This window comes from Nocardia sp. NPDC050697 (genome assembly GCF_040654395.1).
GTDB lineage: Bacteria > Actinomycetota > Actinomycetes > Mycobacteriales > Mycobacteriaceae > Nocardia.
Map to the genome: position 1 here is coordinate 170,037 of NZ_JBFAHY010000006.1, position 54,648 is coordinate 224,684.

The window sequence follows — 54,648 nt, forward strand, 5'->3', positions numbered from 1 at the left end:
TCGCTGGCGACGAGCGTCGCACCGGGGATATCGGTGAGATCGGGAGTGGGCGCGGTGAGATCCACCACCAGGACCCGGCGCGCGCCGACGGTCGCGGCGAGCCCGGTGAGCGAGCCGTCGTAGGCCAGCCTGCCGTGGTCGACGACGAGCACCCGGTCGCAGAGCCGCTCGATATCGCCCATGTCGTGCGTGGTGAGCAGCAGCGTGGTGCCGCGCTCGGCCCGCTCGGCGCGCAGGAACTCGCGCAGCCGCTGCTTGGAGAGCACATCGAGCCCGATGGTCGGCTCGTCCAGGATGATCAGCTCCGGCGAGTGCAGCAGCGCGGCCGCCACCTCCGCCCGCATCCGCTCCCCCAGCGAGAGCTGGCGCACCGGCGTCGCCAGCGTCTCCGCCATCTCCAGCTGCTCGACCAGGGTGTGCGTGCGCTTGCGCGCGGCGTCCGGGTCCAGCCGGTGCACGGCGGCCAGGATCGCGAACGATTCGCGCAGCGGCAGATCCCACCAGAGCTGGGAGCGCTGCCCGAACACCACCCCGATCCGGCTCGCCAGCTGGCGCCTGCGCCGCACCGGCTCCAGCCCGCAGGTGCGCACCGTGCCCGAGGTCGGCACCAGGATGCCGGTGAGCATCTTGATGGTGGTGGACTTGCCCGCGCCATTGGCGCCGATGTAGCCCACCGCGGCGCCGCGCTCGACCCGGAAGCTCATGGCGTCCACCGCGGTCAGCGTCTCGCGCCCGCGCAGCTTCCCGCGCCGCAGGACGAACTGCCTGGTCAGCTCGGTGGCCTCGATGATCGCGCCGTCCATTCAGCCGCCGCCTCCCTGGTAGTGCCGAGTTCCGGTGCGCCACAGCGCGAGTCCGAGGAGCCAGGACCAGAGCGCGGCCACCGGCGTGAGCCAGGCCAGCCAGGACGGCAGCAGCGCCGGGCCGGGCAGCCCGAGCAGCGCGAGGGTGGGCAGGTAGGCGGTGAACGCCACCGGGATGGCGAAGCCGAACAGCAGTTTCAGCCCGGTCGGGAAGACCGAGGCGGGCAGCGTGGCGGCGTAGGAGCCGCCGTAGGTGAAGCTGTTGGTCAGCTCCGAGCCGTCGATCAGGAAGAACTGGCAGCCCGCCGCGGCGACGAAGAGCCCGGCGAAGAGCGCGGTCCCCGAGACCACGGTGAGCAGCAGCAGCGCGACCGCGCCCGCGGACCAGTCGATGTCGTTGCGCAGCAACCCGATCGTGAGCACGGTGAGCGCGACGCTCGCCCTGGCGAAGCGGCGCAGCGAGATGTCGCTGGTGATCAGCTGCAGCAGCAGCGGCTGCGGGCGCAGGTGGTAGATGTCGAGCCGGCCGAGCCGGATCAGCGCGGGCAGCGTGTCCAGGTGCCCGAAGAGCACCTGGGAGAGCGCGAAGGCGGTATTGCTCAGCCCGAAGAGCAGCAGCGCGGCGTCCAGGTCCAGCCCGCCGAGCACCCGGACGGTGTGGAAGACCACCCACACCTCGGCGAACTCGGCCAGCCCCACCACCAGCGAGCCGAACATCTCACTGGCGAAGGAGAGCCGGTAGGAGCGCTGCGCGCGCAGCCGCGAGCCGAGCACGGCCGCGTACGGCCTGCTCCAGTGCCCCACCGGGGCGAGCTCAGCCACCCTGCACCTCCAGCTTGCGCCTGCCCGCCGCCAGCAGCGCCTGCCCCAGCGCCACCATCACCAGCAGCCAGCACACCTGCACCCCCAGCACCGCGAGCGCGGCGGCTCCGGTGACCCGGCCGGAGAGCACGTCGACCGGCGCCTGCAGCACCGAGGGGAACGGGGTGGCGGCGGCGATCGCGCCCAGCCAGCCGGGGAAGAGGTGCACCGGGACGAAGAGCCCGGCGAGGAAGGAGCCGAGCACCTGGTGCAGCGTCCGGATGCCGCGCGTCTCCACCACCCAGAAGCCGACGAGGGCGGTGGCGAAGAGCGTCAGCGACGAGATGGCCGTGCCGAGCAGCACGCTCACCAGCCCGAGCAGGTAGGTGAGCGGGGTGCCGGGCAGCTCGAGCCCGCCGTAGACCAGCGCCCCGACCGCGAGGGTGGGCAGCCCGCGCGGCAGCAGGGTGCAGGTGGCCCGGCCCAGGTCACCGGCGAGGGTGGCCAGCTGGAGGTCGACCGGGCGCAGGAAGTCGACCGCGATATCGCCGCTGCGCACCCGCTCCCCCAGCTCCGCGCCGCTGTCGGTGAAGAGCACCGCGCCGAGCAGCGCCTGCGAGAGCCACACGTAGGCGCCGATGCCGGCCGCGTCGTAGCCGCCGAACGAGCCCGCCGAGCCGACCGCCGCCAGCATGACCGCGCCGCGCAGCAGCCCGAACACGCTGTTGGTGAACATTCCGGCGAAGAGCGCCAGCTTGTACTGCCACTGCCTGCGGAAACCCGCCACCGCGAGGCGCCGGTAGGCCGCCGTCGCACCGCGGCCGGGCAGCGCGAGCACCGGCATCGTCCCACCCCTCCCCGACCCGGACACGAAGCGAGAACATTACCCGCGCAACGGTTCCGGGCCAAGGGATTTGCGCGGCGACCGCTCGACGCCCGCGGCGCGCACCGCCCGTGACCGAACCGGTCAGAAAGGCCGCGGGGCGCCGCCCGGCCGGTAAGATGAGCGTCGCTCATTTTCAGGCCGGGCGCAGGCGGGAGACGTGATGCCGACGAGGACCACCGCACAGCGGCGACGGCCGACCCAGGACCGGGCCAAGGCCACCAGGGAGCACATCCTGGACACCGCCGCGCGGCTCTTCGGCGAGCGCGGCATCGCCGGCACCTCCACGAACCGCATCGCGGCCGAGGCCGGGGTCAGCATCGGCACCGTCTACCGCTACTTCGCCGACCGGTCGGTGCTGGTCGAGGAGTTGCTGGCGCGGCTGCTGGAGTCGGTGGAGAAGCGGTTCACCCAGCGCATGTTCGACCTCTCCGGCAAGGACGCCCCCGATGTCTGGGTGGACATCCTCACCGTCATCACCGACGAGCTGGTGGCCCACGCCGCGCTGGTCCGGGCCCTGGTGGCGGGGGTGCAGTTCTACAGCAGCGGCATCCCGGAGTTCGAGCCCCGGCTGCGGCTGCTGGTGAAGGTGCTGATCATCCAGCTGCTCGGCCCCGGCGACGACCACCGCTACGACGTCATGACCTTCGTGCTGATCAACACCGGTTTCGCCGCCGCGCTGCGGAGCTCGGCGCAGGAGGTGGACGGCACCGCACGGCGCGAGGCGATCGAGATGACCGGCCGGATGATCGGCGCCTTCCTGGACGCCGAGGGCGCCGCGGCCGCGCGCTGAGCGGCAAAAGTGAGCACTTCTGCATTTTTCGGTCGCAAATGTCACCACGCTCACCGTTGACCCCGTCATCGCAACAGGTCAGGCAGGTAGGGGGAGTCCCGCACAGTTATCTGTAAAGCGGAGTAGCAGGTGAGTCGGCGCGCGCCCTACCGTGTTCCACACCACACACGGCACGCGACGAGGAGGTCACCCGTGACGCTCGAGAGCATCGCTCGTCCCACCCTCGAGCGCGATCCGCAGGTGCTGGCCAGGCAGGTCACCGCGCGGCTGCTGGAGTCCGGCGCGCTCGGCGCGGCCACCGCGCAGAGCCGGGAGACCACCACCGTGGTGCGGCTGTGTCTCAAATGGGCGATCCAGCGGCTGGCGGGCAGCCAGGACCCGGAGCGCACCGAGCGGCTGGCGACCGCCGCGGCGGGCTGGGCCAGGGCCGGCGTCCCGATCGCGACCGTGCTGCACGCGGTGCACGTCGGCTTCGAGTGCGGGCTCGACCTGCTCTTCGGCGGGAAGGGGGCGGCCGAGCGCGCCGATATCGTCGCGGGCGCCTTCGTCAGCCTGGAGCTGCTGAACGTCATCACCGCGACGGTCAGCAAGGCCTACGTCCGGGAGTGCAGGGCCGTGGCGATGGAGGATCGCACGGCCGCGCACACCCTGACCTCCATGCTGCTCGGCGGCCACCCGACCTCGGCCATGGCGCGGGCCCGCGGCATCCGGCTGGCCGAGCGGTACGCGGTGCTCGCGCTCGTCATCCCGCCGCACCCGGACGAGGAGCGGCCGCAGCTGGACGGCCGGGTGGTCGCGCGGCGCAAGCTGCGCCGGCTGCAATCCGGGCTCGCCGACCTCTTCGGCACCGCCGCGCTCTCGCTGCTCTCGGTGGACGGCGGCACCGTGCTGCTCCCCGCCGACCACCCCGCCGCCGCCGAGCTGGACGAGGTGCTGCGCGCGCTGGCCGCGGCAGCGCGGGTGCCGCTCACCGCGACGGTGGTCGAATCCCGCCCGGACCGGGTCTCGGCCGCGGTGCACGACGCCCACGAGCTGCTCGACATCGTCGAGCAGTCCGGCCGCGGGCCCGGGCTGCACCGCTTCCCCGACCTCGCGCTGCAATACCAGCTGACCAGGCCGGGGCGCGGCCGGGAGCTGCTCGGCACCCGGCTGCGGCCGCTGCTCGAGCACCCCGACCTGCTGGCCACGCTGCGCATCCACATCGGCAACGACCTGAGCAGGCGGCGCACCGCGGAGCAGATGAACATCCACCCGAACACCCTCGACCACCGGCTGCGCCGGGTCGGCGAGATCACCGGGCTCGACCCCTCGGACCCGCGCCAGCTCTGGTACCTGCGCTCGGCGCTGGTGGTCTGCCCGGGCGATCACCGGTCCGCAGCCGCCCGCCAGCGCCCGATCGCGGCGCCGATCTCGGTGGCGGGCGGCTCGTCGTAGAGCCACTCCCGCGCGAGGGTGTGCCAGTTGGCGGTGACGTCGAGCTGGCCGAGCAGCGCGAAGGTGAAGAGGTCGGCGCGCCGGGAGAAGACGTGCTCCGGGGGCAGTAGCTGGTGCCGCATGCCGCGGAACTCGGCCGCGCGCGGGTCCATGGCGAGCACCACCGCGCCGGTGGCCACCTCCGGGGTGATGGTCATCGGCTCGTCCACCAGGTGCCAGCCCGCCGCGGCCCACACGTACTCCAGGCACTCCGCCTCGGTGACCCCGGCCGCCGGGTCGATGATGCCGCGCCCGACCCAGGCCGCGTAGAGGTCGGCGGCGCGCTGCTCCCCGGCCGCGCGCAGGCAGGAGCGCTCGAAATCCACGTGCACGGGGTCCATCCGGTCGTAGAGCCCGAAGTCGACGAAGGCCAGCCTGCCGTCGCTCGCCAGCAGCACGTTGCCGGGGTGCGGGTCGCCGCAGAACTCGAAGTCCTGGAAGAGCGTGCTGATGTAGAAGCGGTAGATCAGCTCGCCGTACCGGTTCCGCTCGGCCGCGGGCAGCGTGCGCAGGTGCTCGAAGGAGTGGCCGTCGACGAGCTCGGTGACCAGCACCCGGGCGGTGCAGTACTCGAGCAGCGCGTCCGGTACGAGGATGTACGGGTGGCCGCGGTAGCGGGTGGCCACCCGGTGCTGGGTGCGCGCCTCGCGCGGGTAGTCGAGCTCGTTGCCGATGCTGCGGGCCACCTCGGCCAGCACATCGCTGTCGGCGGCGCTGGGCAGCGCGGAGCGCCAGAGCGCGGAGAACACGTCGAGGTTGCGCAGATCGGCCCTGATCGCCTCCTCGACCCCCGGGTACTGCACCTTCACCGCGACCGCGCGGCCGTCGTGCAGCCGGGCCCGGTACACCTGGCCGATCGAGGCCGCCGCGATCGGCTCCGCGTCGAATTCGGCGAAGACCCGCTCGAGCGGCCCCAGCTCGTCCTCCAGCACCTGCCGCATGCTCGCGAAGGGCACCGCGGGCACCCGGTCGCGCAGCTCGGCCAGCTTGGCCCGGAAGAGCTCGCGGTGCGACTCCGGCACCAGCTCCAGGTCGAGCACCGAGAGCATCTGGCCCAGCTTCATGGCCGCGCCCTTCAGGCCGCCGAGCACCGTCACCAGCTGCTGCGCCGCGGCCAGCGCGGAGCGCTCGGCGAGCACCCGCCTGGCCTCCTCGGTGCGGCCGATCATGGCCAGCCGCACCCCGGCCCCGCGCACGGCCTGCCCGGCGGCCAGCCGGCCCAGCCTGCCGCCCCGGCCCAGCCGGGATCGCGGCACCCGATCGGCCACCGCGGTCACCTCCTCGTGTCCGCCGCCCGAACCCGGGCGTCCTGGCATTCTCGGGGGCCGGGGGCGCGCTTGTCGACCGGCCACCGACCGGAGCGGCCAGCCCGTTCCTATCCGCCGAGCGAAACATCGCGCACGGTGCGATCCCTGAAGCGAAAAGCGGGGTCCGGGGCCGGTTGACCGTCCGGCCCGGCGGTAGCCGCGGGTTGTCGCCTTTCTCTACCCGCGAGCCCGCCGGGTGGAGGCAACCGGGAAAGCGAGGATCTCGATGACACTCGTCGCAGCTCACGACACGACCACGGCGCGCCGCACGCAGCGGGGCACCGACAGCTACGACGGGATCGAGCCGCTGCTGGAGCAGCTCGCCGCGATGGCCGGCGACGACCCGGCCCGCCGCGCGCTGCGCGAGCAGATCCTGCGCCGCGCGCTCCCGCTCGCCGACCACATCGCGCGCCGCTTCACCGGCCGCGGCGAAACCTACGACGACCTGCACCAGAGCGCCTCGCTCGGGCTGGTCCTCGCGGTCGACCGCTACGACCCCACCCGCGGCGCCAACTTCCTCGCCTTCGCCGTGCCGACCATCATGGGCGAGGTGCGCAGGCACTTCCGCGACCACACCTGGGCCGTGCGGGTGCCGCGCCGGGTGAAGGAGACCCAGCTCGCCATCGGGCCGACCATCGAGCGGCTCTGCCAGAAGCACGGCCGGATGCCGACCGCCATCGAGATCGCGGTGGAGATGAACGTCGACCTGCTCGAGGTGACCCAGGCGCTGCTGGCCGGTAATGCCTACCGCACCAACTCGCTGGACGCCTCCGCCGACGACGACGAGAACTCGGTCGCCGCGCAGGTCACCGAGACGCTCGGTGATGTCGACCCCGCGTACGACATCACCGACGACGCCCTGGCCGTCGCCCCGCTGCTGCGCGACCTCTCCGAGCGCGACCGCCGCATCCTGCACCTGCGCTTCTTCGAGAACTACACGCAGTCGCAGATCGCCGCCGAGCTCGGCGTCTCGCAGATGCACATCTCCCGCATCCTCGCCCGCACCCTGGCCACGCTGCGCGATCGCGCGCTGCGGGACTGATCAGGCATCGGGGTGGCGGCCCGGCGCGGCCGGGAAGAACCGCTCCACCCCGGCGCGCTCGGTGTACATGGTCCAGTACTGCTCGGCGAGGGCGGCGGGGTCCACCGTGAACTCGGCGGGCGGCGCGGCGGCCGCGGCGATCTCGCTGCCCGCGGTGTACCCGGCCACGGCCAGCGTGCCCGCGTAGATCCCGGTGCCCGTCAGCTCGCCGTGCAGCGCGTACAGCCAGTTGCGGGCCGCCGCCATCACCGGCCCGGCCCCGCTCAGCCCCGGCAGCGGCTCGACGGCGGAGTAGCCGTGCGTGAGCAGGAAGGCACCGTCGCCGCGGGCCCGCCACTCCGGCAGCACCGCGCACACCACCTCGACCGGGGTGAGCAGCAGCGGCGGGAGCAGCGCGGCGAGCGCGGCGGCGTCGAGCTCGGCGGCGGGGGTGAAGGTCTGGTCGCCGCCGACCGGGCCGTACTCGATCACATCGATCCGGCCGAACCGCGCCCGGACGGCGGCGATCAGATCGGGCACCGCGGCCGGGTCGGCCAGGTCGGCCGGGAAGGGCTCGGCCTCGATCCCCGCCGCGGCCAGGTCCCGCGCCAACGCGGCCAGCCGCTCCGGCCGCCGCGCCACCAGCGCGACCCGGAACCCCGCCCGCCCGAACCGGTGCGCCACCGCGCGCCCGAGTCCGCTACCCGCCCCGAGGACGGCGATCACAGTCGACATGTCCGCCAGCATCGGCGACGATGACAGCCCGTACAAAAGGCACATTTCTGTGCGTGAGGGGGCGGGAGATGCGGGCGAACGCGGGAATCGGGCCGTGCGCGGGGATACCGGCCGAGCGGATGGCGGCCATCCGCGAGGTGCTCGGGCGGGTCGGCGACACCTGGAGCCTGCTGGTGATCGCGGTGCTGGCGGACGGGCCGCGCCGCTACTCGGAGCTGCACTTCGCGGTAACCGGGATCTCCCAGCGTATGCTGACCCGCACGCTGCGGCGGCTGCGCGAGGACGGGCTGCTCACCAGGACCTCGCACCCGGAGGTGCCGCCGCGGGTGGTCTACGAGCTGACCCCGCTCGGCCACGACCTGCTCGGGATCGTCGCGGCGCTGGTCGGCTGGGCGGCCGAGCACCACGCGGAGATCGACCGGAACCGGAGCGCGCTCAGTTGAGCTGGGCCTGCGCCCGGCGCAGGTAGGCGGTGTCGCGGCGCTGGTCCTCGGTGTCCGCGTCGCGCAAGGTGCGGCGGCGGTTCTCGCAGGCCACGGCGCGCAGCAGGCTGTCGAGCTGGCGGTGGGTGCGGCCGTGCGGGCAGTGACCGTCGAGGTCGTGCCAGCGGTGCCAGGGGTGCTGCCACTGCATCGGCGCGACCACGTACTTGATCGGCAGGTCGCCGATCGCGGGGCCGGGATGGGTGGGGTTCATCCCATCCACCGTAGCCCGTCCGGGCGACAGGTGATGCCCGACGGCCCGGAATTGAGGTTTGCCGCACTATTGCCCGCCAGCGAATGCGGTGCCGGACCATCCGTCTTATGGTCGTGTGCGGCAGGGTTCGGGGGTAACCCCGGGCTTGCCATCTCGGATACCGGTTCCGTCGCGAGCCTCGTCACGGCGGGGGTCGCGGCGGCATCCGCCGGTCAGTGGCCGCGCCGCTCCATCAGGACCGCGAGCCCGTCCAGGATCCGCCCGATCCCGAAGGCCAGCGCGCCCTCCCCGCCCGCGACCGCGCCCTCCTCGCCGAAGGCCGCCACGGCGGCCGGGTAGCGCTCGGCCGCGGTCGCCAGCACGGCGGTGAACTGCTCGGCGAGGTCGCGCTCGAATCGGTCCGGGTCCACCGCGACCGTCTGCTGTCCCAGGCTGCGCGCGTGCCCGGTGAGCAGCACGATGCTGTCGAGGCGCTCGGCGGTGCTGAGCCCGGTTCCGGCCAGCGCGGTCAGTGCGGCCTCCATCCAGGCCACCTCGTTCGGGCCGATCGGGCGCGACCCCACCGAGACCGCGAGCGCCCACGGGTGCGCCCGAAACCGCTCGTAGAGCGTTTCGCACCAGCGGCTCAGCCCGGCCCGCCAGTCGCCGGCGGGCAGCTCCGGCGGGGCCCCGATCGCGGCGTCCAGCATCAGCGCGACCAGCTCGGCCTTGCCGGGCACGTACCGGTACAGCGACATCTTGGTGAAGCCGAGCCGCTCCGCCAGCCGCTGCATGGAGAGCGTGGCCAGGCCGTCGGCGTCGGCGAGCGCGATCGCCTCGGCCGCGATCCGCTCCGGCGTGAGCGCGGGTTTGGGGCCGCGGGCCGGGCGGCGCTCGACACCCCAGAGCAGCTCGAGGGCGGTCGGTGCCGGCATGTGCGCTCCTTGTTGACGGATAACTGTGTCTACCATACGCTGTTCTGTGTCCGTCGGATACAGTATCCATCGGACGCAGAATGGGGAGCATCATGCGCAGCACCACCGTCCTCGTCTCCGGCGCCGGCATCGCCGGGCCCGCCCTCGCCTACTGGCTGCACCGCTTCGGCTTCGAGGTCACCGTCGTCGAGCGGGCGCCCGCGCTGCGCACCGGCGGCCAGGCCGTCGACTTCAAGGGCCGCACGCACCGCACCGTGCTGGAGCGGATGGGCGTGTGGGAGGAGATCACCCGGGCGCGGACCGGCACCACCGACACCGTCTTCGTCGACGCCGACGGCCGCGAGCTGGCGACCATGCCGGGCGAGTTCACCGGCGGCGACGTCGAGATCCTGCGCGGCGACCTCTCCCGGATCCTGTACCGGCGCACCGCCGAGCGCTGCGACTACCGCTTCGGCGACGCCGTCACCGCGCTCACCGAGACCGCCGACGGAGTGCGCGTGGAGTTCGAGCGCGCCCCCGCCGAGCGCTTCGACCTGGTGCTCGGCGCCGACGGCATCCACTCCCGGGTGCGCGCGCTCGCCTTCGGCCCGGAGAGCGCGTACGTCGAGCACCTCGGCTACTGCTACGCCGTCGCCGGGGCGAGCCCGTGGACCGAGCGCACCGGCAGCCCGGAGCGGATGCGCGCGTACGGGTACGGCGCGCCGGGCCGGCTCGCGGTGAGCGGCGGCCCCAAGGCCGAGCAGCTCTACCTCTTCGCCGGGCCCGCACCGGACCACAGGGCCGAGCCCGCCGCGCAGCGGCAACTGGTCGCCGACGCCTTCGCCGGACTCGGCGGGCAGGTGCCGCGCATGCTGGCCGAGCTGCCCGGCTTCGACGACTTCCACCTGGACGCCATCGCCAGGGTGCGGATGCCGGAGTACGGCCGCGGGCGGGTCGCGCTGGTCGGCGATGCCGGGTACGGCAATACCCTAGGCGGCTTCGGCACCGGGCTCGCCGTGGTCGGGGCCGCCGTGCTCGCCGGGGAGCTGGCCGTGGCCGGCGGCGACCACACGGTGGCCTTCCCGCGCTACGACGCGCTCATGAAGCGGTACGCGAAGATCGCGGGGAACAGCAATGCCGGGCGCTTCCTCGCCCCGCGCACCGCGACCGGGATCCGGCTGCGCAACGGGTTCCTCCGCTCGCCGCTGCTCGGGCTCATGACGAAGTACGCCGAGTCCTCCGCCGAGGACGTCGCGCTGCGCGACTACCCGGCCGCGCTCGCCGCCCGCTGATTCGCGTTCCGGCCGAGCAGCGCCCTGGGCTCCGGCGGCGACCGCGCCGGTTCCTCCTCGGCGACGGGGGCCGGGCGGGCGGCGTGGGCTCTCGCCCCGCGCACCCGGCGCACCGAACTCCGGCTGCACGCGGTCGAGCGGCTCGCCGGGGCGCGCATCGACCTCAGCGAAACCGCCTTCGCAGCAGCCGAACTCGATGCCCACGTCCTCGAACCCCCGTGGCGCGAGGAGGCCGGCGCCGCAGGAGGCTTGATCACCGCGGACCCGGTCGCCACCCACCTCGCCACGCTCGGGAGCGCTACTCCCAGGGATCGAGCACCGGCACGCCTGTAGCCCGGAACGCCGAATCCCGCGTCGCCACACTCATACCGGCCGCCTTCGCTGTCGCGGCGATGTAACCGTCGGAGCGGCCGATGGCAATCCCGTCGGCCCTGGCAGTGGCCATGAGCTCCGCGTACGCCCGGGAGGAGGCGAGATCGAAGGGAAGCACCCGGGCGGCGAACAACGGCAGGACCCGCGTCTCGAATCGCTCCCGCATCCGGTCGCGCCGCGCACCACCGGGCATGGCCGCCAACCCACAGCGCAGCTCCGCCACGGTGATCGCCGAAACGAACAGTGTGCGAAACGGATTCGCGTCCAGCCCCACGTGACCACGACGATGCCGAGCCGGTCGAGTTCGACCGGTGATCGTCCTGGACACCAACGTCATCTCGGAGACCATGCGCGAGGTGCCGGACGCACGGGTGGTCTCCTCGTAGCGCTTCGCGCTCAGCCCATGGTCTTCTGACCGTCCAGCGACTCCCGGATGATGTCCGCGTGCCCGGCGTGCTGCGCTGTCTCGGCGACGATGTGCATGAGCACCCGCCGCGCGGACCAGGCCGATTCCTGGAACCAGGGGGCGGAGGGGAGGGTGAGCGCGGCGTTCAGGTCGACGGTGCCGACGAGGGCGTCGGTGCGCTCGGCGACCTGCTGGTAGGTCGCGAGGGCGTCGGCGAGGGTCTCGCCGGGGAGCAGCCGGAAGTCGAGCTCGCGCTGGGCGAAGTCGGCCTCGGTCATGGTGTCCATGTCCCGCATGGAGGACGGGTCGACGAGGAAGTCGGCCCAGGCGCGCTCGGTGGCGGCGACGTGCTTGATCAGCCCGCCGAGGGTGAGCTCGCTGGCGGTCGGCCGCTCCCTTGCCTGCTCGTCCGTCAGGTTCTGCACCGTGAAGCGCAAGAAGAAGCGGGCCTTGGCGAGCATGGCGAGCAGGTCCTGACGCTCGGCGTCGAGCACGGCGGGGGCGGCGGTGGAGGTGGTCATCTTCGGGCCTTTCGGTCGAGTGGTTCCGGCTTCGAGAACTACGCTAGAGCCCATTGCGGCCACTTTCCGTCCGCAATAGCGCGCAGAATCGAGAACATGGCCAATACCAGCACCCGGACCCTGCGGCTGCTGTCGCTGCTGCAGACGCACCGCTACTGGCCGGGCGGCGAACTGGCCGACCGGCTCGGCGTCTCCCCGCGCACCCTGCGCCGCGATGTCGAGCGGCTGCGCGAACTCGGCTACCCGGTGCAGGCGAACCGCGGCGTCGACGGCGGCTACCAGCTCGCCCCCGGCGCGGCGCTGCCGCCGCTCATGATCGACGACGAGGAGGCCGTCGCCCTGGTCATCGGGTTGCAGACGGCCGTGCACGGCGGGGTGGCCGGGGTCGCCGAGCCCTCGATCCGGGCGCTGGCCAAGGTGATCCAGGTGCTCCCGCCGCGGCTGCGCAAGCGGGTCGACGCGCTGCGCGCCATGACCGTCCCCGCCACCTGGGACGCGACCGCCACCGGCCCGGACCCCGCGGTGCTCACCGCGCTCGCCGCCGCCTGCCGCGATACCGAGCGGCTCCGCTTCGGCTACACCGCCGCCGACGGCCGCGGCGCCGACCGGCACACCGAGCCGCACCGCCTGGTCTCGCTCGGCAGGCGCTGGTACCTGGTCGCCTACGACCTGCACCGGCACGACTGGCGCACCTTCCGGGTGGACCGCCTCTCCGAGCCGCGCGGCGACGGCACCCGCTTCCGCCCGCGCGAGCTGCCCGCCGCCGACGCCGCCGCCTTCGTCCGCACCGCCGTCGAGCAGGTACCGCGGCCGTACCGGATCGAGGCGATCGTGCAGACCTCCGCCGAGCAGGTCAGAGCCAGGATCGGCCGCTGGTGCAGCGCCGAGGAGATCGACGCGCACAGCTGCCTGGTGCGGATGACCGCCGACTCGCTGGAGTGGCCGATCATGGGGCTCGGTTCGCTGGAGGCCGACTTCACGGTGATCGAGCCGGCGGAGCTGCGCGACCGGCTGCGCGCCTGGGGCGAGCGCTTCGGCCGGGTCTGACCGCTACCCGACCAGCAGCGGCAGCGTCTCCCAGCCGCGCACCGTCGAGGTGGGCGAGAGCGTGAGCCCCTCCCACTCCACATCCCAGCGCGGGAAGCGCGCGAGCAGCTCCTCCATCGCCACCCGCGCCTCCAGCCTGGCCAGCGAGGCACCGAGGCAGAAGTGCGTGCCGAGCCCGAAGGTGCGCAGGTTGCTCACCTTCCGGTGGATGTCGAAGCGGTCCGGCTCGGTCCAGCGCTCGGCGTCCCGGTTGGCCGAGGCGACCAGGATCATGAGCACCGTGCCCGCGGGCACGACCTGCCCGCGGATCTCCACGTCGGTGGTCACGTACCGCGCGATGGCGTGCCCGGTGGGCTCGAAGCGCAGCGTCTCCTCGATGGCGTTCGGGATGAGCCGCGGATCGGCGGCGAGCTCGGCGCGCTGCTCCGGGTGCCGCGCCAGCAGCGAGCCGAGCCAGCCGATGAGCCGGGCCGTCGTCTCGTTGCCCGCGCCCGCCACCACCGAGACGTAGGTCAGGATCTCCTGCCTGGTCAGCGTGCGGGTGGTGCCCTCGGTGTCGACGAACTCGGCGTGCAGCAGCTCGGTCATGAGGTCGTCCGAGGGGTGCTCGGCGCGCCAGTCGATGTACTCGGCGAAGGTGTCGGCGCTCGGAATGGCCCGCTCGCCGACCTGCATCTGCTGCCCGGGCACGGTGCGCAGGTTGTCGTCGGTGCGGTCCCGGACGGCCTGCTGGTCCGCCTCCGGAATCCCGAGCAGCATGCCGATCACCCGCATCGGCACCTCGTTGGCATAGGCCGCCATCAGGTCGAACCGGTCCAGCCCGTCGAGCCGGTCCAGCGAGCGCACGCAGAGCTTCCTGATCTCCGGCTCCAGCGAGAGGATGCGGCGCGGGGTGAAGACCCGGGCCAGCAGCCCGCGGTGGATGTCGTGCGCGGGCGGGTCCTCCATGAGCAGGGTGCCCGGCGGGATCTCCACGCCGGCCTTGATGATCTCCAGGATCGGCCCGCGCGCCGAGGAGAAGGTGCGCCAGTCGAGCAGCGCGCGGTCCACGTCGTCGTAGCGGCTCACCGCCCAGAAGTCGTGGGTGGCGTTGTAGTACAGCGGCGCCTCGGCGCGCAGCCGCGCGTAGACCGGGTAGGGGTCGCGCGCGATATCGCGATCGAACGGGTCCCAGTAGACGGGTTCGGTGACCATGCGGGGCCGCCTTCGACTCGAGCGAACCTACGGAAGAACCAAATTACCATTCCGTACGTACGTCGATCTGAAGATCGAGAATCGAATTCTTGCGGGCGGCCACCCGCCGCGCCGGCTGCGGCGGGTGGCCGGTACCGCGATCAGATCCGGTCGAGCAACCAGCCGCAGAGCTCCTCGGTGATCTTCGTGTGCGGCTCGCTGGCGGTGGCGAGCACGAAGTCGTCGAACCCGCTCTCCTCCGGCACCAGCTCGTCGATCGGGGTGTAGAGCTCGGCGTGCGAATCCAGGTTCCGCACGTCGACGGCGCTCACCGCCGGGACGAAGCAGTGCTCGGGGATCGGGTTCTCCACGCCGAGGCCGAAGATCTTGTTCAGCCCCTCGGCGAGGATCCCGAAGCCCTCCAGGGTGCCGCCCGGCGCGCCGTCGATATCCGGCAGGTCGGGAGTGTGCACCTCGTTCTTCGGCACGGTGATCACCCGCAGCACCGCGGCGAGGTCGTCGCCACCGGTCGGCGTGGTGCGCAGGTCGGTGCCGAGGATGCCGATGCCACGGCCGCGCACCGCGGTCCGCCCGGCGCCGATGCCGTTGCCGCCGCCGTCGCCGGGGCCGTTGGCGAGCCCGAGCAGCCGCGGCCGGCGCGGCCACTCGCCGACCCGGCGCAGCTCCTCCAGGAACTGCACCCGCAGCTCGCTCACGACCGGCTTCTCCGACCAGTCCGCGATGTGCCGCCACAGCAGCTGCTGCGCCGCGGGGCTGTTCATCTGGTCGGAGAACCGGCTGTCCAGATCCCGGATGTAGTGCGCGAAGCTCTGCAGCGAGATCGGGATATTGGCGCCCCGGTGCGGGCTGTCGTAGGAGAAGTAGGTCGCGGTCTGGTGATCGATGCCCTGGGTCTCCAGCGCGGCGAGGGCGTGCCTGGTGACCAGCCCGCCCATGCTGAACCCGCCGACCACCAGCGGTTCGCTGCCGAGCCGCTGGGCGATGGCGCGCATGATCGCGGCCCGCGCGGCGTGGCTGTTGTCCAGGATGGAGGCGCTGCGCTCCTGGAAGCCGAGCAGGATCACGTCCCGGCCCCGCCCGCGCAGCTCGGAGATCAGCGGGAACTCGCCGTTCTCCAGCCCGGTGTAGGAGAACTTCAGCGTGCTCGGCCCGCTGTTGAAACCGTCGGCGAGGATCACCGGACGGGTCAGCCCGCCGTGGCCGTGATCGCCGTAGTAGACCCAGGCCATGCCGTAGGGCAGCTCCCAGGTCTCGTCCGGATCCGGCGGCTCGACGGCGGGGGCCACCACCGGCCCGGAGCCGAGGAGAATGGGAGGCGCTGCCCGCAGGGCCGCGGCGACATCACGTTCGTTCGGTTCGCTCACTTCAGCTCCCTCACGTCGCTCTTCGACCGCACCCGGCGGGGCGGCCGGGGTCGAGTCTGGAGCACCCGGGTGCGCGCCCGGCGGGATAACCGCAGATCGTCGGGGGTTCACCGGCATACCGTCGGCGTTAGGCGCTATCCGGAAAACGAAGGTTTCGATCGAGGGGCAATCCGCGCGACGACGCTGTCTTTCCGACCGGAAACAATGCGCGGGTCAGGGAATGACCGGGAAGTCGTTCTCCCGCACCGAGACCACCACCGCCAGGTCGGCGAAGGGCGCGGAGCCGCGGGTGACCCGATGCCCCCAGCGGGCCAGCGAGCCGCGCACGCCGTACTTGATCCGGATCCCCTCGCGCACGGTGTTCAGCACCGAGCCCTCGCCGAAGATGAGCGCCTCGCCCTGCTGCTCCCGCGAGCCGAGCGCCCGCGCCCCGCGCCAATCGCCGGCCTGCACGATCACCCGGGGATCCCGCACCAGCTGCTCGACCTCCGGCGACCAGGACGACACCCGGAACGCGAGCCTGCCGTCCCCGGCGGGCACCACCAGCCGCTTGCGCGTCTCCCGGCGGCCGGGCAGTACCTCGTGCGTGACCAGGACGGTGCCGGCGTCCCACCAGGGCGAGCCGGGCTGCCAGTCGGCCGGGCGGCCGAAGGCCCGCTCCGGCAGGTTCTCCGCTTCCACGCTATCGGCCTCGATCGTCGTCGTCATGGATCCCACCTACCCCTTGCGTCACACCGGTTTCAGCGAAAACTACCCGCGCTCCATCCTTCGAACCCGGCCACGTTTACCCGCGCGACCGGTGGCTAATTCCTCGTCGACACCAGACCCCCTGCCGGGGCGAGACCACCGCGGACCGGGCCGAGCGACTCGACACGACACACCGTTCCGTTCCACCCGCACCGGCAGGGGCCCGACGGCCGGGGCGCCACCCAGCGTACCCGCGGTGATCGCGCGGCCGACGTCGCTACCCGAGGCGCGTGAGCCCGGTCACCCCACCGGTGCCCCGGCCGCCCCGCCCCGCGGCGGACGCACCCGCGATCACCTGGCATTTCCCTGCCGTTCATGGCCCGATTACCGCCAGAGCGCCGTTCCCGGCGCGGCGTATTGACGTAACACGCCATCGAGGGCTCACGATTGAGAGCGTGACTGCATTGGTTGACACGTCTTCGTTAGGGGAGAATCTCGTGGATCCGTGGACTGTGACGAGTCCATCCGACGGTGTGCTTCGCTTCACCAACGCCACCCATTCGCGTGCCGCGATGATCGCCGTCGAGCCGGTCGGCGACGTCCAGCTCGGGCCGATCGACCCCGGCGACCCCTACACGAGCTTCGTGTCGGAGGGGCGTGCGCCGGGCGAGTACTTCGAGCGCCGGGTGAGCCGCCGCACCGGCTCCGGCCCGGCGGGAGTCCGGGTGCGCTGGATGATCGCCGGCATCGGTCCGCGCACCTGGGTGCACAGCCTCACCGACCTGTCGGCCGAGCCCGTGGGCTGACGCCGCTCAGCGCCCGGCCGCGGTGATCCCGGCCAGGAACTCGGCATTGGTGCCCGCCTGGCGCAGCCCGGTGAGCAGCAGCTCGAGCGGTTTGCCTGCGGCGGCCGCGGCGAGCGTGCGGCGCAGCAGCGCGTCGGCGGCGAGTTCGCCGGGGGTGAGCAGCAGCTCCTCCCTGCGGGTGCCGGAGCGCGGCAGGTCGACGGCGGGGAAGGTGCGGCGCTCGGCGGCGGCGCGGTCGAGCACGAGTTCGGCGTTGCCGGTGCTCTTGCACTCCTCGAAGATCACGGTGTCGGCCAGGGAGCCGGTGTCGACCAGGGTGGTGGCGACGATGGTGAGCGAGCCGCCGTTCTCGATATTGCGGGCGGCGCCGAGGAAGCGCTTGGGGGGAAGCAGCGCGGCGGAGTCGACGCCGCCGGAGAGGATTCGCCCCGAGGCGGGCGCGGCCAGGTTGTAGGCGCGGGCCAGCCGGGTGAGCGAGTCGAGCAGCACGACGACGTCGCGGCCGGCCTCGACCAGCCGCTTGGCCCGCTCGATGGCCAGCTCGGCCAGGCCGGCCTGCTCGGCGGGGGTGCGGTCGAAGGTGGCGGCGGCGATATCGCCGGGCACCGAGCGGGTGAAGTCGGTGACCTCCTCCGGCCGCTCGCCGACCAGGACCAGCATCAGTTCGCACTCGGGGTGGTTCTTGGCGATGCCGTGCGCGATGGCGCGCAGCACCGAGGTCTTGCCCGCTTTGGGCGGCGCGACGATCAGCGCCCGCTGCCCCTTCCCGATCGGCATGGCCAGGTCGGCGACGCGGCCGGTCAGTTCGTGCGGCTCGGTCTCCAGCCGGAGCCGCTCGTCGGGGTGCAGCGGGGTGAGGTCGGCGAAGGCGGGCCGCGTTCTCGCCCGCGCCGGGTCGAGGCCGTTGACGGCGGTGACGCGCAGCAGCGGGTCCCGCTTGCCGCGGTCGCCCCGGCCCGCCACGCCGGTGATGAAATCGCCTCGGCGCAGGCCGTTTTCGCGCACCAGGCGGGGCGCGAGGTAGAGGTCGCCATCGTCCGGGAGGTAGCCGCGCACCCGCAGGGTGGCGGTGCCGCCGGTGTTGTCGAGAATGCCGGTGACGGCACGTTCTTCGTTGTTCATGGGAATGTCCTTGCGAGAGTAAGGTTTTCGGGAGCGTCCGGGCATACGGTCACGGACGTGCGCAGAACACAGAAGCTGCGCGGGTGCGAGCGGGATTCTCGGAATTCCAACGCGGGAGCAGAGCTACATCCGCGGGGAGAAGACTCGGCCAGGATACGACCGGTTTCGCTGCCCGGTCAAGGGCAGGTCTCGCTGACCGGTGCAACGGTGCCGGTCAGCGCGGTATTCCCGGGGTCAGCGCGAGGGTCCGCCCGAGCGCGGGCCGACCGGGACCCCGGTCACCATGAAGACGGTGCGCCTGCCGACCTCGACGGCATTGTCGGCGAAGCGCTCATAGTAGCGGCCGATGAGCGTGAGGTCGACGGCGGCGGCGACGCCGTGGTCCCAGAGCGGGCCGAGCACCGTGGCGAGCAGCTCCTCGTGCAGGTCGTTCATGGTCCGGTCGCGGTCGGCGAGCCCGGCCGCGGCCTCGGCGTCGCCGGATTCCAGCACCTCGGCGGCGGCGGTCGCGATGGCCTCGGCCGTGGCCCCCATGCGGGCGACGAGCGGGCGCACCGGCTCCGGCACGACGTGCTCCGGGTGCCTGCGCCTGGCCGCCGCCGCGATGTGCGCGGCCAGCGCGGCCATCCGGCGCAGGTGGGTGCCGAGCTGGATGGCGGTGACCACCTGCCGCAGCTCTCCCGCGACCGGCGATTGCAGCGCGAGCAGCCGGGCCGCTTCGCGCTCGATCTCCGCGCGCAGCGCACCGGCCTCGGCGGCGAGGTCGATGGCGGTCTCGGCGCTGCTCAGCTCGGCCCGCACCAGCGCGGTGGTGGCCAGCGCGACGACCGCGCCCGCCCGCAGGCACAGGGCGTGCAGGAGCTCGGCCAGCCCGCGCAGGTCGTCGTGGTAGCCGACGCGGGCATGGTGCTCGGAGGGGCCGTCCGGCAGCACCGGCGGGCGCCAGGCGTCCTCGACCGGCCAGCGCACCGCGTTCAGCCGCTCCCGGACCCGGGCGAGGTCGCTCTCCCGCGGCAGCTCCCGGGTGAGCCGGGTGATGGCGACGCCCGCGTCGATCCGGTCGGCGGGCAGCGTGCCCCGCGCGACAAGCCCGGCCACCACCTGCTCCACCTCGTCGTCGCTCAACCGGCGGCCGAGCAGCGCGAGCAGCGGCACCCGATCCTGCTCGGGAATGCCCTCCGGGTACCCGGCCCGCAGCCAGTCGACGATCCGGCCGAGCAGCTGCGACCATTCGAAACTCACGCCATCACGCTCCCTGTGCTCGCCGCCGCGAATGCCCGTCCGGGCGGCACCGAAACCCTATCCGGAATCGGTACCGCGCGCCGGGCCGACCAGCCCCGCCACGATCCGCGCCGAGAGCAGCACGAGCGGCAGCCCGCCGCCCGGGTGCGCCGAGCCGCCGACCAGGTACAACCCCGGCACCGGCGCGGTATTGGCCGGGCGGAGGAAGGCCGCGCGCGGGCCGTTGGAGGAGGAGCCGTAGATGCAGCCGCCCGGGGTCGCGGTGCGCCGCTCCAGCTCGGCCGGGTGGATGATCGCCCGGTGCCGGATCCGCCCGCGCACGTCGACGCCGCGCTCGGCCATGAGGTCGAGCAGCCGGTCGGCGTAGCGGTCGGCGAGTCCCGGTGTGTCCCAGTCCATGTCGTGCTCCGGGGCGTGCCGGGGCGCGTTCGCCAGCACGAACCAGGCGCCGGTGCCGGGTCCGGGCACGACGGCCGGGTCGTCGGGGGCGCTGAGGTAGACGGTGGGGCGCCGGGCCGGGCGCAGCGGGCCGCGCCTGCCGAAGACCGAGTCGAACTCGTCGTCGTAGTCCTCGGCGAAGAGGACGCAGTGGTGCGGCAGCGGTGGCGGGTCGTCCAGCGCGAGGAGCAGGGCGAAGCCGGAGAGCGACGGGGTCGCGCGGCGCAGCCGGGCCCGCGCGCGCCGAGCCTGCCTGGTGCGCAGCAGCTTTCCGTACACCTGCCCGGCATCGGCATTCGCGACCACCAGGTCGGCCGCGCGGCGCGTGCCGTCCGCGAGCTGGACACCGGTGACCCGGCCGCTCCGGTCGGTGAGCACTTCGGCGACCTCGGCCTCGGTCTCCAGTGCGCCGCCGAGTTCGAGCAGGCGGTCCCGCAGCGCGGTGGCGATCCGGCCCAATCCCCCGCTGACATACCAGGATCCGAAGGCCTGCTCGCTCCACGGCACCGAGGCGAGCGCGGCGGGGGCGCGGCGCGGGTCGGAGCCGGTGTAGGTGGCGTAGCGGTCGAGGAGGAAGCGCAGCCGCGGGTCGTCGAGGTAGCGGCGGCCGAGGCCGCGCAGCGTCTGCCAGGGGGCGACGGTGCGCACCTGGTCCGGGGTGGCAATGCCACCGATCATGGTGCGCAGCCCCATCGGCGACTCCAGGAACGGCTCGTGGGTGACGTCCCAGATCTGCTCCGCGCGGCGCAGCAGCGCCGACCACTGGGCGCCGCGGCCGGGGCCGAGCGCCGCGTCCAGGGCGGCCGGGATCTCGGCGAGCGTGCCCGGCATGTCCAGCTCGGTGCCGTCCGGGAAGCGGTAGCGGGCCGCGATCGGCAGGCGGCGCAGCTCGAGCACGTCGTGCAGCGCGGTGCCGGCCGCGGCGAAGGTCTCCTCGAGGATGTGCGGCAGGGTCAGCAGCGAGGGCCCGGTGTCGAAGCGGAACCCGTCCAGCTCCAGCACCCCGAGCTTGCCGCCGATCTCCGCCGCCTGCTCCAGCACGGTGACCTCGTGCCCGAGCGCCCGCAGCCGCAGCGCCGCCGCCAGCCCGCCGACGCCGGCGCCGACGACCAGAACCCGGCTCATCCGCCCTCCTTTCCTCGTCGCACCCGACTCTACGGGCGGCCCGTTTCGTCGCGCCGCCGGTGGGAAAACCGGAATGTGCCCGCCAATCCGCTCCCGCCCCTCGCCCGCTGGCTCGGCCGGCAGCCCTGGGTCATGCGCACCGCCCCGCTCGTCCTGACCACCGAGCGCTTCCTGCGCGGGGTGAGCGGGAATCGGCTCGGCGTGCTCGACATCGCCGGGTTGCCGACGCTGCGGCTCACCGTGGCCGGGCGCAAGACCGGGGTGCCGCGGGAGACGTCGCTGCTGTATGTGCCGTACGGGGCGGACTTCCTGATCATCGGGTCGAATTGGGGGAATGCGAAGCATCCGGTGTGGTCGGCCAATCTGCGGGCGGCCTCCTCCGCCCGGGTGCGGTTGCACGACGAGGTGTTCACCGTGACGGTTTCCGAGTTGGAGGGGTCCGCGCGGGAGGCGGCCTGGGCGGCGGCGCTGGAGTTCTGGCCCGGGTATCGGGTGGAGGAGAAGATGGCGGCGGGGCGGCGGTTCCGGATCTTCGAGCTGCGGCGGGTCAGGTGAGGGCCCGGGTGAGGATCGCGATGTCCGCGGCGGCGAAGGCGGGCGCCGGGTCCCGCTGACCGTCCGGCGGTGCCGCTTCCCGACGGCTGCTCGCTGCCGCGGCCTCGGGTCCATTCGAGCCGAAGCGGGCGGCGGCCTCCAGTACCGCGGCCAGCCGAGCGGCCTCTGCCTCGGTGAGCGGCGGCGCTTCGTCCGAGTGCTGGAGCTGCCAGCAGGCGGCCAGCATCCGGTAGGTGACCCGCTGCGCGGCGGTGACCGCGGGCCACAGCCGCTCGGCGGCGCCCCGCGATGCCGAGCCACCCGCCACCGCGGAGTCGTACGCGAGCAGTACCGCGATCGCGCTGGTCTGCGCGTCGCGCCGGGCGGCCCGCGCCTCCCGTGTGGTCACGGTGCCCGCCGCGAGGTGCGGCACCAGCGCCGCGCAGGCGTCCAGCGCGTCGGCCAGCGCCCGGTCCACGCGCTGCGCGTCGTACCGCTGCCCGCCGAGCAGCAGCACCGCGAACGCCACCGCGCACCCGATCACCGTGTCCACCCCGCGGGTCAACAGCAGCTCCCCGAGGTCGTCGACCGGCCTGCCGCCGGAGCCGATGGTCAGCGCGGCCGGGGTGATCACCACGGCGGCCAGCGCGTAGTTGCGCACCACCAGCATCTCGATCAGGAACTGCAGCACCAGCAGCAGCACGATCAGCCACACCCCCTGCGGGTGCAGCCCGAGCACCACCCCGGCCAGCCCCAGCCCGGCAAGCGTTCCGAGCAACCGCTGCACCCCGCGCACCAGCGTCCGGGTGCGGTCGAAGCCGTTGTAGAGCACCAGCACCGCCGCCGCGATCGCCCAGTACCCGCGCTCCACCCCGAGCACCGTCGCGATCCCGCCCGCGATCAGCGCCGCGACCGCCACCTGCGCGGCCACATGCCTGGCGTGCGACCCGCGCACCGCGGCCAGCACCAGGCGCCACCCGCTCGGGCGGCCGAACGGGAGCGTGTCCGGCTCCGGTTCGGCCCCGGGGTCCGGGATCGGGCCGCCGCTCACCAGCGCCGCGAAGCGCACGTGCAGGCGGTGGTTCTCGATCCGCAGCCGGTGCAGTTCCGCGCCGGGTGTTCCGGCGGGTTGCAGGGTCATCAGCACCACCCAGGACTCGTGCAGTGCTCGCGCCGCCGCGTCCACGGCCCGCTCCCGCTCGACCTCCGCAGTCAGCGCACCGAGGGCATTCACCGCCCGCTCGGCAGCGGCAACCGCCGCCCGCTCCGGCCCGCGAAACCGCACCAGCGCCCCCGCCATGTGCACCGACCAGGAGAACGCTCCCCCGGCCAGCACGAGCACCCACAACCGCCACGGGCTCTCCCCCTCGGCCGAGATCCCCACCCCCGCCGCACAGGCCAGCGCGATCATGTAGGCCCCCGGCGGCCCGATCGCCAGCGCCTGGCAGATCAGCACCGCCACCGCCGCGATCCCGGTCGCCGTCACCACCCCCAGCCACGGAATCGCCGCGGCGGCATCCCCGAGCGCGACCGCGGTCGCCAGCGCCACCGCGATCACCCCCAGCTCCGCCGCCCGATACGCGTACGGCCGCCCACTCCCGTACAGCGCGGTGAACCCGCCGATCGTCGCCGCCAACCCCGCCGCGATATCCCCGAGCGCCAACCCGACCGCCGCGGGCACCGCCATGCAGAACGCCGCCCGCAGCGCGAACCGCCACCGGCTCGGCACCCGGTTCACGGCGACCACACCGCGCAGGATCGAGCTCACAGCGGAAGGAGCGACTCGGAACCCATCCCCCCATTCAAGCCGCTCAGCCCACCACCTGGGCACCCACCACCGCCAGCAGCCGCAGCTGCTCCAGCGTCGCCGACCCGGCAGGCGGCGTCAGCACCACCAGATGCTGCCCATCCGCCGCCGCCAGCACCTCGCAGTCGAGCGTGATCGCCCCGACCCTGGTCACGAAGGTCTTGCGCTGCATCCGCCGCGCCGCCACCTCGTGCCGCGCCCAGAGCGCCGCGAACTCCGGGCTGCACGCCAGCAACCCGTCGACCAGCTCCCGCATATCGGCGTCCGCGCGCCGCCGCGCCCAGGCGACCCGCAGATCCGCCACCCGGATCCGGCTGTGCTCGTCCCACTCCCCGGCCGGCACCAGCTCCCGCGAGCGCGGGTCGGTGAACCACCGCCAGATCGCGCTCGCGGACAACCCGGTCAGCCCGTCGATATCGCCCATGAGTAACCCCGCCAGGTGGTTGCGCGCCAGCACCACCTCGGTGTCGGTGCAGACGAACGCCGCCGCGTCCTGCAACCGGTCCAGGACGTACAGCAGCGCGGGCCGCACATGCGTGGCGAGTCCGCCGCGATCCGGCACGGCATGCCCCGCCAGCCGGTACAGATGATCCGTCTCGTCCTGGGTGAGCCGCAGCGCCCGCGCCAGCGCCCGCACCATCTGCGTCGACGGCTGCGGCCCCCGCGCCTGCTCCAGCCGCCCGTAGTAGTCGACCGACATCCCGGTCAACTGCGCGACCTCCTCGCGCCGCAACCCGCTGGTCCGGCGCCGCGCGCCGACCGGGAGCCCGACCTCCTCCGGCCGGATGGCATCCCGGCGACGCCGCAGGAACTCGGCCAGCGCATCACGGTCCATCACCCCAGTCTGGCGCAGCGCGGCCCGCGCAGGGAGGGACCGCGAGTCCCTGGTTGCCCGCGTCCTGCCACCGCCGCGAAATCCGGCGAAGACTCGGCCGCATGGACACCAAGAATCTCGGAAACCTGACCACCTCCGCCTTCGGCCTCGGCTGCATGGGCATGTCCGGCGCCTACGGCGAGGCCGATCGCGGCGAGAGCATCGCCACCGTGCACGCCGCGCTCGACGCCGGGATCACCCTGCTCGACACCGGTGATTTCTACGGCACCGGCCACAATGAACTGCTGCTCGCCGAGGCGCTGCGCGGGCTGCCGCGGGAGCGGTACCAGCTGAGCGTGAAGTTCGGCGCGCAGGTCGGCCCGGACGGCGCCTTCGTCGGCTTCGATGCCAGGCCGAACGCGGTCAAGGCGGCGGTCGCGCACTCGTTGCAGCGGCTCGGCACCGACGACATCGACGTGTACCGGCCGGCGCGGCTGGATCCGGCCGTGCCGATCGAGGAGACCATCGGCGCCATCGGGGAGCTGGTGGATGCCGGGTACGTGCGGCACATCGGGCTCTCCGAGGTGGGGTCGGCGACGATTCGGCGGGCGGCGGCGGTGCGGCCCATCGCGGATCTGCAGATCGAGTACTCGCTGGCGACCCGGGGCGTCGAGCGCGACATCCTGGCGACCTGCCGGGAGCTCGGGATCGGGATCACCGCGTACGGCGTGCTCGCCCGCGGGCTGATCGGCGGGCACTGGCGGCCGGGCGCCTCCGGGCCGGGCGATTACCGCGCGCACACCCCGCGCTTCGGCGCCGAGCACCTGAGCCACAACCTCGCCCTGGTGGAGGCGCTGCGGACAGTCGCCGACGGGCTCGGCGCCACCGTCGCGCAGACCGCCATCGCGTGGGTGGCATCCCGAGGCGGCGATATCGTGCCGCTGATCGGCGCCCGCAGCCGGGAGCGGCTCGCCGAGGCGCTCGGGGCGGCGGAGCTGGTGCTCAGCGCTGATCAGCTGGCCGCCGTGGAGGCGGCGATCCCGGCCGGGGAGGTCATCGGGGATCGGTATCCGGCCGAGCACATGGCGGCGCTGGATTCCGAGCGGGTCACGGCCGGGTGATGTCGAGGCGGTGCGCGGCGCCCGGCTCCACGAAACAGGCGCCGCCGGTGCCGTTCTCCGCGACGGCGCCGGCGGAGGTCGGGGCCGAAGGAGTCGGTGGTGCCGCCGGTGTGCCAGCCGATCGAGGCCGCCGACTCCCCCGTCAGCACCACTCCGGCGCGCCAGGCGGTCCGCGCAGCGGGAAGCTACTCAGCAACCCGATTGGAACGGGTAGCAGGTCGCGGTGCGCGGGGCGGGCGGGGGTGCGGGGATCGGGTCGGGGCGGTCCGCCACGGTTAGGACGGGGAGCGGGGTGCTCTCGACCGGGGCGGCGTCGTCCGCGGCGGCGCACCGGCTGAAGAGCCAGAGGGCGGTGCCGAAGGCGGTCAGGGCGAGGAGGGCGAGCAGGAGTGAGGTGAGGGGGCTGCGCTTGCGGGCCACGGAGTGGAGGGTGGGGCTTGTGCCCGTGGGCGGGGTTTCGCCCTGGGGAAGCGGAGCGGTTGCCGCTCCGGTAGGCGGAGATGACGCAGACGGAGTTGGGGCCGGCGCAATCGGGGCCGGCCCCGATTGTGGTTCGGGTGCCGAAACATCCCGCACGAGAGCGGCTTCGGCGGCCGGTGGCGGCACGGGTGCGGCCCCCGACGCGTCTGGTGCGCCCGTCCGTGCCTCGCTCGCTCCGACAGCCGGCTCCGCCGAACCGACGGCCACCCCCATAGCAGCTCCCGCAGTCGGCGCCGAAGAAACGGGCGAGGACGATCCCACCCCGGGGAACCCCACCGCGACGAGCTGCTCGTCGGTGAGCCCGTGCTGCTCCCCCACCAGCACATCCAACGCCCCCCGAACCCCTTCCGACGTCCAGCAAACAGCCCGCACCTGATCCACCGCCGCCAACCGCTCGTACAGCTGATGCGGATCCTCCGCGAGCAACACATCGGTCCCCGCGGGCAACCCCTCCCGATCCACATTCAACGTGAGCGGCACCCCCGCGAACGGCACCACCACCAGCAGCCCGAGCACCTCGGCGGCCGAATCCCCCTCACCGAGGGCAACTCTCACCGCTTCGACCGTCTCGGTGAGCCGATCCAGCGGATTGGTATCCCGCAACCGCACCGCGATCGGATCCCCGGCAATCCCCGCCATCCGCCACGGCTCCGCGGCGGGACACTGCATCTCCCCGGTCATCGGCTCGGCGGGCATCTCGATATCGATCACCACGCACGACCGCGGCGTGAAGACCACGAGATCCGCGTCGAGCCCCGTGCGGAGCACCTTCCGCAACCCGCCCGGCGCGGGCAACCGACACCCGGAGACGGCGATCCCGGCCGACTCCCCCGCCTGCAACCAGTCGATCACCAATTGCTCCGTGTCGGAGGCGACTCCGCGGCTTCCACGTACGACGAACACCGCAGATCACTCCTTCACGCACCCACCGGCTGCCCGGCTTGCGGGAGCGTTACCCCGGATTCGCCCCGCCAACCGGGCGGCGCGGGTGCCGGAAGATCGATCCGTGATCGAACGCGCGGACTTCACCGACCCGGCCCTCCTCGCCTTCCTGCGCGCCCACCTCACCGACCTCGCCCCCACCGCACCCCCGGAGAGCAGGCACGCCCTCCACCTCGACGCCCTGCGCGCCCCCGCGGTGCGGCTCTGGGTGCTGCGTCACGACGGCGCCATCGCCGCGACCGGCGCGCTGGCCACGCTCGAGCCCGGCCACGAGGAGCTGAAGAGCATGCGCACCGACCCCGCCCGGCGCGGCCGCGGTCTCGGCCGGGCCATGCTCACCCACCTGCTCCGCGATGCCGCGAGCCGCGGGATCACCCGGATCTCGCTGGAGACCGGTTCCATGCCGTTCTTCGCCCCGGCCCGCCGCCTCTACACCGCCGCCGGATTCACCCCGTGCCCGCCGTTCGGCGGCTACCGCCCCGACCCCAACAGTTCCTTCTTCACGCTGGTGCTGGGGGATCAAGGGGGGTGACCCGGTTCCCGCGCGGAAGCGCGTTTGCCCGAGACCAAGAGCGGGATTCCAGCCCGTATGACGAACCCCTTCGACGACCCCAACGAACCCGAACTCTTCGCGCCGCTCGACGCCGACGACTCCATCGAGGCGCTGACCGAGGCGATCGTGTTCGACGACGAGAACTGGATCCGCAACCTCGGCGTGGCCGGCTCCGACTGACCGCGCGGAAATGGATTGCGCCCGAGCGCGATCCCGTGTCACCCTTGTTCCCATGATCACGAATACCGGGAAGGCGGTCGCCGCCGCCCTCGGGTGAGCGCCCTGACCCCGTCATGCGCCGCCCGTGGGTGCGGCACCGGTTTTCCACTCCCCGCCGCTGAAGTTCCTTCGCTGTGCGCGTCCGGCGCGCCGATTCCGATTCGAGGTGATCCCCCATGGCTCGTAGTCTCTTCGCACTCGCCCGTCGCTCGCGCAAGCCGGTGACCGATCACCTCGGTCAGCCGTACCGCGAACGGTAGTCCCCCCGAACCTCCCCGATATCGGCGCGTGACCACCGCGGCCGCCCCTCCGACCTGCGTCCGGACCTCGGAACGCGGTGCGTGACCAGCGGCGCGAAGCGGACTGCGGGATGGCCCGCGCCCGGAACCCCCTTGCCCCGTCGCGCGGCGGCGGCGCATGATCGGACGGGTCAACCGTCCGCACCACCATCGAGGAACGATCATGCTCAGAACCGTCACCAGGGCATCCGCCGTCACCGCGATCGCACTGGCCGCCGGGGCACTGGCCGCACCGGCCGCGCTCGCGGACACCCCGGCCGCCGCGCCGGTCGCCGGCTCGGTCTCCGTCTGCATCAACATCCCGGTGCCGCCGCCGGTCAGCATCAATATCTGCCTGTAGACCTCAGAGGTCGAAGGTCCGCTCCCCGGCGGGTAGCGGGGCGAAGCGCGCGGAGATCTGCGCGACCAGCCGCCACGGACGGTCCGTGTCGGTCGTGGCCTTGCCATTGGTCAGGACCGCACCGGACAGTCCGCGGGCGGGGTCGCCCCAGCCGTACTGGGTGGTGAGCCCGCTGCGCCCGAAGTGCGCCTCGGTGTGCCGCCCGAACTTGGAGCGGCGCGCCCCCAGCTCGAAACCGGCCCGGCTCACCCGCCCGGCCGCGCCCGGCAGCCACGGCGCCGGCGCCACCGCCGCCCGGACGGTATCCGGCTCCATGATCCGCACGCCGTCCAATTCGCCACCGCGCGTGAGGATCTCGTAGAAGCGCGAGAGTTCCTCCGCGGTCGTCACCAGATTCCCGGATGGCAGTTCCGCGGTGAGAAATTCGCGCACCGCGTCCTTCGAAATCGCACCGCTCATTCCCCCGCCCAGCGCCTTGCGGGCCAGAAAGGCCGAGGCCTTCGAGGCGGGCGGGCCGGTCTTCACGCTCGGCACCACGGCGTCGACCTGCGCCTCCGGGACGCCGAAATTCGTCCAGCGGAAACCGAGCGGGGTCAGGATCTGTTCCGCCAGATGGTCCCGGATGCGCTTGCCGGTGGCGGCGCGCACCACCGCGCGATGGATCAAACCGCTGGTCAGCGCGTGGTAGACGCGGAAGCGGCGGCGCGGCCACGCCGGTTTCAGGTCGGCAAGGGCGCGCAGCGCCAGTTCCTCGTCCACGACCAGCTCGGAGCCGCGGTAGGGCGGGGTGATGAAGGGGATCCCGGCGGAGTGGGTCAGCACGTCGCCGATGGTGATCGCGCCCTTGCCGTTGGCGGCGAAGCCGGGCAGGTACTCGGCCACCGGGTCGTCGGCGGCGAAGGCGCCCCGCTCCATGAGCAGGGCGGTGACGGCGGCGGCGACCCCCTTGGCGGTGGAGAAGCCGCAGAACGGGGTGGCGGTGGTGAGCAGCACCCGCTCGGCGTCGGGGGCGTCCCTCGGGGCATTGCCCCAGCCGTGGCCGATGCCGCGGTTCAGCACGACGCGGCCGCGGCGGCGCAGGCAGAGCTGGATGGCGGGGGTGGTGCCGAGGCGGTACCAGTCGCGCACCGACTCCCACACGGCGTCGATATCGGCGCGGGTCAGCCCGGCGTCGGCCGGGTCGTCCTCGGGGCCGACGGTGGTCACCGAGTCGAGATCTCCGGGCACCCGGATCAGCGCGGCAGTCACCCGGCCCAGCTTAATCACCGTTTCGGCCGATCATCCGGGGGCGGATCGGGCGCGGGGCTGCGGCCGTGCCACGATCGGAGCCGTGCTGCCGCCCGCGTCAGGTCCCGCGCCATGGCTGTGATCGTCGCCGATTCGCCACCGGTCGCCGACCCTGTCGAGCGGGGGCGGCTGCGGCCGGTGCTGGTGGTGGCGCTGCTGCTGGTCGCGGTGCAGGTGGTGGTGCGGGCGGTGGTGGCCGGGCGCGGGTACTTCTACTGGGACGATCTGATCCTGATCGGGCGGTCGGGGACGTATCCGCTGTTCTCCGCGGAGTTCCTCGGGTACGACCACGACGGGCACCTCATGCCGGGGGCCTTCGCCGCCGCGCATGTGGTCACGGATCTCTTTCCGCTGCGGTGGTGGCCCGCGGCGTTGTCGCTGGTGATCGGGCAGGCGGTGGCGTCTCTGGCCGTGGTGCGGGTGCTGTGGGTGCTGCTGCCGCGGTGGGCGTTGCTCGGGCCGCTCGTCTTCTATCTCTTCACGCCGCTCACGCTGCCCGCCTTCGCCTGGTGGGCGGCGGGGTTGAACGCGCTGCCGATGCAGGCGGCGCTGGCCTGGGTGGCCGGGGATGCCGTGCGGCTGGTGCGGACCGGGGAGCGGCGGTACGCGGTCTCCGGGATCGCGGTGACCGCTGTCGCGCTGCTGTTCTTCGAGAAGGCGGTGCTGGTGCCGTTCGTGGCGCTGGCGGTGGTGCTGCTCGCCGAGGGACGGGGTGCGTGGCGGCGGGGGGCGCTGCTGTGGCGGGGGGCGGCGGCGGTGCTCGGCGTGTGGGCGGTCGCGTACGTGGCGCTGGTGCGTGATCGGTTCACGGTGCCGCGCGCGGACATGGTGGTGGAGCTGGCGAACCACGGGGTGTCGTGGGGTGTGCTGCCGACGCTGCTCGGCGGGCCGTGGCGGTGGGAGCGGTGGAATCCGAGCCCGCCGTGGGCCGATCCGCCGCTCGCGCCGGTGATCCTCGCGTGGCTGGTGGTGGCGGCCGCGCTGGTGTGGTCGGTGCGCACGCGGTATCGGACCGGGCGGGTGTGGGTGGCGGCGGCCGGGTACGTCGCGGTGTCGACGGCGGCCATGATCGTCACCCGCTCCGGGGACGAGACGGCCTATGAACTCGCCCGCACACTGCGGTACCACACGGATTCCGCGGTGGTGATCGCGCTCGCCGCCGCCCTCGTGCTGGCCGCGCCGCGCCGCGCTCGCGGGCGCGCGACACCACCGGTCCCCGCGCCGCTGGACTCCGGCGCGCCGGGCACCCCGGCCGGCGGGGCGAACCTCGCGGCCGAGCGCGCTCGCCCCGCGTCGCCCGGCCACGCCGATTCGAGCGCACCACGGCGTTGGGCCGAAACGCCGCCGCGACAGCGTGCGCTCGCCGCACTGGCCGCCGCGACCTTCCTCGCCGGATCCCTCTATTCCACCGCGACCTTCACCACGGCCTGGACCGACAACCCCACCCGCGCCTACCTCACCAATGCCGAAGCCGCCCTCACCGCCCGCCCGGCCGTCCCCCTGCTCGACCAGCCCGTCTCCGTCTGGGTCCTGCTCCCGGTAGCCCACCCCCACAACATGACCGGCCACATCTTCGCCGCCCTCCCCGGCCGCACCGACATCGGCTCCACCACAACCGAGCTGACCATCCTCGACGACACCGGCCACCTGATCCCCGCCGACCTGTTCGCCGTCCGCTACGCCCTCCCCGGCCCGGTCCCCGGCTGCGGCACCCTCGTCACCGGCGGCGCCACCACCCCGATCCCCGCCGACGGCCCGCTCATCCCCGCCGAATGGACCGTCCAGCTCAACTACGTCGCCTCCGCCCCCGGCGAACTCGACCTCCGCTTCCCCGGCGGCCCCTTCGTCCGGGTCCCGGTGCGGCAGGGTCCCGGCACGGTCTACGCCCGGGTGCCGGGCGGCGGCGACGGGCTGGAGGCCCGCTCCCGCACCCCCGGCACCACGGTCTGCGTCGGCGGCAGCCCGATCGGCGGCGTGGTCCCGCGTTAGGCGCCGGCGAGCAACTGCTGCTTGATCTCGGTCTTCAACACCTTCCCGATCTTGGACCGCGGCAGATCCGCCCACACCTCCACCTGCTTCGGCGCCTTCACACTCCCGAGCCGCGCCTTGACGAACGCGGTCAGCTCCGCGGCGTCGACCGTGCTGCCGGGCCGGATGGTGAGCACGGCGGTGACCCGCTCGCCCCACTTGTCGTCCGGCAGCCCGACCACCGCGCAGTCGGCGACGGCGGGGTGCGCCATGAGCGCCTGCTCCACCTCGGTGGAGTAGACATTGAAGCCGCCGGTGATGACCATGTCCTTGGCCCGGTCGACGATGTAGAGGAAATTGTCGGCGTCCAGGTAGCCGATATCGCCGGTGTGGTGCCAGCCGTGCGCCGACGCCTCGGCGGTGGCCTCCGGGTTCTTGTAGTAGCCGCGCATGACGAGCGAGCCGCGCACCACGATCTCGCCGCGCTCGCCGCGCGGCAGCAGCGCACCGCCCTCGCCCATGATGGCCACGGTGACCAGCGGGGACGGCCGACCGGCCGAGGCGAGCCGGGCGCGCGCGATGGAGCCGCTGCCGTCGAAGTGGTCGCGCGGGGCCATGGTGGAGACCATCATGGGCGCCTCGGTCTGGCCGAAGAGCTGCGCCATGACCGGGCCGATCCGGCGCAGCGCCTCCTCCAGCCGCGCCGTCGACATGGGGGCGGCGCCGTACCAGAAGCACTGGAGCGCGGAGAGGTCGCGGCTGACCAGGGACGGGTGGTCCAGGACCAGGTAGATGAGCGTCGGCGGCAGGAAGGTGTGCGTGATGCGGTGCCGCTCGAGGTGGTCGAGGAAGCCGGTGACATCCGGCGCGCGCATGACCACGATCGAGCCGCCGTGGCACAGCACCGGGAAGCAGAGCACCCCGGCGGCGTGCGTGAGCGGGGCCAGCGCCAGGTAGCGGGGGCGGGTGCCGTCCACCGGCCAGGGGTAGCTCATGAGCGTGACGGCGGTCATGGCCTCCAGGTTGGCGCCGGTGAGCAGCACGCCCTTCGGCTTGCCGGTGGTGCCGCCGGTGCCCGCGATCATGGCGATGTCGTCGGGGGCGTGCCGGTCGACGGGATCACCTGCGGCGCCGAGGAATTCGTCCCAGCCGAGCGCGCCGGGGACGGTGTCGTCGAGGCAGACCAGGGTGTGCAGGGCGGGCAGTGCGTCCCGGATCTCGGCGACCAGCGCGGCGAACGAGCCCTGGAAGATCAGCACCGAGCAGTCGGTGAGGTCGAGGAAGTCCCGGTTCTCCGCGGCGGCATTGCGCGGGTTGATCGGGCACCACACGGCACCGGCCCGGCTGATGCCGAAGACGCAGGTGAACGCGGTGGGGTCGTTGGCGGAGAGGATGGCGACCTTGTCGCCGGGCGCCACCCCGCGCGCCACCAGCGCCGCCGCTACCCGCCCGCTGAGGTCGAGCACCTCGGCGTAGCTCGCGGTGACGCCGTCGCAGACCAGGCAGGGGGCGCCCGGGTCGAGCGACGCCCCCTTGTCCAGGAAGTCGACGAGCCGCATCAGCTCGCCTGGAAGGTCAGCACCGGCTCGGCCACCAGGCCGAAGGCGCGCAGCTGGCCGAGCAGCTCGCGGTGCCCGAATGCCTGGCAGCCGGAGGCGAACCCGGTGCGCTTCGGCGGCTGCTGGAGCAGGTAGGAGGCGGCGAATGCCTGCAGCAGCCCGGTCTGCTTGTAGTTCTGGTTGCCGTGGATGACGCAGTGCGCGCGGCCGAGCGGCCCGGACGCGTACACCGAGTCCAGCGACTTGTTCAGCCGCGGATTCTCCCGCGGCGGCATCACATTCATCACCTGGGCCGCGGTCGCGGTGAGCGCCTCGTCCCTGGCCGCCGGGTCCATGTCCTTCGTCGCCTCCAGCGCCTGCGCGACGATCTGCGGCACGCCGTGCATCAGCGCCGCGTTGAAGACGCCGCCCTGCGCCTTGCAGTTCGCCACCCGCGGATCGCGTTTGTACCAGACCGGGTGCGAGGTGCCGCCCCACGGCAGCGACATGGCCAGCTCGTGCTGCCCCGGCACCACCAGCGGCACCAGCCCCTGGTTCGGGTCGAACTCCACATAGCTGTTCTGTTGCAGATAATGCGCCCGCGAGGTGGCGGCATTCACCAGAATGGTGCGGGTGGAGGCGATCGTCGGGGAGCCGCCCCAGAACACCGCGATATCGAGGGAGTCGAGACCGGGCTTCTCCAAACACAATTCGGCCGCGATCTCACCGGTGGTGTACATGTGCGCGAGCCCGGGCGCGAGCAGCAGCCCGGCGGCGGCGAAATCGGCGCCGTACTTCTCGTCGCAGGTGATGAGCCAGTCCTGCTCGCCGGTGGTGTCCAGGTAGTGGGCACCCGCGGCCAGGCAGGCCTCGACCACCTCGGGGCCGAACGAGCTGAACGGGCCGACGGTATTGCACACCACCGAGGCGCCGCGGAAGAGCTCGGTGAGCGCGGCGACGTCGTGGCCGACCTCGGCGATCTCGTAGTCGGCGGTCTCGATGCCCGCCACACTGGTGTCCATCGAACTCTTCAGCTTGCCGCTGTCCCGGCCCGCGGCGAGGAACGGAACCCCGTACTCGCGCAGGTACTCACAGACGAGGCGGCCGGTGTAGCCGGAGGCGCCGTAGACGACGACGGGCTTGGTGCTGGTCATGATGGTCTCTCTTCCAGGTCGGGGGGGTCACATACCCATGCCGCCGTCGACCGGCAGGCCGGCGCCGTTGACGAAGGCGGCGGAGTCGGAGGCGAGGAAGACCACCGCGTTCGCGATGTCCTCGGTGGCGGCCAGCCGCCCGGACGGGGTGAGCTCGACGACCGCGCCGACCGCCTCCTCCGGCGAGCCGAAGAGCCCGAGCCCCGCCACGTCGTTGGCCAGCCCGGCGCCCATCTCGTTCGGCACCAGCCCCGGGTACAGACAGTTCACCCGGACCCCGTAGCCGAGCTTGCCGCTCTCCATGGCCGCGACCCGGGTGAGCCGGTCCACCGCCGACTTGGTGGCGGAATAGACCGCGATGGCCGGGAAGGCGATGGTCGCCGCCACCGAGGCGATATTGATGACCGACCCACCCTTGCCCGCGGCGCCGCCCGGGCGCATGGTGCGGAAAGCGTGCTTGATGCCGAGCGCGGTGCCGAGCACATTGACGTCGAGCATCGTGCGCACGGCCGCCGGGTCCAGGTCGGCGAGCAGGCTGGTGATCTCCACCCCCGCGTTGTTGACCACGATGTCCAGCCCGCCCAGCTGCTGCACCGCCGCGGCCGCGGCCGCCTCCCAGGAGGCGTCGTCGGTGACGTCCAGGTGGACGAAACCGTGGCCCTCGCCGAGGGTTTCGGCGAGCTTGGCGCCGCGGTCGTCCTGGATGTCGGCGATCACGACGCGCGCTCCGGCCCGGGCCAGCGCGTGCGCCATCCCCTCGCCGAGTCCTTGCGCGCCGCCGGTGACGAGGGCGGAACGGCCGGTCAGGTCCATGTGGGTCATCTGCGCTCCTTGTTCGAGGTGATGCGGGTCACACAGTTCCACCTTTTTATGACAGTTGTCAAGACTTTCTCGGACAAGCGTCAAGATTCTGCTGGTCGATCGTCAAGAACGTCGGTTAAACTCGGCCCATGCCCCGCGCCAACCCGATCGACAAGCACGACCTGCGCCGCCGCGCGCTCGCGGACTCCGCGCTGCGCACGCTCGGCGAGCTCGGCTACGCCCGGTCGTCGCTGCGCGAGATCGCGAACAACTCGGAGTTCTCGCACGGCGTGGTGCACTACTACTTCCACGACAAGCTGCAGCTCATCGTCTACTGCGTCATGCAGTACAAGCAGACCTGCGTCACCCGCTACGACGGCGTGATCGCCGACGCCACCACGCCGGACGGGCTGGTCGCCGCCTTCGCCGACAAACTGGTGGAGACCATCGTGGACGAGGCGCCCATGCACCGGCTCTGGTACGACCTGCGCTCGCAGAGCATGTTCGAGGAGAGCCTGCGCGAGGCGGTCGGGCAGATCGACCGGCTGCTGGAGGAGATGATCTGGCACGTCGTCACCCGGTACGCGGCGCTCTCCGGGGTGGCGCCCGCCATGTCGCCGAATACCGCGTACGGCATGCTCGACGGGCTGTTCCAGCAGGCGCTGCTCGGCTATCTGAGCGGGCGGGCGGAGGCGCTGGATGCGTTGCGCGGGCAGGTGCGGCGGGTCATGCCGCTGGTGCTCGCGGGCTGAACGCGGCGAAGCCGGCCGGGCCAGGGGCCCGACCGGCTCGCCGAACGCCGGCCGCTACTTCGGCGCGACCGGGAACGGGGTGTTGATGGTGGTGAAGTACTGGACGGCGGCCAGCACCGCGACCGGGGCGGTGACCAGCAGCTGCCCCGCCAGGGTGCCGAGCGCCCCGATGGCCACGATCCCGCCGACGCAGCCCACCACCGCGGCCGGGGCGAAGGCGCCGAAGAGCCCGACGATGGCCGCCGAGGCCACGGTGGCGCCCGCGATCCCGCCGAGCACGCAGCCCACCGCCCCGCCGGTGAGCCCGCCGACCAGGGTGCCGATGGTGGCGCCTGCGCCGATGGTGCTGGTCAGCCGGTTCCAGGCGGCCAGCTCCCGGTCGTACTCGTTCTTCCACGGCGCCCGGTCCTCGTAGGGAAGGGCGACCGGGCGGTAGACGGCGTGCGCGGTGTCGAAGCGGGGGGTGAGCACGGCGCGGTGCGCGTCGAGCTCGGCGCTGATCGGGAAGACGAAGTCGTCGACCCGGAAGGACAGCTCGGCCCCGGCCAGCACCGTGCCGTCGGCGGCGGTGATGGTGAAGGTGCCGTCCTCGGCGCGCAGCGCCCCGCCGTCGGTCTCGACGACGACGTGCTCGGGGGTGGTGGTGGCGGTGTAGCCGACCGCGCCGGGGTCGGCGGGGGCGGCGTGCGCGAGCGCCGGGAGCGCGGTGAGGGCGGCGGCGAGCAGGGCGACGGTGCCGATGCGTGGTGTCATGCGGTGTTCTTCCTCATCGATGGATGTGCTGGCGGGACAGGTGGTCTCAGGCGAACTCCGGCGCGATCTTGTCGGCGACGGCGTCCAGGGTGCGGCGCGCGACCTCGATCGGCAGGTTGCCGGAGTGGATGGTGAGGCTGATGGTGACGTCGGTGCCGTACACCGCGCCGAGCCGGGTGAGCTGGGCCCGGACGTCGTCGACGGTGCCGGCCAGGATGTGGTCCTCGGCGAGCCGCTTGTCGAAGTGCAGCAGCGCGCCGACGTTCGCCAGGTTCTCGTACCCGGGGTAGTCGGCGCTCCGGTTGCGCGCCCAGGCGCCGGTGGCCTCGGCGATCTTGTCCGAGTAGAGCTGCTCGTCGCGGCTGCCGAGCGCGAGCGCCTCGTCCCGGTCGTCGGCGATGAAGGCGGCCAGGCTGATCTGCACCGGCTCGGTGCCGGGGGTGCGGCCGCCGTCGGCCCAGCCCTTCCGGTAGGCGGCCAGGATCTCGGTGAAGCCGTCGCGCCCGGCGATGGCGGGTACCGCCTGCAGCCCGCGGCCGAGCCGCCCGGCCTGCTCGGCCGAGGCCGGGCTGGTGGCGGTGGCGACGAAGATGTCCGGCCCCTCCGGCCGGACCGGCCTCGGCAGCAGGGTGACCGGGCCGAAGTGGTGGAACGGCCCGTCGGCCACCACCTCCTCCTCGGTCCAGAGCCGGTGCACCAATTCGACGCCGGCGTCGAAGCGGGCCCGGCTCTCGTCCAGGGGCACCCCGAAGGCGGCGAACTCGTCCGGCAGGAAGCCGCGGCCGAAGCCGACGTCGAGCCTGCCCCCGCTGAGGTTGTCCAGCACCGCGAGCTTGCCCGCCAGCTGGATCGGGTGCGAGAACGCGGGGATCACCGCGCCGGTGGCGATCCGGATGTTCCGGGTGCGGGCGGCGACCGCGGCGAGGAACGGCACCGGGTCCGGGCTGTACCCGCCGTACGGGAAGAAATAGTGCTCGACGGTCTTCACGTGGTGGAAGCCGCGCTCGTCGGCGCAGACCGCGAGGTCGAGCGCGTCCTGGAAGTAGCGGTGCGCGGGCAGGTCGCCGGGGCCGACGGCCGGGAAGAAGGTGATGCCGAATCGCATGGGTTTTCCTTCGGGACGAGGGTGCGCGCCGGTCAGCGGCGCAGGACGAGGGCGGAGTTGAAGCCGCCGAAGCCGCGGGCGAGCACCAGCGCGGTGCGCAGCGGCGCGGAGCGCGGGGCGCCGAGCACGAGGTCGAGCGCGTAGCCGGGTGCAGGGGCGCGGGTGCCGACGGTCGGCGGGATCACCTGGTCGCGCAGCGCGAGCAGCGCGGTGGCGACGTCCAGCGGCGGGCCACCCGCGATCAGCCGACCCACCGTCGACTTCGGCGCCGTCACCGGCACCCCGTGCGGGCCGAAGACCTCGGCGAGCGTCGCCGCTTCGGCGGCATCGGGGCCGGGCAGCCCGGCCGCGTCGGCGAAGACCACGTCGATCTCGCCCGGCTCCAGCTCGGCGTCGGCGAGCGCGGTGCGCACCGCGCGCCCCAGGGTCGGGCCGCGGCCGCTGTCCGGGTGCGGGTCGAACGAGGAGCCGTACCCGGCGATGCTGCCGTAGATCTGCGGGGCGCCGCGTTCGGCGGCGGCCTCGGCGTCCTCCAGGATGAGCAGCGCGCCGCCCTCCCCCGGCACGTACCCGGCGGCCTCGGCGTCGAAGGGCAGGTAGGCGCGCTCGGCGGAGCCGGCGCGGCTGAGCCCGCCGTGCGCGATCTGCGAGACGAAGGCGTACGGGTTCAGCGGCGCCTCCAGCCCGCCCGCCACCGAGACCCGCTGCCCGCGCCGGATCAGCCTGCGCGCGTGGCCGATCGCGTCCAGCCCGCCCGCCTGGTCGGCCACGATCGAGCCGCCCGCGCCGCGCAGGTCGTTGCGGATCGAGATCTGCCCGGTGTTCACCGCGTAGAACCAGGCGAAGCACTGGTAGGCGCTGACGTGGTCCGGGCCGAGCGTCCAGAGCTTCTGCACCTCGCGCTGGGTGAAGTCGAAGCCGCCGCTGGCATTCGAGGTGGTGACCCCGAGGGTGCCGCTGTCCAGCGCGGAGAGCTCGACCCCGGCATCCGCGATGGCCCAATCCGCCACCGCGATGGCGAGTTTGGTGACCGGGTCGGTCTGCGGGATCAATCGGCCGGGGACGTGCGCGGCGACGTCGAAGTCCAGGATCTCGCCGGCGAAGCGGCTCGGGTACCCGGAGACGTCGTAGCGACTCACCCGGTCGATGCCGAGCGTTCCGGCCAGCACCGCCTTCCAGTAGTTCGCCGCGCCGAGGCCGTTCGGCGCCGCCACCGCGAGCCCGGTGACCACCACCGCGCTCACGAGACCCCCTCCTTGGCCAGCACGACGGCGCTCTGGAAGCCACCGAAGCCGCTGCCCACCGAGAGCGCGACGTCCACCCGGGCCGGGCGCGCCTCCAGCGGCACGTAGTCCAGGTCCAGCTCGGGATCGGGATCGTGCAGGTTGGCGGTGGGCGGGACGACCGAGTTCGCCATCGCCAGCACGCAGGCCACCAGTTCGATGGCGCCGATCGCGCCGAGCGAGTGCCCGATCATGGATTTGATCGAGCTGACCGGGGTCGCGTAGGCGTGCTGCCCGAGGCTGCGCTTGAAGGCCGCGGTCTCGTGCCGGTCGTTCTGCTTGGTGCCGGAGCCGTGCGCGTTGACGTAGTCGACGGTGGACGGGTCGAGCCGCGATTCGGCCAGGGCCGCGTCGATGGCCAGGCTCATCTCGATGCCGTCCGGCCGCAGCCCGGTCATGTGGTAGGCGTTGCAGCGCGAGGCATGGCCGCGCACCTCGGCGTAGATGGTGGCGCCGCGCGCACTGGCGTGCTCGTACTCCTCCAGCACCAGGGTGGCCGCGCCCTCGGCCACCACGAAGCCGTTGCGGGTGGCGTCGAAGGGCCGGGAGGCGTGCTCCGGGTCGTCGTTCCGCGGCGAGGTGGCCTTGATGGCGTCGAAGCAGGCCACCGCCAGCGGCGAGATCGGGGCGTCGGCGCCGCCGGCGACCACCACGTCGGCGGCGCCGTCCAGGATCAGGTCGCGGCCGTAGCCGATGGCGTCCAGCCCGGAGGTGCAGCCCGACGACACCAGCGCGGCCGGCCCCTCGGCGCCCGCCGCCCAGGCCACCTCGGCCGCGATCGAGCTGGGCACCAGGTAGTTGTAGAGGTGCGGGGTGGCGTACTCGCTCTGCAGCTCCCACAGCCTGCCGGTATCGCTGAGCACCAGGTACTCGTCCTCCAGCGAGGTGGTGGCGCCGACCGCGCTGCCGACGCTCACCCCGATCCGGCCGGGGTCGACGGCGTCCGGCTCGAGCCCGGAGTCCCGCAGCGCCTCCCTGGTGGTCGCCACCGCGAGCTGCGCGGCCCGGTCCATCCGCCGCTCCGCGCGGGCGCTGATCCCGTGCGCCGCCGGGTCGAAGTCGCACTCGCCCGCCATCTGGGAGCGGAAGGGCGACGGGTCGAACCGGGTGATCCGGCGCGTCGCGGTGGCGCCCGCGGTGAGCAGTTTCCAGAACTGCGCGGTATCGTCCGCGCCGGGAACGACCGAGCCGAGGCCGGTGATCACCACTCGTCGTGTCATAGCTTCTGTCCTCGGGGTCGGGCCGCCGTCACGGCAGCTGGATCGACTGGGGGTGATGGAAGACGTCGCGCGGATCCCACGCGGCCTTGACCTGCTGTAAGCGGGGGTGGTTGTCCTTGTAGTAGAGGCGGGGCCACGGGATGCCGGTGTCGGGGTAGTGGATGTAGCAGCCGTCGGTGCGGTCGTCCGGGAGCGGCACGTTCCCGGTGCCCGCGTACACGGCGCGGAAGAGCCGGGTGGCCCAGGCGATGTGGGCGGCGTCCTCGGCGGGGTCGGTCCACAGCGACTGGTAAAGCACCTTGAAGATCGCGCCGCGCTGGGCCACCGCTGTGTCGCCGGGCGCCGCGAGCCCGACCTTGCCGCCCACCGGGTTGAGCACCACCATGGCGTGGCTGTTGGGGATCTCGGTGCTGGTCAGCGCGGCGTGGATGATCTCGGCCTGGGCGTCGGTGTGGCCGCGCAGGTGGTAGGCGGCGTGGTTGTCGCTGCGCACCGCGGGGTTGTTGCCGATCGCCGAGCCGGTGCTGAGCAGCAGGGTGGCGCGCAGCCAGGGGTAGACCTTCGGGGCGGGCGGCGGGGTGTCGGTGACGCCTGCCAGCAGGGCGCGCAGGTAGCGGTCGAGCAGCCCGGACCAGTCCGGGACGTCGGCGTCGATCTGGGTGAGCAGGGTGACGGCGCCGCTCGACTCGTGCGTGAGCGTCACCGAGCCGCTGAGCGCGCAGTACGGGCTGTCGGGGGCGCTGTTCGCCTCGTAGAACTGCCCGACATTGCGCAGCAGCCGGACGAAGCGGTCCCGGCTCAGCACCGGCCACGGGATCGGGACCGCGCTCACCGCCACCGTCTCCGGTATTGCCCCACCACAGGTCGTGGTCGGGGTCTTCCGGATCCCGGGTCGCGACAACCGCTTTCGCCCTCTTATCGGCATCCACGACGACGATCTCGACGGCGAGCAGGTGGTCGACGGTCAGCCCGTCGCGCCGGGAGAGCAACCCGAAGCCGCCGCCGCAGACGTGGCCGCCGATCCCGACCGAGTGGCAGAAGCCGCCCGGAATGGTGACGCCCCAGGACTTGTAGAGCTCGTCGTAGACATTGAGCAGCAGCGCGCCGGATTCCACCCGGAAGGCGCCGCGGCCGGCGTCGTAGCCGATGTCGTTCATGGCGGAGACGTCGATCACCGCCTCGACGCCGTCGTGGAAGACGTGGTCGGCCAGGCAGTGCCCGCCGCTGCGCACCGAGAGCGCGCGGTCCTCGTCCACCGCGCGCTGCACGGCGGCCACCACCTCGGCGGTGCTGCGCGGCACCGCCACATAGGCCGGGCGCGCGGTCCAGCGCTGGTTCACGCCGGTGACGAGCTCGCGGTAGCGGGGGTCGCCCGGCTCCACGTAGGCGGGCGCCGCCGGTGCGGTCGCCGCCTCGCCGGGGGCACCGCAGGCGGCGGCCGCCGCGGCCGCGCCGCCCAGTGACAGCACCCGCAGGAAGCCACCGCGGCTGATCGTGGTCGCCCCGGCACCCGCGGGACGCCGGCGCGGCGGAGACCCGGTCATCACAGCACCTCCGCCACGGCCGCGCTCCAGGAGAAACCCGCGCCGACCCCGGCGAAGAGCACCGCGTCGCCGGTGCGCAGCAGGTCGCGCTCGCGCAGGTGGGCCAGCCCGGCGATCTGATCGCCCGCGCCGAGGTGCCCCACCGTGCGCGCCAGCGACCAGGTGGTGCGCTCGATATCGATGTCGAAGGGGCGCAGGAAGGTGCTGCCGAGCCGGCGCAGCCCGAAGTGCGGAAGCACGAACCAGTCGATATCGCTGATCTTCACCCCGGCCTCGTCCAGGGCGCGGGTGACGACGAGCTCCTGCGCGCGCCGCACCTGCTCCACCGTGGCCAGCGTCGAGGTGCCCGCCAGGAAGTCCCGCTTCAGTGGCTCCAGGTCGACCCGGGGCCGCACCGCGAAGGGCGCGGCGCCGAACGGGTCGGTGCCGCGGTGCATCCCCTCCAGCGCGGGCTCCGAGACCTGCGCGAACGAGCGGAAGACCGCGAACCCGCCGGTGCGCGAGAGGACCAGCGCGGTGCCGCCGTCGCCGTAGACGGTGCCGGGGTCGCTGCGCCACCGGTCGAAGCCGGGCGCGGCGAACCGGTCGCCGGTGCTGATCAGCGCCAGCTCCAGGTCGCGCCGCGCCAGGTAGGCCCCGGCGAAATCGATCGCGGCCATGCCGCCGTTCGACATCTGTCTGATCTCCACCGAGATCGCGGCGCCCGCGCCGGCCGCGCGCTGCACGTAGGAGGAGGGCGACCACAGGTCGTGGCCCTGGTAGTAGACATCGGAGTGCGCGACCAGATCGAGCTCGGCGCCGGTGATCCCGGCATCGGCCAGCGCGACCGCCGCGGCCGCCGCGGCGAGCTCGGGGCCGGATTCGCCCGCGGAGACGGCGACGGTCGTCATCCCGGTGCCGGCCACGAGCTCGGACGGGTGGTCGCTCCCGGTCACCGGGGTACGGGGGCCGAGCGCGGTCCCCACGCCGCGCAGGAAGAGGGTGTCGTTCGCCACGATGGCAGGACCTCGCGATCGATTGAGCTGTGCTGGAACGTTTCCCGCTGCCGATCATGGGCGGGGCCGGTGGACCGGGACTGGAGAACCGGTCCAGGGCGGACGGCTCCAGGGCGCCTCTACCGCGCGCCCAGCGCGTCCCGGCACGGTCGGTCGGTGCCCGCACCGCGCGGGCCCGCGGAAGGACGGTCACCGTGAGCGAACGACGAGGCGTGGTGCTGGTGCTGCCCGGCCAGGGCACCCAGCGGGCCGGGATGGGCACCGGGCTGTACGCGGCGCTGCCCGCCTTCGCCGAGCGCGTCGACCACGTGCTCGGGCACTGGGGAGCGGCGGGCGCGGAGATCCGCGCGGACTGGCTGGCCGACTCCCCCGCGCTCGGCATCGACGACATCCGGCGCGCGCAGCCGCTGCTCTTCGCCATCGACTGGGCACTCGGCGACTACCTGCTCGCGCACGGCACCGCCCCGGTGGCGCTGGTCGGGCACAGCGTCGGCGAGCTGGCCGCGTCGGTGCTGGCCGGTGTCCTCGACCTGGCCGACGCGACCGCGCTCATGACCGACCGGCTGGTGCGGCTGGCCGACGCGCCGCCCGGCGCCATGCTCGCGGTGGCGGCCCGGCCGGAGGAGGTGGCGTTCTGCACCGGCGCCGGGGTGGACATCGGCGCGATCAATGCCCCGCGCCAGGTGGTGCTCGCCGGTTCGCTGCCGGATATCGAGCGCGCGGCGGCCCGGCTGGCCGCCGCCGGGATCAGCGCCAGGCCGGCCCGCTCACCGGTCGCCTTCCACAGCGCGCAGCTCGAGGCGCACGCGCTGCGCTCGGTGCCCGCGGTCCGCGCGATCGCGTTCCGCGAGCCCGCGCTGCCGCTCTGGTCGGCCTACACCGGCGCGCCGCTCACCGCGGAGCAGGTGCGCACACCGGAGTTCTGGGCGCGGCAGCCCGCCGCGCCGGTGCTCTTCTGGCCGACGCTCACCGCCGCGCTCGACCACGTCGGCCCCGCGCTGGTGGTGGAGGCCGGACCCGGCCGCAGCCTGAGCACGGCCGCGCGCAGGCACCCGGCGCTGGTCTCCGGCGCCTCGGCGGCGGTGGCGCTGCTGCCGCACGCGGCGGGCGACCCGGATCAGGATCTGCGCGCCTTCAAGGAGGCGCTGGCGCTGATCCGGGCCGGCAGCAGGGTGTGAGTCAGAAGTTGCCGAGCCCGCCGCAGACATTGATCGCCTGCGCGGTGATCGAGGCGGCGGGCTCCGAGGCCAGGTAGCCGACGAGCCCGGCCACCTCGTCCGGGGTGGAGTAGCGGCCGAGCGGAATGGTGGCGTTGAACTTGTCCAGCACCGCCTGCTCGGAGGTGTCCCAGATCTCGGCGTAGCCGGAGCGGACCCGCTCGGCCATCGGCGTCTCCACGTAGCCGGGGCAGACCGCGTTCACCGTGACGCCGGTCGGCGCGAGCTCCTTGCCGAGCGCCTTGCTGAAGCCGACCACGCCGTGCTTGGAGGCGCTGTACGGCGCCGCCAGCACCACGCCCTGCTTGCCTGCGGTGGAGGCGATATTGATGATCCGGCCCCAGCCGCTGCCCTCCAGCCCGGCCGCGAGCACGTGCCTGGTGAGCCGGAAGACGCTGTTCAGATTGGTCTCGATGATGTCGTCCCAGAGCTCGTCGGCGAGCTGCGAGGTGCGGCCGCCGCCATTGCGCCCGGCATTGTTCACCAGGATCTCGATCGGTCCGAACTCCGCGGTGGCCGCCGCGACCAGGGCCCGCAGCTGCTCGTCCGAGCGGACGTCGGCCACCGCCCCCGCCACCTGATATCCCTTGTCCCGCAGCCGCTGCACCGTCTCGCGCACCGTCTCCGCGGTGCGCGCCGCGATGAAGGTGCGGTGCCCGCGCTCCGCGAGCGTGGTCGCGACGGCGAGCCCGATGCCGCTCGTCGCTCCGGTGACCAGTGCCGTCCGTGCCGTCTCGGGCATCCCGCCTCCTGCTGTCGTTGCCGTGTTCCGACCTCGACTCTGACCCACCGCGATCCAGCGACGCTCCAGCCGGGGTCGCGGGTCAGCCGAAGCGGAAAGCGTTGGCGTAGGCCCACTCCCGGAAGGTGCGGGCGGGGCGGCCGAGCAGCTCGGCGACGGTTCCGTGCACGGCCGGGGTGGTGGCCAGGTAGCGGCGCTGCACCGGGATGTAGTCGCGGACGAACTCCGGCGGCTGGGTCCGGGCCAGCGCCGTCAGCGCCTCCTCCTCGGTGAGCCGGACCAGCTCGAGCGGCCTGCCGAGCACCGCGCTCAGGATCTCCACCTGGTCGGCGACGGTGACCACCTCGGGCCCGGTGAGGGTGTAGGTGGCGCCCCGGTGCGCGTCGACCCCGGCGTTCAGGATCAGCGCCGCCACCGCGGCCAGGTCATCCGGGTCGAGCAGCGGCGCCGCGAGTTCCGGGAAGAGCGCCTGCACCCGGCTGTGCTCCCGGATGCCTGGCGCCCAGCGCAGCGCGTTGGAGGCGAGCCCGCCGGGGCGCAGCGTGGCCAGCGGCACGCCCAGCTCGGCGAGCTGCTGCTCGGCCAGCAGGTGCTTGCGGTAGATCGGGTTGTCGAACCCCGCGAACTCGGTGTTCACCACCGCCTTCGAGGAGAGCAGCAGCACCCGCAGCTCCGGGTGCGCGGCCGCCGCCTTCGCGAAGGCGGCGGCGCCGTCCCCGACGGTGACCAGGAAGACCTGGTCGATGCCGTCCAGCGCGGCGGGCAGCGAGCCGGCGTCGGTGAGATCGCCCGCCACGGTCTCGATCCGCCGGTCGAGCTCGGTGCCGGGGGTGCGGTGCACCAGCACCCGCACCGAGTGCCCGGCGGCGAGCAGCTTGCCGGGCAGGTGCCTGGCGGCATTGCCGGTGGCGCCGGTGACGAGGATGCGGGACATGGCCTCACCGTCTTTCGTCGGTCTGGTAGGCGAGGTCGAGGGAGATGCCGCCCGCGACGGTCGCCGTGTCGTAGAGGTACTCCGCGCCGCCGAGGATGGCGTCGTGCAGGCGGCGGATCTTGGCCGATGCCTCCAGTCCGAGCTCCTCGCGCATCCGGCCGCGCAGGTCGCGGAAGCGGTCGAGCGCGTCGGCCTGCCTGCCCGAGCGGTACAGCGCGAGCATGAGCTGGGCGTGGATGTTCTCGTTCAGCGCGTACCGGGCGGAGAGGCTGGAGAGCTCGCCGATCAGCTGGTGGTGCCGGCCGAGCCGCAGCTCGGCCTCGATGCGCTGCTCGATGGCGCCGAGCCTGCGCTCCTCCAGCCCGCGCACATAGGTCTGCAGCGCGGCGCCGGTCTGGATGTCGACCACCGCGTCGCCGCGCCAGATGTCGGCGGCGGCGTTCAGCATCCGGACCGCCTTGAGGTCGTCGCCGGCGGCGGCGGCCTTCTCGCCGGTGCGGACCAGCCCGTCGAAGCGGAAGGCGTCCACCGTCTGCGGGTCGGCGCGCAGCATGTAGCCGTAGTCCTTGGTGATCAGGATGCTGCGCGCGGCCTCCAGCGAGCCGACGCCGGGCAGGTCGCTCAGCGACTTGCGGATCTGCAGCACGTAGGTCTGCAGCGTCGAGCCCGCGGTCGACGGCGGCTCGTCGCCCCACAGCTCCTCCACGCACAACCCGGTGGTGACCACGCTGTTGGCCTCGAAGACGAACAGGGCCAGCAACTGCTTGGGCTTGGGTGCGGTCGGCACCACGGAACGCCCGTGGAAGCCGACGAAGAGCGGACCTAGAACACTGAATTCGACAGACACGGCTGGCTCACCTTCATCTCGGCACAGCGGAGCCGCCGCACACCGCGATCCCCATGCGCGCTCGCGCGGGGTGATCAGCGGTGCCCGGCTCCGGCGGGGCGCGGTTCCACGGCACGAGCACGACGGCGACCCTGGCTACATCGCGCGCGTCCCCCGCCGACATCGGCCGCGGGCGTCGAGCCGGGAGCTACGATCGGCGGGACAGGCACGTTTCGCCATCGTCGCCCTCCCTTCCGATCGTGTACGCAGTTTATGTCTCCCGGCGGCCCCGCGCGACGCGAGCGCTCAGGCCGCCGACGCGGGCACCCGCCCGCCGTGCAGCGCGATCATGTCGCCGAACGAGCCGAGCACGTCGATCGGCGCCCCGAGCGGTCGCGCCGGGTCGAGCTCGAGCAGCGCGCGGTGCAGGTTCGACACCAGCCGCTCGGCCTCGCCGAGCCCGGCGAACTCGCCCGGCTCGGCCGCCGCGGCGATCTCCAGCGCGCTCGCCCCCGCCGCCGCGCCCTCGGCCGCCAGCCGCTGCACCCAGCGCAGGTAGCGGCGGTTCTCGGCGATCACCTCGGGGCCGGAGACCGGGCCGTGCCCCGGCACCACGATCAGCGGGTCGAGCGCGGCGGCGGCGTCCAGCGCGGCCAGGGTGCCCGCCACCGAGCCCATCAGGCAGTACGGCGCGACCCCCGCCATCACGATGTCACCGGCGAAGAGCACCCGCTGCTCGGGCAGCCAGGCCAGCAGGTCGCCGGTGGTGTGCGCCGGGCCGGGGTGGATCAGCTCGAGCGCGGTGCCGCCGAGGTGCAGCACCGCGCCTGCGTCGACGGTGAGGTCGGGCAGCCGCAGCTCGATCGCGCCCCAGTCGACATCGCGCCAGAGCGTGGTCATGCCGAGCCCGGCCCGTTCGGCCTCGGCCCTGGTCTCGGTGTGCGCGACGATCAGCGACCGGTCGAACACCGCGTTGCCGAACGAGTGGTCGCCGTGGAAGTGCGTGTTCACCAGCCACTCCGGGGCCGCGCCGTGCAGCAGCTCGGCCACCGTGGCCGCCAGCGCCCGGCTGCGCCGCTCGGTGGCGGTGGTGTCGACCAGTGCCGCGTGCCCGCCGGAGCGGATCAGCCCGGCATTGTTCACGCACCAGCCGCCGTCCGGCTGGATGTAGGCGAAGACGTCGGGCGCCACTTCCGCCAGCACCGGGGTGACGGCGTGCGCGGGGAGAGAACTCATGGCTCCAGCCTGACCGCCGCTGCTCCAGCCACGGTCCACGAACGGTCCAGCCGCTCAGCTCCAGCGCGAGGGGCTGGCCTCCGGCACCACCTGGTGTTCGCGCAGGAACGCGAAGTTGGTGCCGAAGTTGCGCCGGATCACCTCGAAGTTGGTGGTGGAGGCGAACTCCGGCACCGCGTGCAGCGACCTGGCGTAGGCCCACAGGTGCGGGAAGCCGCCGGGATACCGCGCGTTGGATTCGAAGATGCCCGGGTAGGCGACCTCGAAGCGGACCAGCGAGACGTACAGCCGGACATCGGATTCGGTGATGGTGTCACCGTTCAGGTAGCGGCGGCCGGCCAGCCGGGTGTCGAGGCCCGCCAGCGCGTCCATGGTGTCGGCGATCAGCGCCCGGTGGTTCTCCTCCCTGGCCTCGTGCCCGAGGATGTGGATCACGCTGTGAATATTGTCGTAGAGCCACTCGTTGATCTCGTCGATCTCGGCGCGCAGCGCGGCCGGGTAGAGATCGGCGTCCCCGGTGGCGAACTCGTCGAAGCGAATGGCCAGGTCGCGGCTGATGGCGTCGGCGTCGTTGCTCACGATCACCCGGTTGTGCGTGTCCCACAGCGTGGGGACGCCGGCCCGGTGCCCCGGCTCCATGGCCTCCCAGACGGCGCGCAGCGCGGCCGGGTCGTCGTCGGAGTAGGAGATCGCGACGGTGTTCTCCAGCCCCTTGAGCTTGCGGGTGATGGCGGCGCGGTTCGACCACGAACAGCCCCAGCTCACGAAGAGCCGGTAGCGCTCCGGCTCGGCCGGGAACGACGGGGTGCCGAGCCTGCCCTGGAACCGGGCCGGGGGCCGGACGATCGAGCCGTCCGGGCGGCGCATCACCCCGGCCGCGGAATCGGGCATGTCGCAGCTCGCGGCCGGAGCCTGGTCGGCGCGCCGGAACACGTCGGTGCTCATCGGTTCTCCTCGGGGTCGGGAACGGGCCGCGGGGTCGCGGCCACGAGATCGCGGGTGTACGGGTGGACCGGGTTGCCGAGAACCTCGGCGGTGCCGCCGGATTCGACCACCCGGCCCTCGGCCAGCACGATCAGCCGCTCGGTGACCGCGGCGGCGGCATTGAGGTCGTGCGTGATGAAGACGACGGCGAGGCCGAGGTCGGCGCGCAGGGTGCGCAGCAGCGCCAGGATCCGGGTGCTCGCGGTGTCGTCCAGGGCGGAGACGGCCTCGTCGCAGATGAGCACCCGCGGGCCGGTGGCGAGGGCGCGGGCGATGGCGACGCGCTGGCACTGGCCGCCGGAGAGGCGGTCCGGAGTGTGCGACAGCACGTTCGCCGGGAGCCCGACGCGCTCGGCCAGCTCGCGCACCCGGTTCTTCCGGTCGCCGAGTCCGAAGGCGCGCAGCGGCTCCTCGATGGCGCGGTGCGCGGAGTAGCGGGGGTCGATGGCGGAGAACGGTTGTTGCGCGACGAGCTGCACCGCGCGGCGGAACTCGCGGCGGCCGGCGCGGTCGAGGGCGCGCAGGTCGGTGCCGGCGAAGCGGACCGCGCCGGCGTCCGGCGGTTCCAGGCCGGTGAGCAGCCGGGCCAGCGTGGACTTGCCCGCGCCGGAGCCGCCGACCAGGGCGAGGGCGTCGCCGGGGGCGAGCGTCAGCGAGGCGTCGTGCACGCCGGTCGGGCCGTGCGCGCCGGGGTACAGGCGGCGGACCCCGTCCAGGGTCAGGAGCTCGGCGGGCGCGGTGTCCCCGGCGCGGGGCGGGGGCACGCGCACCCGCTCGTCCGGCCGCGGCGTCGTCCCCGGCCGCACGCGGGCGGCGCGGATCACCGAGGCGATATCGCCGTCGGCGGCGACGGTTCCGCCACCGAGCAGCACACCGCGGTGCGCGCGCTGCGCGGCCAGCGCGAGGTCGTGCGTCACCAGGAGGACGCCGATCCGCTCCCGCTCGGCGAGCGCGGCGATCCAATCCATGACCCTGGCCTGCGCCAGCGTGTCCAGCGCCGCCGACGGCTCGTCGGCGACGAGCAGCGCGGGCCCGGCGGCCAGCGCGACCGCGATGAGCACGCGCTGCGCCATCCCGCCGGAGAGCTCGTGCGGGTAGCGCCGCGCGACGGCCTCCGGGTCGTCGAAGCCGACCCGGCCGAGCAGCTCGGCGAGCCGCGCCCGCCGCTGCTCCCGGGAGAGCCGCCGCGCACCGGGCACCCCCTCCAGGATCTGCGGGCCGACGCGCAGCACGGGATCGAGCGCGACGGTGCAGTCCTGCGGCACCAGCCCGGCCAGCCGCCCGCGAATGGCGCGCAGCTGCCGCCGGTCCGCGGGGTCCACCGGCTGCCCGCCGAAGGCCAGCTCGGCGGTCTCCGCGCGCCCGCCCTCCGGCAGCAGCCCGAGCACCGCGTTGAGGATGCTCGACTTGCCGGAGCCGGATTGCCCGAGCAGCGCGACGATCTCCCCCGGCCGCACCTCGAGATCGACGTCCCGCACCGCGGGCTCCCGCCCGGCGTAGCGCACGGTGAGCCCGCGCACCCGCAGCGCGGGCACCGTCGCGGTCTGTACCGCGGTCATGTCCCGGCCTCCTCCGGTTGCAGGTACGCCGCGAGCGCGTTGACCGCGATCACCACGACCGCGATCACCGCCCCCGGCGCGATGCCGAGCCACCACTCGGTGGAGACCGAGCCGCGCCCGGCGGCGACCAGCGCACCCCACTCCGGCGAGGGCGGCGCCGCGCCGAAGCCGAGGAACGACAGCGCCGAGATCCCGAGCACCGCGGCCGCGAACTCCAGCGCGGCCAGCGCCGCCACCGGCCGGGTGGCGTTCGGCAGCACGTGCAGCAGCAGCACCGCGAGGTGCCCGCGGCCGGAGACCCGCGCGGCGGTGACGTACGGCCGGGCCGCGATGCGCAGCACCTCCGCCCGCGTGAGCCGGGCCACGCTGCCGATGCTCACCAGCCCGACCGCGAGCGCCACGTTCACCGTGCCGAACCCGAAGGTGGTGATCAGGCTCATGGCCAGCAGGAACGACGGCACCGAGAGCAGCACGTCGACCAGCCTGCCGACGAGGTCGCCGGTGAGCCCGCCGAAGTACCCGGCCACCAGCCCGAGCAGCCCACCGGCGAGCAGCGCCACCGCGACCGCGAGCAGCGCGGCCGGCACCGAGGCCGAGGTGCCGTGCACCACCCGGGCGAAGAGGTCGCGGCCGAGGCCGTCGGTGCCGAACCAGTGCTCGGCGCCGGGCGGGCGGTAGGTGGCCGCCGGGTCCACCGCGAGCGGGTCGTGGCGCGCGAAGACGCCGGGCGCGACCATCCAGCCGACGATCAGCGCGGGCACCGCGAGCGCGAGCAGCACCCCGGCGCGGTCACGCGAACGCACGGTCACCCCGGGCGCCGAGTTCGGGCGGCCTGCCGCCGCCGAGCCGGATCCGCGGGTCCAGCACCGGGTAGAGCAGGTCGATCACCAGGTTCACGGTGACGATAAGCGCCGAGCCGAGCACCGTCACCGCGAGCACCACCGGGGTGTCCCGGTCCACGATGGCGTCGGCGGTGAGCTTGCCCATGCCGTGCCGGGAGAAGACCGTCTCCACCACCACCGAGCCGGAGACCAGCCCGCCGATCAGCATGCCGGTCATGGTCAGCGCGGGCAGGCTCGCGTTCCGCAGCAGGTGCCCGAGGACGATCCTGGTCTCGCCGATCCCCTTGGCGCGCAGGGTCCGGACGAAGGGCTGGCGGGCGGTGGCGGCCAGGCTGCGGCCGAGGATCTGGCCGACCACCGCCGCCACCGGAACGGCGAGGGTGAGCGCGGGCAGCAGCACCGCGGCCGGGCCGCGCCCGCCGATGCCGGGCAGCAGCCGCCACTCGAAGGCGACGAAGTGCACGAGCAGCAGCCCGATCAGGAAGGTGGGCAGCGAGATCGCCAGTACCGGAACGGTGCTCAGCGCCCGGCTCAGCCCGCGCGGCCGGGCCAGCGCCGCGGCGACGGCGAGCAGGATCCCGGCGGGCAGCCCGATGGCGAGCGCCACCCCCGCCAGCTCCAGGGTGCCGGGCAGCGCGTCCCGCAGCACCGCCCCGACATTCTCGTTCGACCGGATGGAGTACCCCGGGTCGCCGCGCAGCAGCCCGGCTCCGTAGTCGAGGTACTGCCGCCACACCGGCCGGTCCAGCCCGAGCCGCTCGCGCAGCGCCGCGACCTGGGCCGCGGAGAGCTCGGCATTGTCCGCGCCGCTCTCGCTGAGCTGGATCCGCACCGGATCGCCCGGCAGCACCCGCAGGATCAGGAACGCGAGACCGTAGGCCACCCACACGGTGAGCGCGGCCTGCAGCACCCGCAGCACGACGAACCGGCGCATCAGGCGCCCCACGCGGTGTCGTGGAAGCTGCCGTCCACCGGGTACCCGGCGAGCCGGGAGTCGGTCGCCACCAGCGCGCCGGGTTCGTAGAGCGGAACCGCGAGCCCGCGCTCCAGGATGGCGCGCTGGATGGCGGCGACGGTGACCGCGCGCTGCGCCGGATCCGCCTGCGCCGCCTGCTGGTCGAGCGCGGCGTTGAGCGGGTCGTCGGCGCCGAGCCTGGCCCGGTTCTTGCCCGCGGCGGCGAAGACGGTGCGCAGCACATCCGGATCGCCGCGGCCCTGGTTGAAGACCAGCAGGTCGTAGTCGCCCGCGTCCTGGGCTGGGGAGAGCTCGGCGACCGGGAGGCCGCGCAGCCGCAGCTCGATCCCGCTGCGCGCCCACTGCTGCTGCAGCAGCTCCAGCAGCGGGCCGTTGATCTGATCCACCGACGGGTAGGTCAGCGCCAGGCTGAGCCGCTGCCCGTTCCGCACCCGCACGCCGTCCGGGCCCGGCCGCCAGCCCGCCGCGTCGAGCAGCCGCGCGGCCTTCGCCCCGTCGAAGCCGAGCTGGTCGGCGAGCGCCAGGTAGCCGGGGGTGTTGGCGGTGAGGATGCCGGTCGCGGCGGGGGCGGCGCCGCCGAGCGCCACTCCGACCAGCTGGCCGCGGTCGGTGGCGGGCAGCAGCGCGCGGCGTACCGCCTCGTCGGCGAGCGGGCCGCGGGTGACATTCGGCGTCGCGGTGTAGACGATGCCGGGCGCGGCGATGCGCACCGTGCTGAACCGGTCGGCGGGCAGCCCGTCCAGCTGCCGCTTCGGAATGCCGGTCGCCACGTCGACGGTGCCGGAGTTCAGCGCGTCGAACTGCACGCCCGGCTCCTTCACCAGCTGGAAGTCGAGGCGCTGCAGCGTCGCCGGGCCCGGCCGCCACGGCTCGGCGCCCCAGGCGTAGTCGGGGCGGCGCAGCAGCGAGACCCGCTCCTTGCCCTGGATGCCCTCCAGGGTGAACGGCCCGGTGCCCGCGTACCGGCCGGCGCAGCGCTCCTGCGGTGTCCGGGTCCAGGCGGCGGGCGAGATCGGGGCGAGCGCGGTGGTCGAGGCGGCCTGCGGGAACGAGCTCTTCGGCGCGGTGAAGCGCACGGTGAGCGTGTCCGGCGCCGCCGCGACGGCCTCGACGTACCCGCTGAGCAAGCTGTTGGCGGTGGCCGCCTGGGCGCCGAGCGCGACGACGCCGTCCCAGGTGGTCTTGACCGCGGCGGCGTCGAGCGGGGCGCCGTCGCTGAAGGTGACGCCGGCGCGCAGCACGAAGGTCCACTCGGTACCGGTGGCATTGCCGCTCCAGGACCGCGCCAGCCACGGGTGCAGCGAGCCGTCGGCCGGGTCCTGGTAGACCAGCGAGTCCACCAGCGGCCGGACGAACGGGCTGCTGTTGGCGGTGAGGTTCTGCGCCGGGTCGACGCAGTCCGCGGTATTGGCGGTCGCGATGGTCAGCGCATCCTTTCCGCTCGCGGAGTCCGCGGTGCCGCAGCCCGCGGCGGCGAGCGTGCCGAGCAGGGCCGCGGCCAGCGCCGTGGCGCGGATTCTCATGGCCGCGCCGCCGGGGCCAGGTCGTCGCGGATCACCAGCCGGTCGGCGACCGCGAGGGTGCCGTCCTCGGCGCGGTGCAGTTCGTCGCGCACCAGCACGCTCGGCAGGAACCGCACGGCCCCCTCCCGGTCGGTGAGCGAGGTCAGCGCGTAGTAGCTGACCAGCAGGATCTCGGCGGACGGGCCGGGGTCGATGACGAACTGGTCGAACCAGTGCCGGTGCGTCGCCGCGGCGTGCGCGGCGGCGGTGGCCCTGGTGGCCGCGGCGATGGCCGGGCGGCCGCGCAGCGCGTCGTCCCTGGAGGCGTGGCGCAGCACGCCGTCCGGGGTGAAGGTGGCGGCGAAGCCGTCGGCGTCCACGTCGTCCAGCAGCCGCGCCTGGCGGGCCAGGAAGTCGCGGACGCGGACGGAGGTCTCGACATCGTGCCGGAGGGTCCCGGAATCGTCGGTGATGGTCACGGAATTCTCCCGTTTCTCTGTGCTCAGGCCACCGAGCGCTTCGCCTCGGCGAAGTCCCGCGCTGCCTCGAGCGTGCGAATGCTGTTGCCGCCGAGCGCGGCCCGGACCCGCCGCTCCACATCGGCGCGGTCGGCGGCGCCGAGCCGGGCGCGCAGCGCCTCGACGTCGACCCGGGCGGTGTGGTGCGAGGTGGCCACGGTGCTCCCGCCGGACTCGGCGAGCGTCCAGCGGCCGTGGTGGCCGAGGAACCCGGCGGGCAGCACGTCCTGCTTGTAGGCGAGCTCGAACGGCCCGCTGCGGACCCGGTGCGAGCGGGTGGTGTGCGCCTCCCCGGTGCCGGTGACGGTGTCCATCTCCAGCACCTGGGTCTCGTCCAGGTAGCTCAGCGCCACCCGGGACACGTGCGGCAGCCGCTGCGGCCACAGGTCGGCCCGGTACAGGAAGTCGAAGATCGGCTGCGCGGGCGCGGCGATCTCGATGCTGTCGGCGAAGGTGAAGGTGGCGACCGAGCCGTCCGCGGCGGCGCGCGCCGCCGCGGCGACCGCGGCCAGCTCCTGCTCGCTGTAGGCGTCGATCGCCCGCTCGATCCAGGCCACGTGCTCGGGGTCGTCGTCCTGCGCGGTGTAGGTGTGGTCCAGGATCACCGTGGCGGTGCCGTCCGGGTGCGTCTCCACCCGCCAGATCCCGGACATCGAGGCGACCGGGGGCGCGGAGACCAGCTGCCGGAAGTGCACGGTGCGCCGCTCGGGGTCGAGCTCGCGCCGCGACCGCCAGGACTTGACGGTGCCCGGCGCGTGCGCCCACAGGTCGAGGAATTCGTC

At 73.5% G+C, this 54,648-nt stretch carries 55 protein-coding genes and 1 pseudogene (2 of these 56 running past the window's edge); 16 read left to right on the forward strand and 40 right to left on the reverse strand.

Going from position 1 to position 54,648, the window contains the following annotated elements; genetic code table 11:
* The 3 genes in view from AB0H71_RS21735 to AB0H71_RS21745 are tightly spaced (each overlapping or abutting the next) and all read right to left on the reverse strand, a layout consistent with a single transcriptional unit that may run on beyond the window.
* A protein-coding gene (locus AB0H71_RS21735; RefSeq protein ID WP_357023717.1) for an ATP-binding cassette domain-containing protein crosses the window boundary here: on the reverse strand, positions 1 to 803 show its 5' portion. The gene continues 160 nt to the left of window position 1, outside the view; the window shows 803 of its 963 coding nt (coding positions 1-803); it begins with the start codon at positions 801 to 803; the stop codon falls past the left edge of the window.
* Positions 804 to 1,625, reverse strand: coding sequence for an ABC-2 family transporter protein (locus tag AB0H71_RS21740; protein ID WP_357023720.1), 822 nt, complete (start codon positions 1,623 to 1,625; stop codon positions 804 to 806).
* Complete coding sequence (locus tag AB0H71_RS21745; protein ID WP_357023723.1) at positions 1,618 to 2,448, reverse strand: ABC-2 family transporter protein; 831 nt, start codon at positions 2,446 to 2,448, stop codon at positions 1,618 to 1,620. The genes AB0H71_RS21740 and AB0H71_RS21745 overlap by 8 nt, the downstream gene beginning before the upstream one ends.
* A 202-nt stretch (positions 2,449 to 2,650) precedes the next feature.
* Between AB0H71_RS21745 and AB0H71_RS21750 the strand changes: the two genes are divergently transcribed.
* Together AB0H71_RS21750 and AB0H71_RS21755 are read left to right on the forward strand one after the other, a co-directional pair.
* Positions 2,651 to 3,280, forward strand: a complete 630-nt coding sequence (locus AB0H71_RS21750) for a TetR/AcrR family transcriptional regulator (RefSeq protein WP_357023727.1) — start codon at positions 2,651 to 2,653, stop codon at positions 3,278 to 3,280.
* A 192-nt stretch (positions 3,281 to 3,472) separates the two neighbouring features.
* On the forward strand, positions 3,473 to 4,714 hold the full coding sequence (locus tag AB0H71_RS21755) for a helix-turn-helix domain-containing protein (RefSeq protein WP_357023730.1): 1,242 nt from the start codon (positions 3,473 to 3,475) through the stop codon (positions 4,712 to 4,714).
* On the opposite strand, the gene AB0H71_RS21760 is transcribed toward AB0H71_RS21755, so the two are convergent.
* Positions 4,645 to 6,021 carry an AarF/ABC1/UbiB kinase family protein gene (locus AB0H71_RS21760; protein ID WP_357023732.1) on the reverse strand — a complete coding sequence of 459 codons (1,377 nt, stop codon included), beginning with the start codon at positions 6,019 to 6,021 and terminating at the stop codon, positions 4,645 to 4,647. The genes AB0H71_RS21755 and AB0H71_RS21760 overlap by 70 nt on opposite strands.
* Positions 6,022 to 6,286: 265 nt before the next feature.
* Between AB0H71_RS21760 and AB0H71_RS21765 the strand changes: the two genes are divergently transcribed.
* Entirely contained in the window at positions 6,287 to 7,102 is an 816-nt protein-coding gene (locus AB0H71_RS21765) for a SigB/SigF/SigG family RNA polymerase sigma factor (protein WP_357023735.1), read from the forward strand.
* Here AB0H71_RS21765 and AB0H71_RS21770 read toward each other — a convergent pair whose 3' ends face one another.
* Positions 7,103 to 7,816 (reverse strand): SDR family NAD(P)-dependent oxidoreductase, encoded by a 714-nt coding sequence (locus tag AB0H71_RS21770; RefSeq protein WP_357023738.1) that lies wholly within the window; start codon positions 7,814 to 7,816, stop codon positions 7,103 to 7,105.
* 68 nt (positions 7,817 to 7,884) lie between these two features.
* Between AB0H71_RS21770 and AB0H71_RS21775 the strand changes: the two genes are divergently transcribed.
* Positions 7,885 to 8,259 carry a helix-turn-helix domain-containing protein gene (locus AB0H71_RS21775; RefSeq protein WP_357023741.1) on the forward strand — a complete coding sequence of 125 codons (375 nt, stop codon included), beginning with the start codon at positions 7,885 to 7,887 and terminating at the stop codon, positions 8,257 to 8,259.
* On the opposite strand, the gene AB0H71_RS21780 is transcribed toward AB0H71_RS21775, so the two are convergent.
* Both AB0H71_RS21780 and AB0H71_RS21785 read right to left on the reverse strand, forming a co-directional pair.
* Positions 8,252 to 8,512 (reverse strand): hypothetical protein, encoded by a 261-nt coding sequence (locus AB0H71_RS21780; protein WP_357023744.1) that lies wholly within the window; start codon positions 8,510 to 8,512, stop codon positions 8,252 to 8,254. The genes AB0H71_RS21775 and AB0H71_RS21780 overlap by 8 nt on opposite strands.
* 212 nt (positions 8,513 to 8,724) lie before the next feature.
* Positions 8,725 to 9,426, reverse strand: a complete 702-nt coding sequence (locus AB0H71_RS21785; RefSeq protein ID WP_357023746.1) for a TetR/AcrR family transcriptional regulator C-terminal domain-containing protein — start codon at positions 9,424 to 9,426, stop codon at positions 8,725 to 8,727.
* A 92-nt stretch (positions 9,427 to 9,518) separates the two neighbouring features.
* Between AB0H71_RS21785 and AB0H71_RS21790 the strand changes: the two genes are divergently transcribed.
* Both AB0H71_RS21790 and AB0H71_RS21795 read left to right on the forward strand, forming a co-directional pair.
* Positions 9,519 to 10,697, forward strand: coding sequence for an FAD-dependent monooxygenase (locus AB0H71_RS21790; RefSeq protein WP_357023749.1), 1,179 nt, complete (start codon positions 9,519 to 9,521; stop codon positions 10,695 to 10,697).
* Between the two features lie 24 nt (positions 10,698 to 10,721).
* Positions 10,722 to 11,030 carry a BTAD domain-containing putative transcriptional regulator gene (locus AB0H71_RS21795; protein ID WP_357024517.1) on the forward strand — a complete coding sequence of 103 codons (309 nt, stop codon included), beginning with the start codon at positions 10,722 to 10,724 and terminating at the stop codon, positions 11,028 to 11,030.
* Here the strand turns inward: AB0H71_RS21795 and AB0H71_RS21800 are convergent.
* Entirely contained in the window at positions 10,996 to 11,406 is a 411-nt protein-coding gene (locus tag AB0H71_RS21800; RefSeq protein WP_357023752.1) for a PIN domain-containing protein, read from the reverse strand. The genes AB0H71_RS21795 and AB0H71_RS21800 overlap by 35 nt on opposite strands.
* A 59-nt stretch (positions 11,407 to 11,465) precedes the next feature.
* Positions 11,466 to 11,996: a DinB family protein gene (locus AB0H71_RS21805; RefSeq protein WP_357023754.1), complete on the reverse strand. Its 531-nt coding sequence runs from the start codon at positions 11,994 to 11,996 to the stop codon at positions 11,466 to 11,468.
* 96 nt (positions 11,997 to 12,092) lie between these two features.
* Between AB0H71_RS21805 and AB0H71_RS21810 the strand changes: the two genes are divergently transcribed.
* Complete coding sequence (locus AB0H71_RS21810; RefSeq protein ID WP_357023757.1) at positions 12,093 to 13,043, forward strand: YafY family protein; 951 nt, start codon at positions 12,093 to 12,095, stop codon at positions 13,041 to 13,043.
* A gap of 3 nt (positions 13,044 to 13,046) precedes the next feature.
* Here the strand turns inward: AB0H71_RS21810 and AB0H71_RS21815 are convergent, their stop codons facing one another.
* The 3 genes from AB0H71_RS21815 to AB0H71_RS21825 form a co-directional block, all read right to left on the reverse strand.
* Positions 13,047 to 14,237 (reverse strand): cytochrome P450, encoded by a 1,191-nt coding sequence (locus tag AB0H71_RS21815; protein ID WP_357023760.1) that lies wholly within the window; start codon positions 14,235 to 14,237, stop codon positions 13,047 to 13,049.
* A gap of 140 nt (positions 14,238 to 14,377) precedes the next feature.
* On the reverse strand, positions 14,378 to 15,601 hold the full coding sequence (locus tag AB0H71_RS21820) for a hypothetical protein (RefSeq protein WP_357023763.1): 1,224 nt from the start codon (positions 15,599 to 15,601) through the stop codon (positions 14,378 to 14,380).
* 213 nt (positions 15,602 to 15,814) lie between these two features.
* Positions 15,815 to 16,309: a hypothetical protein gene (locus AB0H71_RS21825; protein WP_357023766.1), complete on the reverse strand. Its 495-nt coding sequence runs from the start codon at positions 16,307 to 16,309 to the stop codon at positions 15,815 to 15,817.
* A gap of 551 nt (positions 16,310 to 16,860) precedes the next feature.
* Between AB0H71_RS21825 and AB0H71_RS21830 the strand changes: the two genes are divergently transcribed.
* Positions 16,861 to 17,094, forward strand: coding sequence for a hypothetical protein (locus AB0H71_RS21830; protein ID WP_357023769.1), 234 nt, complete (start codon positions 16,861 to 16,863; stop codon positions 17,092 to 17,094).
* A 6-nt stretch (positions 17,095 to 17,100) separates the two neighbouring features.
* Here the strand turns inward: AB0H71_RS21830 and rho are convergent, their stop codons facing one another.
* The 3 genes from rho to crtI form a co-directional block, all read right to left on the reverse strand.
* Complete coding sequence (rho, locus tag AB0H71_RS21835) at positions 17,101 to 18,216, reverse strand: transcription termination factor Rho (protein WP_357023772.1); 1,116 nt, start codon at positions 18,214 to 18,216, stop codon at positions 17,101 to 17,103.
* Between the two features lie 234 nt (positions 18,217 to 18,450).
* Positions 18,451 to 19,458, reverse strand: a complete 1,008-nt coding sequence (locus tag AB0H71_RS21840; protein ID WP_357023775.1) for a DUF3349 domain-containing protein — start codon at positions 19,456 to 19,458, stop codon at positions 18,451 to 18,453.
* Between the two features lie 57 nt (positions 19,459 to 19,515).
* Positions 19,516 to 21,021, reverse strand: coding sequence for a phytoene desaturase family protein (gene crtI / locus AB0H71_RS21845; protein WP_357023778.1), 1,506 nt, complete (start codon positions 21,019 to 21,021; stop codon positions 19,516 to 19,518).
* Positions 21,022 to 21,096: 75 nt separating this feature from the next.
* Between crtI and AB0H71_RS21850 the strand changes: the two genes are divergently transcribed.
* Positions 21,097 to 21,576 carry a nitroreductase family deazaflavin-dependent oxidoreductase gene (locus AB0H71_RS21850; RefSeq protein WP_357023781.1) on the forward strand — a complete coding sequence of 160 codons (480 nt, stop codon included), beginning with the start codon at positions 21,097 to 21,099 and terminating at the stop codon, positions 21,574 to 21,576.
* Here AB0H71_RS21850 and AB0H71_RS21855 read toward each other — a convergent pair.
* Both AB0H71_RS21855 and AB0H71_RS21860 read right to left on the reverse strand, forming a co-directional pair.
* Entirely contained in the window at positions 21,569 to 23,323 is a 1,755-nt protein-coding gene (locus AB0H71_RS21855; RefSeq protein WP_357023784.1) for an FUSC family protein, read from the reverse strand. The genes AB0H71_RS21850 and AB0H71_RS21855 overlap by 8 nt on opposite strands.
* A gap of 43 nt (positions 23,324 to 23,366) precedes the next feature.
* A complete protein-coding gene (locus AB0H71_RS21860) occupies positions 23,367 to 24,197 on the reverse strand; it encodes a helix-turn-helix transcriptional regulator (protein WP_357023787.1) in 831 nt (276 codons plus the stop codon).
* A gap of 101 nt (positions 24,198 to 24,298) precedes the next feature.
* Here AB0H71_RS21860 and AB0H71_RS21865 point away from each other — a divergent pair, with 101 nt between their 5' ends.
* Positions 24,299 to 25,297, forward strand: coding sequence for an aldo/keto reductase (locus AB0H71_RS21865; protein WP_357023790.1), 999 nt, complete (start codon positions 24,299 to 24,301; stop codon positions 25,295 to 25,297).
* Between the two features lie 189 nt (positions 25,298 to 25,486).
* Here AB0H71_RS21865 and AB0H71_RS21870 read toward each other — a convergent pair whose 3' ends face one another.
* On the reverse strand, positions 25,487 to 26,629 hold the full coding sequence (locus AB0H71_RS21870) for a hypothetical protein (protein WP_357023793.1): 1,143 nt from the start codon (positions 26,627 to 26,629) through the stop codon (positions 25,487 to 25,489).
* A 154-nt stretch (positions 26,630 to 26,783) separates the two neighbouring features.
* Between AB0H71_RS21870 and AB0H71_RS21875 the strand changes: the two genes are divergently transcribed.
* The 3 genes from AB0H71_RS21875 to AB0H71_RS21885 all read left to right on the forward strand — a co-directional run bounded on the left by AB0H71_RS21875 (position 26,784) and on the right by AB0H71_RS21885 (position 28,130).
* Positions 26,784 to 27,251 carry a GNAT family N-acetyltransferase gene (locus AB0H71_RS21875; protein ID WP_357023796.1) on the forward strand — a complete coding sequence of 156 codons (468 nt, stop codon included), beginning with the start codon at positions 26,784 to 26,786 and terminating at the stop codon, positions 27,249 to 27,251.
* Between the two features lie 57 nt (positions 27,252 to 27,308).
* A complete protein-coding gene (locus AB0H71_RS21880) occupies positions 27,309 to 27,452 on the forward strand; it encodes a hypothetical protein (protein ID WP_357023799.1) in 144 nt (47 codons plus the stop codon).
* A 501-nt stretch (positions 27,453 to 27,953) separates the two neighbouring features.
* Complete coding sequence (locus AB0H71_RS21885) at positions 27,954 to 28,130, forward strand: hypothetical protein (protein WP_357023802.1); 177 nt, start codon at positions 27,954 to 27,956, stop codon at positions 28,128 to 28,130.
* Positions 28,131 to 28,133: 3 nt separating this feature from the next.
* Here the strand turns inward: AB0H71_RS21885 and AB0H71_RS21890 are convergent, their stop codons facing one another.
* Positions 28,134 to 29,378, reverse strand: a complete 1,245-nt coding sequence (locus AB0H71_RS21890; protein WP_357023805.1) for a serine hydrolase — start codon at positions 29,376 to 29,378, stop codon at positions 28,134 to 28,136.
* Between the two features lie 111 nt (positions 29,379 to 29,489).
* Between AB0H71_RS21890 and AB0H71_RS21895 the strand changes: the two genes are divergently transcribed.
* Complete coding sequence (locus tag AB0H71_RS21895; RefSeq protein WP_357023808.1) at positions 29,490 to 31,406, forward strand: hypothetical protein; 1,917 nt, start codon at positions 29,490 to 29,492, stop codon at positions 31,404 to 31,406.
* On the opposite strand, the gene AB0H71_RS21900 is transcribed toward AB0H71_RS21895, so the two are convergent.
* Genes AB0H71_RS21900 through AB0H71_RS21910 form a run of 3 tightly spaced genes read right to left on the reverse strand, consistent with a single transcriptional unit; the run spans position 31,403 to position 34,899 of the window.
* Entirely contained in the window at positions 31,403 to 32,944 is a 1,542-nt protein-coding gene (locus AB0H71_RS21900; protein ID WP_357023811.1) for a long-chain fatty acid--CoA ligase, read from the reverse strand. The two genes, AB0H71_RS21895 and AB0H71_RS21900, sit on opposite strands and share 4 nt — an antisense overlap.
* Positions 32,944 to 34,077: a DUF5938 domain-containing protein gene (locus tag AB0H71_RS21905; protein ID WP_357023814.1), complete on the reverse strand. Its 1,134-nt coding sequence runs from the start codon at positions 34,075 to 34,077 to the stop codon at positions 32,944 to 32,946. Before AB0H71_RS21905 ends, AB0H71_RS21900 begins: the two co-directional genes overlap by 1 nt.
* 27 nt (positions 34,078 to 34,104) lie before the next feature.
* Positions 34,105 to 34,899 (reverse strand): SDR family oxidoreductase, encoded by a 795-nt coding sequence (locus tag AB0H71_RS21910; protein WP_357023817.1) that lies wholly within the window; start codon positions 34,897 to 34,899, stop codon positions 34,105 to 34,107.
* A gap of 128 nt (positions 34,900 to 35,027) precedes the next feature.
* Here AB0H71_RS21910 and AB0H71_RS21915 point away from each other — a divergent pair, with 128 nt between their 5' ends.
* Positions 35,028 to 35,630 carry a TetR/AcrR family transcriptional regulator gene (locus tag AB0H71_RS21915; protein ID WP_357023820.1) on the forward strand — a complete coding sequence of 201 codons (603 nt, stop codon included), beginning with the start codon at positions 35,028 to 35,030 and terminating at the stop codon, positions 35,628 to 35,630.
* A 54-nt stretch (positions 35,631 to 35,684) separates the two neighbouring features.
* On the opposite strand, the gene AB0H71_RS21920 is transcribed toward AB0H71_RS21915, so the two are convergent.
* The 7 genes and pseudogenes from AB0H71_RS21920 to AB0H71_RS21950 form a co-directional block, all read right to left on the reverse strand.
* On the reverse strand, positions 35,685 to 36,383 hold the full coding sequence (locus AB0H71_RS21920) for a hypothetical protein (protein ID WP_357023823.1): 699 nt from the start codon (positions 36,381 to 36,383) through the stop codon (positions 35,685 to 35,687).
* A gap of 46 nt (positions 36,384 to 36,429) precedes the next feature.
* A complete protein-coding gene (locus tag AB0H71_RS21925) occupies positions 36,430 to 37,488 on the reverse strand; it encodes an LLM class flavin-dependent oxidoreductase (RefSeq protein WP_357023826.1) in 1,059 nt (352 codons plus the stop codon).
* A gap of 32 nt (positions 37,489 to 37,520) precedes the next feature.
* On the reverse strand, positions 37,521 to 38,732 hold the full coding sequence (locus AB0H71_RS21930) for a ketosynthase chain-length factor (protein ID WP_357023829.1): 1,212 nt from the start codon (positions 38,730 to 38,732) through the stop codon (positions 37,521 to 37,523).
* Positions 38,729 to 39,991: a beta-ketoacyl-[acyl-carrier-protein] synthase family protein gene (locus AB0H71_RS21935; RefSeq protein ID WP_357023832.1), complete on the reverse strand. Its 1,263-nt coding sequence runs from the start codon at positions 39,989 to 39,991 to the stop codon at positions 38,729 to 38,731. Before AB0H71_RS21935 ends, AB0H71_RS21930 begins: the two co-directional genes overlap by 4 nt.
* A gap of 28 nt (positions 39,992 to 40,019) precedes the next feature.
* Positions 40,020 to 40,823 (reverse strand): BBE domain-containing protein, encoded by an 804-nt coding sequence (locus AB0H71_RS21940; RefSeq protein WP_357023835.1) that lies wholly within the window; start codon positions 40,821 to 40,823, stop codon positions 40,020 to 40,022.
* Between the two features lie 157 nt (positions 40,824 to 40,980).
* Positions 40,981 to 41,535, reverse strand: a pseudogene (locus AB0H71_RS21945) (FAD-binding protein); the annotation flags it as partial.
* On the reverse strand, positions 41,535 to 42,530 hold the full coding sequence (locus AB0H71_RS21950) for a ketoacyl-ACP synthase III family protein (protein WP_357023838.1): 996 nt from the start codon (positions 42,528 to 42,530) through the stop codon (positions 41,535 to 41,537). The gene AB0H71_RS21950 and the pseudogene AB0H71_RS21945, both read right to left, overlap by 1 nt.
* 194 nt (positions 42,531 to 42,724) lie before the next feature.
* On the opposite strand from AB0H71_RS21950, the gene AB0H71_RS21955 reads away from it, so the two are divergent.
* Positions 42,725 to 43,708, forward strand: a complete 984-nt coding sequence (locus tag AB0H71_RS21955; RefSeq protein ID WP_357023841.1) for an acyltransferase domain-containing protein — start codon at positions 42,725 to 42,727, stop codon at positions 43,706 to 43,708.
* Position 43,709: 1 nt separating this feature from the next.
* Here the strand turns inward: AB0H71_RS21955 and AB0H71_RS21960 are convergent, their stop codons facing one another.
* From AB0H71_RS21960 to AB0H71_RS22010, 11 genes are all read right to left on the reverse strand, one after another.
* Entirely contained in the window at positions 43,710 to 44,489 is a 780-nt protein-coding gene (locus tag AB0H71_RS21960) for an SDR family NAD(P)-dependent oxidoreductase (RefSeq protein WP_357023843.1), read from the reverse strand.
* A gap of 82 nt (positions 44,490 to 44,571) precedes the next feature.
* Positions 44,572 to 45,423, reverse strand: a complete 852-nt coding sequence (locus AB0H71_RS21965) for an NAD(P)H-binding protein (protein ID WP_357023846.1) — start codon at positions 45,421 to 45,423, stop codon at positions 44,572 to 44,574.
* A 4-nt stretch (positions 45,424 to 45,427) separates the two neighbouring features.
* Positions 45,428 to 46,270 carry a BTAD domain-containing putative transcriptional regulator gene (locus AB0H71_RS21970; protein WP_357023849.1) on the reverse strand — a complete coding sequence of 281 codons (843 nt, stop codon included), beginning with the start codon at positions 46,268 to 46,270 and terminating at the stop codon, positions 45,428 to 45,430.
* Between the two features lie 285 nt (positions 46,271 to 46,555).
* A complete protein-coding gene (locus AB0H71_RS21975; protein ID WP_357023852.1) occupies positions 46,556 to 47,485 on the reverse strand; it encodes an MBL fold metallo-hydrolase in 930 nt (309 codons plus the stop codon).
* 54 nt (positions 47,486 to 47,539) lie between these two features.
* Positions 47,540 to 48,430, reverse strand: coding sequence for a glutathione S-transferase C-terminal domain-containing protein (locus AB0H71_RS21980; RefSeq protein ID WP_357023855.1), 891 nt, complete (start codon positions 48,428 to 48,430; stop codon positions 47,540 to 47,542).
* Positions 48,427 to 50,028, reverse strand: coding sequence for an ABC transporter ATP-binding protein (locus AB0H71_RS21985; RefSeq protein ID WP_357023858.1), 1,602 nt, complete (start codon positions 50,026 to 50,028; stop codon positions 48,427 to 48,429). The genes AB0H71_RS21980 and AB0H71_RS21985 overlap by 4 nt, the downstream gene beginning before the upstream one ends.
* Positions 50,025 to 50,831, reverse strand: coding sequence for an ABC transporter permease (locus tag AB0H71_RS21990; protein WP_357023860.1), 807 nt, complete (start codon positions 50,829 to 50,831; stop codon positions 50,025 to 50,027). The genes AB0H71_RS21985 and AB0H71_RS21990 overlap by 4 nt, the downstream gene beginning before the upstream one ends.
* Positions 50,818 to 51,804: an ABC transporter permease gene (locus AB0H71_RS21995; RefSeq protein ID WP_357023863.1), complete on the reverse strand. Its 987-nt coding sequence runs from the start codon at positions 51,802 to 51,804 to the stop codon at positions 50,818 to 50,820. The genes AB0H71_RS21990 and AB0H71_RS21995 overlap by 14 nt, the downstream gene beginning before the upstream one ends.
* The gene (locus tag AB0H71_RS22000) at positions 51,804 to 53,369 is read right to left on the reverse strand and encodes an ABC transporter substrate-binding protein (protein WP_357023866.1); all 1,566 of its coding nucleotides are present in this window, start codon (positions 53,367 to 53,369) and stop codon (positions 51,804 to 51,806) included. Before AB0H71_RS22000 ends, AB0H71_RS21995 begins: the two co-directional genes overlap by 1 nt.
* On the reverse strand, positions 53,366 to 53,827 hold the full coding sequence (locus AB0H71_RS22005; protein WP_357023869.1) for a nuclear transport factor 2 family protein: 462 nt from the start codon (positions 53,825 to 53,827) through the stop codon (positions 53,366 to 53,368). Before AB0H71_RS22005 ends, AB0H71_RS22000 begins: the two co-directional genes overlap by 4 nt.
* Positions 53,828 to 53,850: 23 nt before the next feature.
* On the reverse strand, positions 53,851 to 54,648 hold the 3' portion of the coding sequence (locus AB0H71_RS22010) for an aromatase/cyclase (RefSeq protein ID WP_357023872.1). Its footprint extends 153 nt past the window's final position; only the last 798 of its 951 coding nucleotides appear in the window; the start codon falls outside the window, past its right edge — the gene reads right to left on this strand; the stop codon is at positions 53,851 to 53,853.

Excerpts from the sequence above, each read along its gene's own strand:
- AB0H71_RS21925 (WP_357023826.1), bottom strand. The coding sequence starts at position 37,488 with ATGCGATTCGGCATCACCTTCTTCCCGGCCGTCGGCCCCGGCGACCTG.
- AB0H71_RS21885 (WP_357023802.1), top strand. The coding sequence starts at position 27,954 with ATGCTCAGAACCGTCACCAGGGCATCCGCCGTCACCGCGATCGCACTG.
- crtI (WP_357023778.1), bottom strand. The coding sequence starts at position 21,021 with ATGAGCCGGGTTCTGGTCGTCGGCGCCGGCGTCGGCGGGCTGGCGGCG.
- AB0H71_RS21935 (WP_357023832.1), bottom strand. The coding sequence starts at position 39,991 with ATGACACGACGAGTGGTGATCACCGGCCTCGGCTCGGTCGTTCCCGGC.
- AB0H71_RS21790 (WP_357023749.1), top strand. The coding sequence starts at position 9,519 with ATGCGCAGCACCACCGTCCTCGTCTCCGGCGCCGGCATCGCCGGGCCC.
- AB0H71_RS21805 (WP_357023754.1), bottom strand. The coding sequence starts at position 11,996 with ATGACCACCTCCACCGCCGCCCCCGCCGTGCTCGACGCCGAGCGTCAG.
- AB0H71_RS21980 (WP_357023855.1), bottom strand. The coding sequence starts at position 48,430 with ATGAGCACCGACGTGTTCCGGCGCGCCGACCAGGCTCCGGCCGCGAGC.
- AB0H71_RS21800 (WP_357023752.1), bottom strand. The coding sequence starts at position 11,406 with ATGACGTTGGTGTCCAGGACGATCACCGGTCGAACTCGACCGGCTCGG.
- AB0H71_RS21745 (WP_357023723.1), bottom strand. The coding sequence starts at position 2,448 with ATGCCGGTGCTCGCGCTGCCCGGCCGCGGTGCGACGGCGGCCTACCGG.
- AB0H71_RS21965 (WP_357023846.1), bottom strand. The coding sequence starts at position 45,423 with ATGTCCCGCATCCTCGTCACCGGCGCCACCGGCAATGCCGCCAGGCAC.
- AB0H71_RS21905 (WP_357023814.1), bottom strand. The coding sequence starts at position 34,077 with ATGACCAGCACCAAGCCCGTCGTCGTCTACGGCGCCTCCGGCTACACC.
- AB0H71_RS21860 (WP_357023787.1), bottom strand. The coding sequence starts at position 24,197 with ATGGACCGTGATGCGCTGGCCGAGTTCCTGCGGCGTCGCCGGGATGCC.
- AB0H71_RS21815 (WP_357023760.1), bottom strand. The coding sequence starts at position 14,237 with ATGGTCACCGAACCCGTCTACTGGGACCCGTTCGATCGCGATATCGCG.
- AB0H71_RS22000 (WP_357023866.1), bottom strand. The coding sequence starts at position 53,369 with ATGAGAATCCGCGCCACGGCGCTGGCCGCGGCCCTGCTCGGCACGCTC.
- AB0H71_RS21825 (WP_357023766.1), bottom strand. The coding sequence starts at position 16,309 with ATGACGACGACGATCGAGGCCGATAGCGTGGAAGCGGAGAACCTGCCG.
- AB0H71_RS21910 (WP_357023817.1), bottom strand. The coding sequence starts at position 34,899 with ATGACCCACATGGACCTGACCGGCCGTTCCGCCCTCGTCACCGGCGGC.
- AB0H71_RS21770 (WP_357023738.1), bottom strand. The coding sequence starts at position 7,816 with ATGTCGACTGTGATCGCCGTCCTCGGGGCGGGTAGCGGACTCGGGCGC.
- AB0H71_RS21880 (WP_357023799.1), top strand. The coding sequence starts at position 27,309 with ATGACGAACCCCTTCGACGACCCCAACGAACCCGAACTCTTCGCGCCG.
- AB0H71_RS21920 (WP_357023823.1), bottom strand. The coding sequence starts at position 36,383 with ATGACACCACGCATCGGCACCGTCGCCCTGCTCGCCGCCGCCCTCACC.
- AB0H71_RS21785 (WP_357023746.1), bottom strand. The coding sequence starts at position 9,426 with ATGCCGGCACCGACCGCCCTCGAGCTGCTCTGGGGTGTCGAGCGCCGC.
- AB0H71_RS21750 (WP_357023727.1), top strand. The coding sequence starts at position 2,651 with ATGCCGACGAGGACCACCGCACAGCGGCGACGGCCGACCCAGGACCGG.
- AB0H71_RS21810 (WP_357023757.1), top strand. The coding sequence starts at position 12,093 with ATGGCCAATACCAGCACCCGGACCCTGCGGCTGCTGTCGCTGCTGCAG.
- AB0H71_RS21780 (WP_357023744.1), bottom strand. The coding sequence starts at position 8,512 with ATGAACCCCACCCATCCCGGCCCCGCGATCGGCGACCTGCCGATCAAG.
- AB0H71_RS21975 (WP_357023852.1), bottom strand. The coding sequence starts at position 47,485 with ATGAGTTCTCTCCCCGCGCACGCCGTCACCCCGGTGCTGGCGGAAGTG.
- AB0H71_RS21995 (WP_357023863.1), bottom strand. The coding sequence starts at position 51,804 with ATGCGCCGGTTCGTCGTGCTGCGGGTGCTGCAGGCCGCGCTCACCGTG.
- AB0H71_RS21895 (WP_357023808.1), top strand. The coding sequence starts at position 29,490 with ATGGCTGTGATCGTCGCCGATTCGCCACCGGTCGCCGACCCTGTCGAG.
- AB0H71_RS21985 (WP_357023858.1), bottom strand. The coding sequence starts at position 50,028 with ATGACCGCGGTACAGACCGCGACGGTGCCCGCGCTGCGGGTGCGCGGG.
- rho (WP_357023772.1), bottom strand. The coding sequence starts at position 18,216 with ATGAACAACGAAGAACGTGCCGTCACCGGCATTCTCGACAACACCGGC.
- AB0H71_RS21865 (WP_357023790.1), top strand. The coding sequence starts at position 24,299 with ATGGACACCAAGAATCTCGGAAACCTGACCACCTCCGCCTTCGGCCTC.
- AB0H71_RS21830 (WP_357023769.1), top strand. The coding sequence starts at position 16,861 with ATGATCGCCGTCGAGCCGGTCGGCGACGTCCAGCTCGGGCCGATCGAC.
- AB0H71_RS21915 (WP_357023820.1), top strand. The coding sequence starts at position 35,028 with ATGCCCCGCGCCAACCCGATCGACAAGCACGACCTGCGCCGCCGCGCG.
- AB0H71_RS21960 (WP_357023843.1), bottom strand. The coding sequence starts at position 44,489 with ATGCCCGAGACGGCACGGACGGCACTGGTCACCGGAGCGACGAGCGGC.
- AB0H71_RS21900 (WP_357023811.1), bottom strand. The coding sequence starts at position 32,944 with ATGCGGCTCGTCGACTTCCTGGACAAGGGGGCGTCGCTCGACCCGGGC.
- AB0H71_RS21775 (WP_357023741.1), top strand. The coding sequence starts at position 7,885 with ATGCGGGCGAACGCGGGAATCGGGCCGTGCGCGGGGATACCGGCCGAG.
- AB0H71_RS21765 (WP_357023735.1), top strand. The coding sequence starts at position 6,287 with ATGACACTCGTCGCAGCTCACGACACGACCACGGCGCGCCGCACGCAG.